This is a genomic window from Lentisphaera marina (assembly GCF_028745505.1).
GTDB classification, from domain to species: Bacteria; Verrucomicrobiota; Lentisphaeria; order Lentisphaerales; family Lentisphaeraceae; genus Lentisphaera; species Lentisphaera marina.
In genome coordinates, this window is sequence record NZ_JAQZZL010000003.1 from 57,672 (window position 1) to 115,342 (window position 57,671).

Below are 57,671 nucleotides of genomic sequence, written 5' to 3' on the forward strand. Positions count from 1 at the left end.
CTACTTGAGCTCCTCTTTGTCGAAAATGATTTCGGCTATGCTCTCGAAGGCAACTAAACTAATAAACAGGCCCGATATTGGTAAGGCTAAATAAATGTAACCCATCGCGACTCCCATTGCCGAGGAAATTTGTTCGAAGCGAAAAGTCAGTGCCACTAATTTGCCACCGCCATAAAGCAGTAGGTACGCGCCAAAAAAGGCTATACATAATTGCGCAAAAACGGCAATGCCGATAGACGCTTTGCCTTTTAGCTTATTCGCAAAGTAATCGATGCCTAAATGGGCATTATTGGCAAAGGCTAAACTTCCTCCGAGCAAGGTCACCCACACTAAGAGAAACTGAGCTAGTTCAGAACAAATAGCGGTTCCACCTAAGTTTAAAGCTCGGGCTAAAATTTGATAAACCACGACAAAAACTAAGGAAGCCATCATGCAAATGAGTAAACATTCTAGGAGTCGCATCATTTGTTTCTTAACTTTTTTTAATTTATTCAGCATGGTTTGACTCCATAGCTTTGATTTCTTCTAAATACTGCAGAATCAAGGGGTTCTTCACTTGTTTTAATAAATCTACACAGCGAGCTGTAAAAGGGACTTTATCTGGATATAAAATCGCGACACCATGTTTTTGCACTTCTCTTAGTGCCTTGCTAGTTTCTTCTTCCCAGAGTTGTCTTTGTAATTTTCTCGATTCATCGGCAGCGAATTGAATGATCTCTTGCTCTTCATCTGTAAGTTTTTCCCAATTAACTTGACTCATGACCAACATGTCGGGTATGCGGGAATGCTCGTTTAAAGAATAATACTTACACACTTCATAGTGACGAGAAGTCACAAAGGATGGCGGATTATTTTCTCCACCCAAGACAACTCTTTGTTGCAGGGCTGAGTAAAGTTCACCATAGGGAATGGATTGTGCTTGCGCTCCTAGAGCATTTATGGCATCCTGACAATTGCGACTTCCCATAACGCGGATTTTCATCCCTTCTAAATCCGCTGGTTTTTCAATCATCTTGTCCAAAGTATAAAAACTTCTTGCTCCCGCATCGTAATATGTGATTCCACGTAGCCCTACTTTTTTTCCTTTTTGCAAAAGCTCTTTGCCGCTTTCACTCTCAAGAAACTCCCAGTAATGGGCACTATCTTTAAAAACATAAGGTAAAGTGAATATTCCAACTTCACTGACAAAATTTTCCATCGCAGCTGCCGAAACTTTGGTCATATCAATTCCGCCTAATTGCACCAAGGCTACTGTATCAGACTCTTTACCCAATTGACCACCAGCAAAAATCTTTAAGTCCATCTTACCTTGTGATTTCTCTGCAATGATTTTTGACATGTGCAGCATTGCGGTATGAACCACATGATTCTCTGGTAAGGTATGCGCCAATCGCAAAACCTTAGTTGAACTCTCTGACGGCTGGCAACTCATTAAGAGCCAACTTAAAATCATGATTTTTATGTAGTTCATTTAATACCCTGTTTTCTTATCACTATTGAAAACTTTCTATTGATCCCGCCTACTCTAAACTTCGCTCATTATACAAGCAAATTTACTCAACAGTGTTTTCAGTTTTTCTTATTCAAATATAAAAATGCCATCGTTGGCATTTTTATATTATACCGATAGAGTTACAGAAAGTCAAGCACTGAACAAAATAATTTTTATCGTCGAAAGTTTATGGTAGAAATAAGTTTCAGAACTAAGCTTTAATTTAGCCCCGATAAGGATGCCCTTAATGAAGACCAAAAAACACCTAAAAGCTGGTAGTCGAACTTACTTATTTTGCTTAGCTCTACTCTGTACGATGGCATGGGGGTCTGCCTTTCCTACAATTCGTTTAGCACGTTTAGAACTCCCTTCGACTTCTCTGAGTCATTTATGGGCGTTTGCTGGCTTACGCTTTTCTCTAGCAGGTTTAATTATTCTTTTCATTTTTCAAAAGAAGATTCAATTCGCAAAATTCCGTGCTCATTTCCCTTTGATGTTGGGAGGCATTATTTTTCAAATTGCACTTCATTACGCCCTCTTCTATGCAAGTTTTCGTCATGCTCCAGCTTATTTAATTGCCATTGCTGCAAGCACTGGCACGCTTTGGTGGACAATTCTAGCCCCCCTTGTGGACAAAAAAGAAAAGTTATACGCCATCCAAATTCTCCTCTTAATTTTCGGTATTATGGGAGTCGCATTAGCGACTTACAAAAATGAATTCACCTTACAATCACTAATTGATGGAGAATTGTCGGGACTCGTGCTCACGAGCCTCGCCACCCTGAGTAGCACTATCGGCCTGCTGATTATTCGACCTCTAAAAGATCGCGGTATTAATCCCAGCTTTTATAATGGTAGCTCACTCTTTTTTGGTGGTCTGATTCTTTGCTTGATAAGTTTACCCGCACTCTGTGAGATCATACTTGAAATGAATACCAAACTTTTGACCCTAATATTTTACCTAGCCTTAGTTTCTGCTTTTGGTTTTAATATATGGTTTCATTTAATCACCATCTACCAAGTATCTCGCCTCGCATCTTACCGACTTTTAATCACTTTTTTCGGAGTTACTGAATCACTTTTACTCATCCCCGATGAACAGCCAGGTCCCTACCTAATTCCTGGTGGGCTCATTATTTTCACAGTTATTTTTCTAATGGAGAAAAAATTCTTCATCCCCAATAAGTAATCAACATAATCTAGTTATTGCGCGCAATGCTTTCGGATATTAATTACAGTGCGACTTAATAAGCATAAATCTGTTCTTGTTACTTACTAAAGGGATTTTTGTCAGTTCATATAGGCGGAATTTTTGCACATCGACTTTAGCACCCGCCATCAGTCTTAGTCCCACATAGCCCGCCTGTAGAGCTTCTTTATCTGTGTAGTCCATCTGCAATTCATCATTGAGGTAATACTGGAAATGATCCCCCCATTTGAACAAACGGTATTTCATAACTTTTCCAGAGTGAAGTGAGGCTATATCCTCTTCGCTTTTCAGTAAATTCCCACCAGGATTGAGACGTAAATTCGCACTTCCACGGTGAGGGGTATAAGTAGAAATATGATAAGATTGATTATCACCTCGAACATATTGACTAAAAATGCCATTGCGCGGCATGAGGTCTTGACTAAACAAATCTTTTCCATTCCGCCCATCTGCTGAAAAAAACAAGATAAATAAACCCATCGGAGAATGATGCTTGAGGTCGAATTCGATCAGGTAATTATCGGAACTTTTACATTTATTCCACAGCACGATATGACCACCTCTAAATTTACCCTTTTCATAATATTCTTTGACTCCTAAACCAAAATGACTTTGTGCCACTTGCTCCAAAGAATGAAAATAGGCTTGCATATTTTCTGGAATCCATTCAAAGTCACCAGCCTCATAAGCTCGGATAAAATCATCTGCCAATACTGAATGCAAACTCAATTTACCATGAGTACTTTTTACGTGGCCAGGGCCTTCTAGTATCCATTTACTTTCCCACTCACGATCGTAAAAATCATCTTTACTCAATAGCTTTAAGTCCAAAAAATCGACCGAAGACTTTTTCCAATTTTCTTGATCAATCAATAGAGGAATAATTTCTTCTGAAGACAATTCATTGCTCACAGCTGGGACTGGGTTCGTTTCATAATTTGAACTAACACAACTGACAAATATAAACATGCACAAGAGAATGATCTGAAGAAGGAATTTCATTTTGTCTTTTTGAAGTGGGGGTTGTGGTGCATTTTGCTGATGGCTTTGGCGGGGTTTTGCGGTATTCGCAAAGCAAGCTTTTTACGGATGCTTAGGCTCTCTGGATTCAGTGCTAAGTTTTTGAGTTCCCTGGAATCTTTATATAAATCGTAGAGTTCTTCACTGCCATCGTGGTAACGGTAATAACGCCAGCGACCAGAACTCACAGCAAAGTCACGAGGGCTCAAGCAAGTCAAGACATAATTATTCTCAGTGTACTGTGGATCAGAAAGATGAGCGCTAAAACTCTTGCCTTCATTTGCGGAGTTAGCAGGTAAATCACAGTAGTCAACTAGGGTGGGATAAACATCGATGAGTCCCACATCTAGCTTGGATTGCATATTACGCTTTACACCAGCTCCGGCAATAATGAGCGGGACTCGCGCCGAACGTTCCCAAAGGCTCATTTTGGCTATACGGTTTTTCTCTCCCAAATGATAACCGTGATCACTGGCTAGAAGCACAATTGTATTATCTTTATGAGGACTCGCTTCTAATGCATCGAGAACTTGGCCAATGCAGTCATCCACAAAAGCCGAACAAGCTAAATACGATTGTAGCATGGGTCTGAGCTGATTATTTTTCAAAGCCCATTCATATGTGGGATAAGCCGGCACATCGTGAACTTTTTTAGCGGCTTGAGGAACATCTTTGAGCTCAGCCTGAGAAAATTTCGGTGGAATGATTTTATCTAATTCAAATTTATCGAACCATTTTTTGGAAACATGCCAAGGAACATGAGGCTTCACAAAACCCACAGCCATAAAGAATGGTTTATCATACCCTTTGCTCAAACGTTCAACTGCCCAGCGCGCCGCTCGGGTATCAGGTTGATCTTCATCTGTGAGGTAAGGTCCCCAATCCGTTAAAGTCCCCTTACCTTTCTCTCCTGACTCAGGCCATATCATACGGTATTTGGGAGCTGGCCCAAAACACGTCGAGCCATTACCAGGCATACCACCGTATTCCTGAAAAGCACCCTTTGCTGCCCCACGGTGAAATATTTTCCCCACTCCCATGGTGAGGTAGCCCTGATCAGAAAAGTATTCAGGAAGAAATTTTAATTTAGGCTTCCCAATATCACTTTTAATATCATCGTCCTTAATATGACCATAAATGCCTGTTGTAGTTGGATAAAGTCCAGTCATCATAGAAGCTCGAGAGGGACCACAAAGTGGAGCTTGGCACCAGGCATTGGTAAACGTCATGCCCTGCTCCTTCAAGCGATCAAGATTGGGCATCACTTTTGCGGGTTCAGCATAATAACGCTCGACCCCCTCTGCTAGGTCATCCACCATGATCAGCAAAACATTTGGCTTTTCTGCGCGTAGATCAAGCAGTAAAAACACCAGTAATAGAAAACACCTCATATCACACCTTATTAAATTTATCAAAAAGCTAGATAATTAGATCTTATAATTCAATTAATTGCAAGTCTATATTTTCAGCATGCTGACAGGATATAATGAGTTCACTACCATTAACAATTCTTAACTTACTAGAGTTTATTTTGAGTTTATATGACTTATTTAACTTTATTCTCAATTCATTAGCTACACTCTCATTAGCACCCCATTTTCGGGAATAAATACTCACTTCTTTTTGAAGGCCACTTTCATACTGACTTTCATCTCGCCCTTCATACAAGTGAAGGTCGGGATCACAGATAGTCAGATTAAGAATTTCACCTTCTTTTTTAGCCATAAACATACATGGAGAACTAACTGATGTGATAAAGCTAGAATTAATCGTTTGAGGTATTGTGGAAATCGCAAAAGCCTCCGTTTCATGAGCTAGAACCCCATGAACTTCAGAATCTTTTTGAAGAACTTCATAAGGAAATTTTTTATCCTTGTCCTGAATCTTAAAAGCGTATTCATAGCTAGCATCTTTAGGCGCTTTACCATGATCAATCCAAGCTTTTGTAAAGGTCCCGTCTTCAAGTACATCCGTTTTCTGATTTGGACTAAGCTGTTTCCCAGAACTCTGCTTGAGTTCCCCTTCTACAACTTTCCAGAGGTTGCCCTTTCCATCATCAAAAACATTAGAGTCTGTGTTTAAATCCCTCTGTCCTTGATGCTGAAACAATGTTGTCACAGTGGGGTTTTTATCATCAATCGATGAAATTCCATCACCTAAACAAATCACCATATCATCAAACATGAAATAGGATTTAAAGGCTCGGAGGTCTTTGCCGTACTTTGGGTGGGAATGCAATTTCATAGAATACATACCGTTATTTTCAAAACTTAAGCTTCCCGCAAAAGTTTCATCACTGATTAGCAGTTCTTCATAGCCACTGAATTCATCGACTTGTAAAACATTCGCTCTGAGTTCTTCATAAGGAATGACCACCGAAGTCGTCCCAGGAAGGTAATTCCAGTTCCATCCTGCCATATTCAATCTTTCACTGAGGTTCATAATTTGATAATGACCATTGGAAAGATAGCGGCCATAATGATTGGCGCCTTTATAAATTTCCGCACCCCAGAGGTAGCGACTAAAACCTTTTACACTAAACATCCAATCACCACGACGATGGATGCCAAAGGACGCGTAATTCATTGACCAGTTACCCTCGGGCGCTGATTCCGCTTCTATTCCCTTAGCCATTAATTCCAGAGACTGACTGGCAAATTTACGATCATTTTTAACTAAGCGTAAAAAAGTGGCTGCCATTTTAGGGTCAACTTCCTTTTTACCACCTGGGCTTCCTGACTTCGCCATCCAATAATAAGTCTGCGGATCAAGCCCCCCATTTCCCAGTGGATGACGACCAGATACCGAAAGTGGCCATTCTCGCAAGTTGCAGTAATTTCGCATCATGTAAAGGCATTTATTGACGGCACGATGATTTTCTTCAGCCAAACGCAATGAACCACCACTCAAGAGGTAAATGACAGGGCTAATGCCGCGTAGCGCATCCTTACCGTAAGCTGGGTAATGATTGCGGTGATGGTAAAGTGAACCATCAGCTTTTAGAGGAGCTTTTAACCCTGGCGCTACATTGAGACCACGATTGAGCCAAAACTGAAAAGCTTTGATATTTTGAGCTTCATTGCCATCAGCCATTAGTGCTGTGGCCAACATCCCCATAGACGTTGTATTTAGAATATCAATATTTGCGAATCCCGCAGTTTCGAAAGGCTCATAAACTTTACCAAAACCACTAAACCAGTACATATCTTTATATGCCTGCTCCAGTAAACCCGCTTTTTTTAATTCTGCTTTCATCAACACTAATGATGGGTAGTAATTCCTTAAAGCATAACCGAGGTGATGAATCGTTCCTAAACCACTTCCATAGGCCCAGCCATATTTATGTATATTCTGATACGTTTTTATAAACATGTCTGCTAGCTTAGATTTCCTATCGCCTGAAGCGCTATCATAGGCTCGCGCTAACTGCAGCATAAAAGCCGTATACCTTTTAACGTCGATTTGATCATCCAGGAATTTTTTAGTTTTTACACCATTATAAACGGCTCCGTGACCATTTAAGAGCACAGTTTTACCGCGCCCACTCGTATAGTATTCGAACTGCTTTTTAATTTTGTTGAAGGCACTATCACTGAGCGTGAACTTTTTTTGATGTATCACTTGAAAGCGAGACTCGACTTTTTGAGCCGCAATTTTGTCCTCTGAGCTCAATTGGTATTGATGCTTCTTTTGTGATGCAAAATAATCCAGTGCCATCCAATGCTTATTAGCATTGACGACGACTGCTTTATTGACAAAAGGAACCTGACGATCTGGGATCTGATGGCGTGGATCCACTTGACTCGATGCAATGAAATGATCGATAAATAAAGTTCCTGACTCTAGCTTTTGCGGAGCCCGCAAAATAATTTGATCCATGCCTTTAACTGGCTTAGCCTGCATGTCGCGTTCAAAACTCACCCAGCAAGTTCTCCAACCCGTAAAGTTTAAATTGAACTCAAAATAACAATGCTCTTTGCCAGCTTTTAAAAAGCTAAATCTCAGTGAATCATTGATCGCCTGCTCATTGTAAATCCAGCAGGAAAATGTCGAAAGAGCTTTGTTAACTGTATTCTCTTGCTGAGGTAAATAGTTAACATCAGTATCGACTTTTATAAGATCACCCGCCAGCCATTGCCACTTAAGTGATTTATCCCCTTCATAGGCTCTTTCTGAACTGGTTTCAAACTGGCCTCGCCAGTTTGAAGCATCCTCGTTCGCTTCAAAGGAAACAAAGTTTTTAGCTTGAACTGAGCATACAAAAGCAGTTAAAATAAAAAATATTTTTTTCATCTTAAATATTTTGCTCGTGTCCGTGAATTTTATTAATAATATCGATGTATTGCTGATATGTAGCCTGTTTATCAGCAGGAAGGTTCTGGAGAACAAGCATCTGATATTCATTTCGAGATTGAATTAAATTCTTTCTCTCTTTAGCTACATCGGGAAGACCGTGGGACATGGTGTAGAGCTGATAGATCATATGATTAAGTTCCTGATAATAAGCCTTTTTAGCTTTATCATCAGATCTATTTTTAGTGAATTTCGTTCTGAAATCTACGTACTTATCGTGAATTTTCTCAAATTCAGAACTGAATTTTTTCATGACCTTTTCTAGTTCTACACGATCGTAATAAAGCTCTCCTTGTGCTTCCCTCACAAATGAACTTTGATCGGCAGCAATTTTTTCCAGAGACTTAGCTTTACCGTAGGCTAGTTTATAAGCTTCGGTTTCTTCTGCCTGAACAAAGACAGAGAGAATCAATAAACATAAAAATGTTCTCATTTTATTTTCCTTCTTATTGGATTGATTTTAGTAAGAGATCCGCGATTCTGAATATACGGAATTGAAGCCAAGTACGGCTTTGATATAGGTCCCTCCCAAAGCTTCGGCATGACCATCAAAAAAAAGAATATTTGCTTTACCTTGATGGATGAGGTGGGGTTGACTATAAAGGTTTGTCTGACTGGGGTGCATGCGAAAAATGGAGTCATCATCACTGCTATAATAAGCATCCGCTATTAACCAATCTGATGAATCATATTCTCCCATATTGATTAAGTAAGGATCGGCATTGCTATAGCGCCCACCATAACTATTCCAAGCATTCCATACATTGCCAAAATCTATTTCGTCGAGTTCAAGACAACGTAAAACTTCATTATTGACATAGCCCTCATCAATTAAATTTTTACCCCAGGTTTTAATGCCGTTATTTAAATCTGAAGTATTGCTCGCATAAATATAACCATTTTTATCTTCGGAGGAAGTGTAAAAAGCTGCGGCGACTTGTTTCTGCTGATTCAAGCAGACTGCCTGACGACTCTTGGCGCGAGCTTTACCTAAAGTAGGCAAAAGCATACTCGCCAGAATGCCAATAATGGCAATCACCACGAGGAGTTCTATAAGTGTAAATTTATTCTTCATTATCAAGCCTTTGACTAATCTATGATCTTCTCTAAGCATTTCAAAATTTTAAAATAGTCATTTAAAAAGATTCTCCAGATTCACTAAATACCGAACTATAGTTGAACTGAGACTTCAAGTAGGCACTAGAGAGCCCTTCCACATGTCCATCAAAAAACAGAAAGTTTGCTTTACCACTATGCATTAAATGTGGCCAAGCATAACCAGTACTCGTCCCATTTGTCATACGGAACATAGCATCCGCTGAACTAGCTTGGTAGGAATCACCCAAAAGCCAATCGTCTGAAGTATAATCCGATATCTTCATGAGGTAGGGAGCTGTATGTAAGTAACGTGCACCATAAGAATTCCAAGCATTATCAGAAAGTTCACCTTCAGTTTTAGGACAGCGAAAAATTGGCGCTGAAGCATAATCATTATTGATCAAATAATACCCATAAGTACTGCGAGTTGGTAATGCTGAAGAACTCGAAACATAAATGTGCCCATCTTCATCATCACTCGATGTATAAAATGCTACAGATATCTGCTTTTGATTATTTGCGCATACGCTCTGACGACTCTTATCTCTAGCCTGCCCCAAGGCCGGCAATAGTAAACTCCCTAAAATCCCAATAATGGCAATCACCACGAGGAGCTCGATCAAATTAAATTGCTTTTTCATTTTCATCACCTTATCATCTTTTTGCCAACGTTGGCATTTTTTATATTTAACTACCATTTCAATTGAAAGTCAAGAGCTTAGATGGATTTTTTAGAGTTTAAATTTCTATAAAGTCAATTTTTTTCAAAAAACTCACGGATGCATTAATCATTTAGTCAAAATGAAGCTCTGAGTCAAACCAGAATTAACTTTAATAATGATGCTACTACAATCATTATCATAGCTTATACTTAAGTTTTCATCCGCTTCTTTGAGCTTCCATTCCCCCTTTAAGCTCAGTCTTATTTCGGAACCCAAACTATGACCAAAGAGCCTTTTACCTGACTCATTCTTAGCATCATTAACATCGGGGTCCGCCACAGAAAGTATTATCCCTGAATCCACCTTTTGTAAACTCATTAAGCAGGCTTGGCTAACTTCTTTAAGTATCGAACCTTCAAATTTTGTTTTCTCAAAAACAGCCAAAGCCAGTGTATTTAAGGTCTGCTCATAAACGACATGAGCTTTATGGTCGCGTTGAATTATTTTTATCGGAGCTAAATTGACTTCTCCTCCAGGCCAGATTTCATAGGCATAGCTACCCGAACTAGGAGCCTTGCCATGTTTAATCACTGCCGAATCAAAAAGCCCTTCACCAAATGCTTGCTGCCCTTTGCGCTTGGAGTGCATGTCACCGCGCCTTATTGAGTATTTATTATTTGGACTCCTCTGAAGTGCACGACGCAGGTTCACTTTGGCATTTTCTAAAAATACATAAGAATTGCCCTGCCCATCTCTAAGACTATCGCCTTTTTCTACTTCAAAAACACTATTTCTTATTTCTGAACTCATTGTACTTTCGGTGCTCAACACTGGACGCATTTCTTGTAGTTTGGCATGCTGAAAGAGGACGGTTGAAGTTCCATAGTTTTCTTCTCGACTTTTTATATCACTACCTAAACAAATCAGGCGATCTCCTAAGGCAAAAACCGATTTTCTTGCTTTCAAACGCCCTTCAAGTCCTAGGCTATTTAAGTACATGGCAAAAACTCCGTGATTGGCGAAATTCAAAGATCCCGCATAAGTCGTACTCGATGTGAACATCAAGGTGCTATCGCGCTTGGGTTCCAGTAATTCTGCGGGGTACTCAATAACTGTCGCGCCAGGTACTCGACTCCAATCCCAGCCTGCTTCCAGATAGCCGTCAGCCTTATTGCCCTGCTTCATAATTTGTACGGATCCATTGGATTGATAACGTCCATAACGATTATCTTTAGTATAAATTTCTGAGGACCAAACATTTTTACTGTAGCCCTTTACCGATGCCATCCAGCCGAGACGACGATGAACCATGTAATCGGCATAGGGAAAGGCCCAATTCCCATTTAAATCTTCCGCTTCTATGGCTTTATCTATAAAAACTTGGGCAATGTTCGTATCTTTTGGTAATCCCCAAAGACGCATATAGGCTGAGGCTACTTCACGATCAAGGCTTTCACTACCATCAGGCGAACCCGCTAACGCCAAATTTAAAAAGCTACTTTTCAAACTTTTTATATTGCCATCTAAAGGATGGCGCCCGCTAATGCCAATCCCCCAATCAAATTTTTGTGAATAAATACGCGATGCTAATAAAGCGCGCCTAAAATTCGCATGCCCTGGGCCCCAGACTTTGTATGAAGTTCCTTTAAGAACTTGAAATAAATTGCCCACACTAGCGAAGGCACCAATTCCATAGGCTGGATAATGTCCCCAATGATGCCAGGCCGTACCATCAATTTTAAAGACACCGCGCTCGTCAGTGTAAGACAAAGTTTTTCCAAGGTGATAACTAAAGGCTTTTAGTCCTTGACATGCTCGATCTTGATCTGGACACATGCTCACTGTCATCAAGCGATAAATCGCCATCGTATTTAAATAATCAATATTAGCTCGAAAATCATCTTCATCACTAAAAATCTCACCCACATTCAAAAACCAACTTAGGTCAGCGTAGACTTCTTCTAAAAGTACTGCCTCCCTCACTAAGTCCCTCGCTAAAAAACAGGCGAGAACATAATTGCGGATTTGATAACCTAGGTGGTGCAATGTTCCTTGAGAACTCCCCATTTGGTAACCCTGATCACGCGTGTAACGCAAGCCGGCTAAAAATAATTCTCCCAAGGCAAACTTTTCATCTGCTTCTGCACGTTTCCACGCCTTTATAAGCTCGAGCTGATACTTCCAAAAATCATCAAAATTGACATAAGCTAAATCGCTCATTTTGGCAAGCTCATAATGCATAACATTCATTTGTACAGTGAGTTTAAGCGGAGGGCCTTGAACGCTACCATTATTAAAAGTTAAACCGAAATCATGAAGTGAACTGATAAAGCTCTCGTAAGAACGGCTGTTCGTAGCTGAAAAAATTTCCTCAAGGTTCTTTTGTACTCTTGTTAAATCGGCTATTTCTTGTGATGACGCCTCTACTTTTTTAATTTCCTTCATTTTTTCCAGTAGTCCTAAATGGGGCATCCAATGGTCGTGATTTTGGTGCTGACTAGCTTTTACAAAAGGCGTTTGCAAAGAAGGGTACTGATGGCGATCATCGGCGAATTGAGAAAAGATAATGTCGTCCACATAAATTTGTCCGGATTGTTCACCTTGCGCTGAAATTATACATGATTCAATCTCAAAGGCTTGGCGTTGCTTCTTGGGCCCTCCACTCATATCATAAAAAGGTACCCATACTGTTCGCCAACCCGAAAAATTTAGCTGTAAGTCAAAATGAGCTTCCTGACCCTCTGGACCTATAAAACTAAATCGTAGTGAATTATCTTGTACTTTGGGACTATAAAAGCTAGCAATAAAAGTGGGGCTCAGTGCCGACCCCTGCCCCACGAATTTACTTTCTTTTAGATTGAGCGCACGCAGACGTTTGGCTTTAATTTGAGCCCCGTTTTGCCAAGTCCACAAAAGTGATTGCTTCCCCAAATGGGCATGGTTAGTGCTTGCCGTAATCTGAGAATTTTTTGTTTCAAAATGAAATAGATCATCTTCTTGTTCAAAAGAAAAAACGGTGCGTTTACTTTGAGCTTTGTCCCATGCAAGATATTGCTCTGACTGATAATCTGGCTTGTAAGAATCCACTTCTTTCGGAGCCGCCGTTTTGGTCTTTTCTGTACGACAGGAAGGCAAAAGCCAGAGACTAAGAATAATAAAAATAAATTGGTAGGGGCGCATATTTTCTCCTTGTTTAAAATAGGGGCTCAGTTAAGAGTCCAAGAACTTCTCTACTTATTCAGTTCTTTTTTGTACTTAAGTTTTCTTTCCATTGACGAAATTCTTCTTTGAGTTCTAAAACCTTTTCTGGATGATTTGCTAAAAGGTTAACTCTCTCTCCAGGGTCACTTTCAAGGTCATAGAGGAATTCTCCGATTTCCAGCTCAACCATCTCTAATTTTGCATCGGCATTATCTAAAGCTTGCTTATATTTCCACTTGCCCTTCCTAATCGCACGCTCATGTCCACTATCCCAATAAAAGATCCTATTCTCTTCTTTAGAATCATACAAAGATTTGCCATCTAAATAATCGCCTTTAGGTACCTGAACTAAATCACAAATGGTCGGATATAAATCCAATAAACTCACGGGCCTTGATATCTGTTTTTTACTACTAAAGCCAGGCCCAGAAATAATTAAGGGAACGCGAACTCCGCCCTCATATAGAGTATACTTGCTCCCACGTAAAGCTCCATTTCGAGCATAAATTGGCGTCGAACCACCATTATCAGAAGCGTAAATGAGTAGCGTATTCTCTTTGATTTTTAGCTCGTCTAATAAATTCATTACCTTAGCAATCTCGCGATCCATAAAATCTATGTGAGCAAGATAATATTCTCTCCCCTGAGGATTGTTGGGATAGCGTCCTTTTCGGTACCAATCCAAGTAAGCTTCTTTTGACGGATCCCAGTCCTTGATCGCATTTAAATTGTGCTCTTCTAAATATTTCTTAGGTAATTGATGTGTAAAGTTATGCACAGCATTGAAGGACAAATGAAGATAAAAAGGATTTTTATATTGACGCTTAATGAAATCGCGCGCTTCCCTACCAAAAATTTCGGTGCTAAAACCAGGGACTACCACTTTTTTTCTATTTCTCCAAAGACTTCCCTTTTTCAAACTCTCAAATTTACTCAGCCCACCTTCACGAGTCACTGGATTGGAACTGTCTTGTCCCGCTTCTTTTTGTTGCTTTAAAAAATGATTCTCTTCGAGGTCATCATGAAATAAATAATGCTTGCGACCTCCGCAAAAACCAAAGAATTCATCAAAACCATGATTGAGCGGAAAATCCGTGGAGTCTGGATTGCCACTCCCGTAGTGAACCTTGCCAACATAAGCCGTTCTATAGCCAGAGTTCTTTAGGCTTTGCGCTAAGCTTGGAGTTCTAAGATTTTGCAAGCCAGGATTAGCATACCAAAAAACTCCCAAGCGTGCCTGATAAATGCCACTCATCAAAGCTGCTCGCGATGCATTGCAAATTGGGGCAGTCGAATAAGCTTGCTCATAGTAAGTCCCCTCTTCGGCCAAACGATCTAATGCAGGACTTTTCACATCCTTCTCAAGCCCCAGGAAAGCTAAATCAGATGTGCCATGATCATCTGCTAAGATTAGGATAATATTAGGTTTTGTTTCTGCCTTTAAATAAAAACTGAATAGGGCGACAAGGACAAATGTGTGCGACTTAAAAGTCATGCCCATGCACACCCTACTCAATTTTTGAAATCTCTTTTTCATCGTGCTCTCTCTTTTTAATGCCAACGTTGGCAAAAATAAGGCGAGAAGTTTAAAAATACAAACTCTCTTAGGAAATAAATTTATTTAAGTCGATTGACGAACAACTAAATCGGCATTCACCATCTTGGTATAAACCCTTGATTCAGAAGACTTAATTAGATTACATAAAAGTTGACCACTAATCTCACCAACTTTTTCAACCGGCTGTACAATTGTACTCAAAGGCGGTTGAGTAAATGCTGTGATGGGTTGATTATCAAAACCGATAATCGCCAAATCCTCGGGAACTTTAATATCATTTTCCTGACAGAATTGTAATGCTGAAACCGCCATCATATCTGTGAAAAACTGAATCGCATCTGGGCCTTCTTCTAAGTCCATGAAAAACTTCATTGCCAATTTCCCCGATTCTACTCTTGCCTCATCTCCCACTGCTGGTGGTGCTAGAAAAATACTCTCTTCTTGAGATAGATTTTTCATGGCATTACGATAACCCAAGAGGCGCTCATCATTACCAAAGGCGCCCTCAATACCCGCATAGGCAATTTTTTGGTAACCCTGCTTATTTAGATATTGCACGGCATCATAAATAGCTTGAGAACGATCGAGTACGACCTGGTTCATGCCTTCAAAATCCAAGTCAATGCCGACGCAAGGAATTGATTGTTGATCAAAAATCTCCCAAAGCCCCTTAATCAAATCATACTGCTCTTGACTATCATAGTCCGCCATCAGTACCGCTCCCGCAGGTCGACTAAGAGATAAACGTTTCAGCAGATCCTCACAGCAATTTTCATCTTCAACAATAAAAATGGATAATAAGAGATCCTTTTGACGCAAAACTTTTTCCATCGCCGCAAACTTGCGCAAGTGCATTTCATGTAGATTATTAATGACCGCAATCACCTCATAACCACCCCCACTCTTTAATGCTCTCGCAGCTAAATTGGGAATGTAATTGAGTTCTTTCGCTGCCTCAAGAACTAATTTCTTGGTTGCCTCTTTAATTTTCTCATCGCCCTTCAAGGCTCGATTAACTGTCCGTATTGAAACACCCGTTTTTTCAGCAATATCTTTTAAAGATGCCATGTGACCTCACTTTTAAATTTACCTAAACTAAGCTCAATTAAAAGCAAGTTCCAGTGTATCCCCCCAGAAAATCCACAAAAATGCCAACGAGAGCATCTGATCATCACTAAACTCAAACTGCATCAGCTCGCCCCACCCTGGGAGCACAAGCGTCTCGCCTACTTCACAGCACCCTTTTCAAAAAAACTCAGCCCCCATTGTCCGCTTGGTCGAGGAATGGCAATTCCTCGCGGGGTGTATGAGGGGCAGCGCTCCCTCATCTCATAATTCCAAAACATCTCTATCCCCCCACCTTGGGAGCGCAGGCGTCTCGAGGCTGTGTGAAAAATACTCTTTTAGGTGCAAAGCACCGATAGAAAATAGCGTGTGGTTTAGCCACACGTTTGAAAGAAAAATGTATCTAAGGTGCAATGCACCGACACAAGGTATTGAATGTATCGGACTTACAGCCCTCTGTTTTAGTAGAACTCACAACATGCACCTCACGGTAGCATGCTACAATTTGTCGGGCGTTTAGCCCTAAGGTGAGCAGTATTTCTGTTTTTCACACAGCCTCGTCTCGCCTGCTTCACACTTTTCTTTTCAATAAACCTCACTCCACAACACCATTCGCCCGTCGATGGCTGGCTAGCCTCGCTGGGAAGGGAACCCAGTTCCTAGACTACTGACTTTCCTTAAGCCCCTCCTCTGACTCATGAATTAGCTCTAGTTCTTAAAATATATTTCTCGCGAAGACGCTAAGGCGCAAAGTTTAGAAAAATTCACCTAGATATAAGTACCTAAAGTTCATAATGACTGAGCTGTTTTTTACTCACTCCTCGCCCTCTTAAAAACTCCTTAAACCCTTTCAACTTTCCATACTTCCTATCTCATCGAAGGTAATTAATGAACATATCCATTAATTACCCAAATCTGTTAGGAAACAGTGATTTCAGCTTCCAATCAGCATTTTTATGCTTGTAAATAACACAGCAAAATACTATCCTAAAAAACACTGAAACTGGAGAGGAGTTTTTATATACATACTGACCATAGCCCCTTTTTACATTGGTGCCCTCAGCACTTTTGATGCGGAGTCTGTCTCGCCCAAACAACAATAACAAGCAAACACAAAGCCCACCACAATACTCAAAAACAAGAAAATAGCCGTGTCCAGAGATTACCCAAATTCCTAAAAAATCACCAAATCAGCCCAAACTCCCAAAAAAAGAGTAATTTCCGGACATGTCCACTAATAACAATGTTAGTCTAAAATAAAACATGAAAATAATTAAGCAGCTAGCAATCATCATTTTTACAGGATGTATCATCATGGGGTATGGACTCTACAAAGTCTCGAGACCAACTGAAGTTATTGTCCTAAATACATCAACAGAAGTGATTCATAATATAACTCTCAATGGAAATGGATTTACAATCAATCTAGGAAGCTTAAATCCGAATGAATCAAAGAGTAACTCACCTACTATTTCAGGTGAATCCGGATTAGAGATATCATTTAAAATGAAAGATGAAGTATACAAAAAAGATGATTTAGCATACTTAGAAAAAAGCAGTTATGGGTATAAAACATTGATAACCATATCTGACAAAGGCAATATCACATCTGACAGGCAACACAATTAAAAACGAAGACTAACAAGAAGCCGGAAGGAAGATTTTCGCTAAGGCTCAATCTCCCTCAGCTTAGACGTTAGGGAGTCATAGGGAGTAATAAAAAATAATGAACTTGATAAATCTCAAAAAATAACATACATTAGATGTATACATCAAGGAGAACATTATGATACGTACACAAGTTTACATAACTAAAGAAGAAAAAGAAAGTTTAGAGTCCTTGGCTCAATCTACAGGTAAGAGTCAAAGCGAATTAATTAGAAATGCAATTGATACATTTATTGAGACAAATAATTCACAGAATAAACAAGCCTCTTTGTTAAATGCTTTTGGAATGTGGAAAACCAACGATCATGATTTCAAAACAACTCGTGAGAGCATGGACCGATAATGTCAAACAAAAAATATTTAGTAGACACATGTATCATCATCGATTTTCTAAGAGGCAAAAATGGTCCAAAAGAGTTCATAGCCAATGAACTGGATAATATTCATATTTCAGTTGTAACTGTTGCCGAACTCTATGCTGGTGTTAAGGGAAAAAACGAAGAAACTCAACTAGGTGGTTTTTTAGGTCTATTTTCAATAATTGACTTAAATAAAGATATATCAATTAGTTCTGGATATCTCAAAAACAAATATTATAAATCACACAATGCGGGATTAGCTGACTGTATGATTGCGGCTACTGCTCTTGATGGTGATTATACTTTAGTCTCAAATAACTTTAAACATTTCCCAATGGTCGACAATAAAATAAAGATTCCCTAACCAGGGGTTGTAGCTGACAACTTACTCATGGAAATAATCAATTTAAATGAACTAATTTAATCTCATATGATCTAGGTCGTCAGGCCCAAGATCATTGTAAGTTTTAGTGTTATTTGAACACAAAAAGAGGGAGCTTTTTTTGTTTAGAATTTGTATTATTACTGAATGAAAAAAAATACTTGGTGAGAGTCTTATAAAGTAATATTCTTTTCGTTTTCACCTGCAAAGATGTGAATGCGTTCCATATCGGGAATGAGGTAGACTTGATCGCCGGCTTCAATTTCAAAGTGAGCTTCTGCGGATGCCGTCACAGACTGTTCCCCTACTTTAAGAAAAACCTGTTGCGTATCGCCTAATTTTTCAATGAATTCAACTTTGCCAGAGAAAGACATTGAGTTGGGTTCTTCTTTGGCAATCGTTAGTTTTTCTGGACGCACGCCAAAAGTTGCTTTCCCTAGGTATGTTTGACATTTTTCTGCTTTATCTTGTGGCAATTCGATATGTGTTTGACCACTAGAGAAAATTGTTTTCCCAGCTTCAATTTTGAGTTCCCCCTCAAGGAAATTCATGGTTGGCGTACCAATGAAACCCGCTACGAACTTATTCACTGGGTAGTCATAAACATCTAAGGGTTTACCAACCTGCTGTATATAACCGTGGCTCATAACGCAAATGCGATTACCTAAAGTCATGGCCTCTACTTGGTCGTGAGTTACATAAATCATGGTTGTTTGTAAGCGTTGATGAAGAAGCTTTAATTCTTTACGCATGCTGACACGCATTTTTGCATCTAAGTTTGAGAGTGGTTCATCTAATAAAAAGACTGCTGGATCACGCACAATAGCACGTCCCAGAGCTACACGCTGACGTTGACCACCCGAGAGAGCCTTTGGCTTCCGTTTGAGGTAATCCGTCAATTCTAGCGCCGCTGCAGCCTCTTTAACACGTTTGTCGATTTCCGCCTTAGGAGTTTTTCTTAATTTAAGACCAAAGGCCATATTATCATAAACAGTCATATGAGGGTAGAGAGCGTAGTTTTGGAAAACCATAGCAATATCACGATCTTTAGGTGGGACATCGTTCACGAGTCTATCGCCAATTTTTAATTCGCCACCAGAGATTTCTTCTAGGCCGGCAATCATTCTCAATGTCGTTGACTTACCACAACCTGAAGGTCCTACCAAAACCATAAATTCTTTATCTTCGATATGAAGATCAGATTCGTGAACGGCAATGACGCCGCCATCGTAAACTTTTTTTAGCTTGTCGAGGTTTACTTCGGCCATAATAAGACTCCTGATAATTTAATTAAAGTTGATACAGCTTAACGATGAAAAAGCATTTTTCAACAAATAAACAAATATTTTTGTTCAAAAAGTTAAATTGACTTCTTTGAGTCCTATACTAAGTTGCCCTATGAAGAACTACTCCACAGACATAAATGAACTCAGGATAAATCAATTAGTCATTGTTTTAGAGGGTGAATTCATGATCATCAGTGAGAACGAGAATCGCAAGCTCTCTATGGGTGATGTTTACTTAATCAAAGAAACACAAATTGAGTGTAAAGAACTTAGCGCAAGCCATAAAGTCCTATTAATAAATGTGGATACGGAGGTAAGCTACCTAAGTGAAAGTGATGAACTTAGTTTAGCTTTAATCGATGAAGATTTTTTCGCTGAAAAACGCAGCCCACAATATCTAAATGCCTCGGCAAATTACATTATTGAGCGCTTGAAAAAAGATTCCGCTCATGGAGCAATTGACCTTCCACTCATTCAACAAATCACCGATTTCATTAATAATAATCTGGATGACAAACTCAGTATTGACGTGCTTTGTCTTGAGTTTAAAGTAAAAAAAACACAGCTTATTAAGTTATTTAAAGATAATGACTTGGGCTCAATTATGGGCTACGTAAAAAGTTTGCGCTTTCAAAAAGCAAAATCCCTCTTGGAAAATACTGAGCATTCGATTTCTCAAATAGCCACTAGTTGTGGCTTTGTGGACTGTGCGAGCTTTAGTCATTTCTTTAAGAAGCATGCCGACAAATCACCTAGTCAAATCCGCAAAGAGCGTGATTGGTTGATGTAAGCCTTGGGTTACTATGGGAAAGACTCGCAAAGATAGCTAGACAGTAAGGTACTGAGATTAAGGCTGTGTATACGATAGTAATGCAATAAAAAACCATACGATAACAATCAGTCTTCGCAAATAAGGTAATGTTTGAGGGGGGAGGGAATAAAAAGGGTGACTGCCTGAAATGGAGGGGAGGTATGGAGGAAAGGAGGATCAGACAGCCACCACTTAGAACATATTGATTTAATCTAAAAATTCAATAGCCTCGTCGAAAAAAAAAGCATTTATTAAATAAGAACTCGACGACTACAGCGACACTAAAGCCAATCAACATATATATTTATATGATCTAACACAATCTAAAGCCATAATTACTTCATTAAAAGAAAGAAAGGTATCAAATCGTTCAAGACCCAACATAAGACTGGGAACAAAAAAAGCCCCAGTAAATGGGGCTTTAGAGAGTGTGGAGAAAAATTACTTTTCTACTGCTATAAACTATTCAGCTTTAGCTGGTGCCGCCTCTTCAGTTTTAGCTGGTGCCGCCTCTTCAGTTTTAGCTGGTGCCGCTTCTTCAGCTTTTACTGGTGCTGTTTCTTCGGTTTTAACTGGGACAGTTTCTTCAGCTTTAGCTGGAACCTGTAATTCGAGAGCTGATTTAGTATTTTTTTCTTGAAGTTTTTCAGCATTTTCATTAGCTTTCATTTTACCAAAGAAAAGACAAGAAACAACAAAGATACCAAACATCCACCATGTGGCTTTCGCTAAAAAGTCGTTTGAACTAGCGCCCAAAACATCAGAAGTCATACCCGAGGCTAAACCGCCAAGGCCACCATCAGCTTTAGATGGTTGCATCAATACTGATACAATGATCAAAACAGCAAGTAATACAACAATTGCAAGTAATACTGAACTCATTAAAATTCTCCGTGTAATAATTATAGGGCAGACTTTAAAGCCAGCCCTATAATTTACAAGCTCAATTAGCTAAGAGCTGCAGCGTTTAAAATAAGAGCTGAGAAATCATCAGCTTTAAGACTTGCACCGCCAACTAATGCGCCATCGATATCTTCACAAGACATCAATTCAGCAACGTTACCTGGCTTAACAGATCCGCCGTACTGAATAATAACTTTATCAGCTACATCTTGACCGTAAAGTGCAGCAAATTCGCTACGAATATAAGCGTGAGTATCTTGAGCTTGCTCAGGTGTAGCTGTTACCCCGGTACCAATTGCCCAAACTGGTTCATAAGCTACAACGAGATCAGTCATTTGATCTGCTGAAATATCTGCAAAACCTTCAACGATTTGAGCTTTAAGCACTGATTCCATGTTGCCGCCTTCGCGTTCTTCAAGAGTCTCGCCAATGCAAACGAAAGGCTTGATACCTGCTGCCAAAGCAGCTTTAGTACGGAGATTTACTGTTTCATTAGTTTCGCCAAAGTACTGACGACGCTCAGAGTGACCGATGATTACGAGTTCAATACCTGCTTCTTTGAGCATAGCAGCTGAAAGCTCGCCAGTGTAAGCACCTGACTCAGCAAAGTGAACATTTTGTGCGCCAATACCGATGGGAGAACCTTCTGCAGCAGCTTGGCCAGCAGCAATTGAGAGGAAGGGAGGGAATAAAGCTACATCAAGTGAACCGTTAAAATCAGCGAGTTTAGCTTTAAGATCTGCAACTGTTTCAGTAGTTTCAGCAGCAGTTTTGTTCAATTTCCAGTTACCTGCAATAAACAAACGTCTTTTCATATTATTTTCCTTAGTCTATTTTTTGTTAATAAATTCTTTAATAATTTCAATGATTTCTTCGCCTTTATCTTCTAAGAGATAATGACCTGCTTCCATTTCGTGAACTTCTGCCTTCGGGAAAAACTCTTTCCACTGAGCTAAGAAAGTCATATCGAAGCACCAATCATGCTTGCCCCAAATAATTGTCATGGGCACATCTTTTAGCGAGCTTAAACCTTCTTCCACCGCTAAAATCGTTTTATAAGAGCGATGATTAGCTTCGAGGGGGATGTCTAAGACAAATTCGTGAGTTGCAATACGGTTTTCCCAATTATTATACGGTAGTAAGAAGCCGTGTTTCACTTCATCACTCAAGGGATTTAGTGTGGTCATAAAGGTTGCGGACCCCGCAAAAGCATTGAAAGCACGTACAGCCACTTTACCAAAGAAGGGAACGCGGCAGAGAGCAATACGCTTGGGAATATTTTGTGAACGGAAGGCAGCGGTATTGAATACAACTATATTTTTAATTCTATCGGGGTGACGAGTCGCCATTCCCGAGCCAATGGCTCCGCCCCAATCGTGGACACAAAGAGTGATATCTTTTAAGTCGAGTGCTAGAACTAATTTCTCTAAATTGGAGATGTGGTTTTCTAAAGTGTATTGATAATCTTGGGGCTTATCGGACATACCACACCCAATATTATCGAGTGCAATGGTTCTGTGAGTCTGCGAAAATTCTTTAATAAGATCACGATAAAAAAATGACCATGTAGGGTTACCGTGAACCATGAGCATCACTTGCCCTTTGCCTTCATCTACGTAAGAAAGGCGGTGTCCAGCATCTACTTTTAACTCTTTAGGTTCAAAGGGGTATAAATCTTTGATTTCCTGCAATTTTTCTTTCATTCAAAACCAAAATTTTAATTTACATAATCAAGAAAGGAAGGTAATTGCATTTCATATTAATTCTGCCTTGAGAAAGGCTTTTTTAATAGCTTTCTCACTAGAACTTCTGTCATAGACCAGAAGTCCCTAGTCAAAAATATAAATTATAAGTCTTTAATCTTTTTATTGAGCATCTCTTGGAAGAGCTTCCACTGACCTATGTGGGGGTGAACAACAAAGTTTATATGAGGAGCTTCACGTTTTAATTCGTCGGTGATTTCCGGAATATCTTCACGAACGTGGCGGCCTTCCAAAACAAACAGGGGTAGGATATGCACTTCATCGCTCTCTTTGCACTGGGTCAAAACATTGGCAAAAGATGGTTCCTGTAATTCCAAGTAAGCAATATGCGAAGACATGTCATCTGCCAGTTGGAGAGATTCTACAATACCTTCAATTTCGCCTTGTTTAGGCTTACGACTTCCATGAAGTAGGAAAATACAGCTTTTTTTCAAAGGAGCTCCTTTTTTAATTATGACTAAATCTGCTAGGTTGCTTAAAATAAAAATTAATGGAAGAACAATGTTCGGCTTAGATCAATTTTCAAACACACAAAAAGTTATTCGTGAAGGTATAGAAGAAAAACTTCATTTTGGTGCCCAGGTATACATCTCTCAAAACTCAAAAATACTCGCAGACTTTGCCTTAGGCCATAACCACCCTCCTGCTATTGATACCAATAAAGAGTTGAGTTCCGACACAATTCTTCCTTGGATGTCGTGCTCAAAAATGCTTACTGCTGTGGCGATTGCTATTTTAAATGAACGTCGTTCATTGAGTTACGAACAATTTGTGGGAGATATTTTGCCTGCTTTTTCCTGCAATGGCAAAGAAGAAATAAGCATCAAACACTTACTCACGCATACTTCCGGCATTCGCCTACTTCCACTTCAGTGGGATAAACTTAGCTGGGAGGAAACTGTTGCGGCCATAGCAAAAATGCCCATAGAGCGCGATTGGACCCCTGGTGAAAAAGCTGGCTATCACATTGGTACTAGCTGGTTGATTCTTGGTGAAATTGTACGTCTTGTTGACGGCCGAGGTATCGACCAGTTCTTGAATGAAGAAATACTGGCCCCATTAAAGATGGAACACAGCGGCATTAGCATGACAAAAGACCTTTATTTGAACTCAGGCTTGGATATATCGGGGCTTTATCGAACTGATACTCAAACGCCCTATTCTTCTCTAGAGAAATATTTCGATAGCGTTAATCTAGTTCGCCCTGGAGCTTCAGGTCGTGGGCCCATAAAAGAACTCGGAGTATTCATGGAAATGTTGCTCAACAAAGGTTCTTACGAAGGCAAACGCCTGATGAGCGAGAGAACTGTAGAGGAAATCACATCTAGGCAACGCCAAGGTTTATTGGATCTTACCTTTAACAAAACTATTGATTGGGGATATGGCTTTATGATCGACTCTAAATGCCATAATCGTTCCTACCCCTATAGCTTCGGGACCTATTGCTCGGAAGATACCTTTGGTCATAATGGCAACCAATCTTCAGCCGCCTATGTGGACCCAGAACACGACTTAGTCGTTTGTTACGTATTTAATGGCATGCCAGGGGAATATGAGCACAACAAGAGGCTCAAGGCCATGAACGATGCCATTTATCAGGATTTAGACTTAGATTATTAAATCACCTAAGCTAGGTCGTTTTTCAGAGAGCTATTCTTTCAAGACCATGTCAATGCACATAACTGCTGCCAAGATCAGCTTCCTGACGGGAGCTTCCGCAGCTAAATCATCTGCTATACTTAAGACATAGTTATCCGCACTGGTAAACATCTCTCTACCTAGACCGCCCCACTCTTTGGAAACTTGAGCTAATTGGCGTTCACCCGCTAAAAAGCGAAAGTCCCAACCAGTCCAATTACCTTTCAGGTGACAGAGGGGCTTACCTGAAGGATCTTGAACATCAAATTTTCCTCCAATGGAAAAAAACTTTTGCTTGAAGCCACCAATCAATTTCCCCTGGCCATCGTGAACTTTGACGTCGGATAAAAATATTGATATGCCTCGACTTACTGATAGTAATAAGTTACCTTGAGCATCAGTGATCTCCACATTGAAAGGTGTCATCCTCTTATAATCGCTAAAGCGTAATAATTTAGTAAAAAAGCCCAGCTTATTTTCACGGCATTCCATGATCAGCTCATTGCTCTCTGGATCATAAATATCGTAGTTATTAGCCGCTTTAAAGATGCCCACATGCTCTTTGACTAAAAATAAATTTTTACTTAAAACACTCATATTCTCCACCCTATCCCCAGTTCATTTATTCTATTTCTTCAGGTATATCCAAATCATCTTCTTCTAAGATCTCTTCCGAATCAGCATCGGGGACCACACCCGCAATTTGATTGCGAATAGAACTGATCATTTTAGTTAATTCATCATCTTTCAATGCATAAGTCACAGTCAATTTATTAGAGCCACCACTTATCTCGAGCGTTCCGTGTTGAATCATTTCTTTTTGCTGATTGCGCAATTGTTTCATTTTTGACTCGAATGCTTTTCGCGCATCAATGGAGAAGAAGTTTACGTCCAAGCTCAACTTAAGTCCGGCTTCCTTATTATAATCGGCATTGAACATCAAACCGGTGAGTGATTCAAGATCAATACCTTGAGCTACGGGGCTTAAAGCTAAAGCTTGGCCAGCAGTGGTACTGAGAAAATTATCAAAACTGAAAGCGATAAATAATAGAGCGGGCTTGTCATCCATGATTTTCATCATTTTCGATGAAGAGGTGACGCTAAGCATTTTATCGAATTTAACTGTACTAAGAACTTCTTTGAGCGCTCTCGCACCACCAACTATGAGTGTGTCGTCACTCAAGCTACTTAAGTACATATCTTTCATCGGCACCGCCTGTGGCGCTCCATCAGCTACAACTTGAGGTGCTTCGATGAGGTAAACTGGGTGATTATTGAACTTGGTTTCTCTGGCTTTTAGATCAGTTTTATTTTTGAGCGTGGAATGTAAAACTTTTTCAGCATGTAAAGTTGAATTACCTTTTAAGATTACAAAGCCCGATTCATTTTTAGGATTGGCGAAATCGCCGCTACCAGCGATAAGAAGTGCACTGAGTTCACTGGGCTCGACACCCACAAAACTTTTGAAAGAATCAATCTGATCATCAGCCTCATCAATTTCAAATTTACTCTGCAAAGCCATAATAGCTTCTAGGTCCACACCAATGATTAAGTTATTTTTAATGGGGATATTTTTAAGAAATAGTTTGGGGTTCTCTGCCTTAACATTTAAAGCAAAAAGTATCAGAGCGAGTGCAAGTAGCCTCATAGGTTCAGGTCCTAAATTAAAATCACATATGACATATACAATAATGGCAAGATGAAATAGGTCATCTTGCCATTAATCTAAGCCTCTATTTTTTTAGGCTTATTTGATAGGATTTTGCTCAAGTGCTGGTTGATTAGGTACTCCACCTAAACTTTGTGCTTGATTCATTGCCTCAACTTGCTTGCGAATTTCTTCCAAGCGAGCCTTGGTTAAATGAAGTTGGACTTTAACCATACTCTTATCAACCACGAGCTTCATTTCGTTTGCTTTGATCGGCGAACCCGGCTGACTTAAATTTGGTGCGACCATCATATTGTACATAAACATTAGACCGGCAGCTTGATCAGCTTGAAAACATTCTGCATTGAGGTTTACAAATAGGTCACCCTGCTTCATATCGCCACTGAGGGCAATCCCCTTTACACTTGCCATGGGGTTTGGTTGTGCACCAGGAGCAGGAGCTTTTTGATCAGAAGTATCAACTGCAAGTTTAAAAATACCTGCATCACCTTCTAATAACTTCATTAAGTTCGCATTGCTAGTTAAGTTTGAACCACTTTTAGAAGACAATTGTGCTTTGACTGCAGCTGGTGAGCCTACTGCTAAAAGCTTGTCTTGAAGAAGAGTCATTCCAAGTTCATTCATACCTGGCTGAAGGTTTTCTTTATTTTGAAGAAGGTAAAAAGTTTTACCATCAAGGTCTTGTTTTTTAAAGGTCATACCTTCATTGTTTTGCATTCCTGCTGCAATGATATTGTCCAAGTTGGCCGACTTAGCTAATTCAACCAACATGATCGCTGAATCTTCGTCTGGCTGACCAGTCGCTACATTTAAGTTCATGCTCATTGCCAATTTGTTGCAATCTTTAATACTAAAGCCAGTCGCCTTAATGAATTGCTGAATTTTTGGATCTTGATTAGCTGCTTCGAGCCCTTCTGCAATTAAAGGGATCTGCAAACTTTTGCTAATATCAAAAAGCATTACTAATTTATTAGCCGCAGGCATTAATTTAAGCATTTCTTGAGAAGCGTTTAAGCTCGTCACCATAAGCAATGCACATAGCACTGTAAATTTCTTCATTTTTTCTCTCCTTAGTTTAATAAAAAATTTAAAAAAAGCTCGCTCATTCGAGCGAGCAAATCACTTAGATATTCATTGTCATCAAGAATTCCACATTAGACTTGGTCTTCTTAGCGCCATTTAGAATGATTTTCATACCTTCAGCTGGTGGCATTGCGATAACCGCGCGCCTCAGTTTCCACATGAGTTCTTTTTCTTTGGGATCGAGAAGTAGTTCTTCTTTACGAGCACCAGATTTCTCAATATTGATAGCTGGGAATATACGCTTGTCGATCATACTTCTATCGAGGCAAATCTCCATGTTACCAGTACCTTTGAACTCTTCAAAAATAACTTCGTCCATTTTTGAACCAGTGTCCACTAATGCCGTTGCTAGAATTGTAAGGCTACCGCCTTCTTGTACACGGCGAGCCGCACCAAAGAAACGTTTAGGCTTGTGAAGTGCATTGGCGTCAACACCACCCGACAAGATCTTACCTGAGTGAGGCTGAACTGTGTTATAAGCACGTGCCAAACGAGTAATACTATCGAGTAGGACAACTACATTTTTACCGTGCTCGACCATACGCTTAGCTTTTTCTATCACCATCTCTGCGACCTGAACGTGACGTGATGGAGGCTCATCAAAAGTAGAACTAATTACTTCGCCTTTAACATTGCGCTTCATATCCGTCACTTCCTCTGGACGTTCATCAATGAGAAGTACAATTAGGTGAAAGTCAGGATTATTAGTGGCAATTGAATTAGCAATACTTTGCATCAAGACAGTTTTACCCGTACGAGGTGGTGCTACAATTAAACCACGCTGACCGGCACCCACTGGTAAAACTAAGTCTAGGATACGCATACTTAGGTTTGTAGGAGTTGTCTCCATATGCATACGGTATTCAGGGAAATCTGGAGTCAAAGATTCGAAAGGAATCTTGTTCTTTTTCTCTTTGGGATCTTCACCGTTGATGGCATCAACTTTAATCATTGCAAAGAAACGCTCTTGATCTTGAGCCGCACGAACGGCACCCATAACTGAATCACCTGTACGAAGAGAGAAACGTTTAACTTGCTTTGGACTCAAGTAAATATCTTCTGGACTCGGCATGTAGCTGTACTCTGAGGAACGCAAGAAACCGTAGCCCTCTTTACAGACTTCTAAAACACCGCCACCATAAAGAATCCCTTGGTCTGAGGCTTGTGCTTGAAGAATCTGATAAACCAGTTGCTGCTTACCAATTGAACCCACACCCTCAATTTCTAATGAATTGGCTAACTCATTGAGTTCTGGCATAGATTTTTGTTGAATCTCTGAAAGATTTGCACCTGGAGTACCACCCTCGAAAGCCGCTTCTTCTTCCTCAATCATCATATCTTGCTCGTGATAAGGACTGCGTTTTCTATTGTTGTTACGATTGCGGTTTTTGTTATTCTTCCAGTTCTTATTATTGCGATTCTGGTTATTATTGTTGTTGCGATTCTGGTTATTGTTGTGACGATTCTGATTGTTGTTGTGACGGTTCTGATTATTGTTGTTCTGAGTATTTTGCTCTGAAGAACCCGCCTGTTTTGCGTCAGAATTTTCTTTTGAAGCTCCGCTATTATTATCTTTTGCTTCTACTGCTTTATCACTTTTCTCTGCATTTGCAGGCTTCTCTGCTGCTGGTGCATTGGAAGAAGGTTTGGTTGCCTCAGTTTTTGCTGCAGGTGCTGCTTCTTTAGTCTTGGGAGCTGGTGCTGATTCTTTAGCTTTGGGAGCTGATTTTTTTGCTGGCGCATCAGCTTTCGCTACTGCCTCTTCTTTGGGCTTAGCCGCTGGACGGCCTCTTTTCTTGGGTGCAGCTGCTGCTTCAGTTTTGGCTACGGCCTCTTCTTTTGCTTTAGGTGGACGCCCTCTTCTCTTTGGAGCCGTGGGTTGTTCAGCATTTTCTTCAGACATTTAAACATCCTTGTTTCTTTGTATAATTTTTAAAGTTCTTACTTAGCTCAAGACATTGAGCTCTTAAATTTTCTATATCAAAATCATTAATGATCCCATAGTCGGATCTTTCTAATTTTTCATCTTGGGACATCTGAGCTTGAATCCTGGATTGACTCTCTTGAGGTGTAAAACCTCGTTCTTTTAAGCGTTCTATTCTCATCTCATCAGGACACCAGACACAGACTGCTGCGTCAAAACTCTTATCCCAACCTGCTTCATGAAGCAAGGGTACTGCTACTATGTTAATTTTTTTATCTTGGTAATTACTCTTAACCTCATCTCGTACACGTTGGTGAAGTTGTTCATTTAGCCATTTTAGTTGATCTGCATCGTTGAAAACAATTTTGGCAATCTTTTTTTTATCTATTTTTCCTTTAGTTAAAATCACTTCGCTGAAACGATCTAGTAAATTAGTTCTAAAATTTTCACATGATTGATAAATTTGAGCTACGATATCGTCACAATCTTGTACATTGAAGCCACACTCTTGAAAAAAGCTTAATGCAGTACTTTTCCCGGAGCCGATGCCACCGGTAAGACCGATTTTTATCACAATAAATCTCTCATGTTGGGGGAGAACAAATAGTTGTTGTTTCAACTAGGTATAACGACAAAAGCCGTATAACATTAAAGAATAATATTACACGGCTTTTGTTTTGCAAGCTTTAGAGAAAGATTTTATCTAGGCTAAGTAAACTTTATTACTGAAAAATCCTTTTTACCTTTTCTCAAAACTAAGTAAGACTGATGAATAAGATCTTCTTGTACAGGTTTGTACCTAAAGTCTTTTACCTTTTCATTATTAAGGCTAATTCCATTCCCCTGCACCATCTTACGAGCTTCGCCAGATGATTTACACAAAGAACTTGCGGTTAATAATGATAAGATTCCTTCAACTTCATCTAAAGATGAAAAGCTAGGTGCTTCTGTTGCATTGTGCAAAGCTTCCATCGTCACCGTATCAACTTCTCTAATTTCTTCACGACCAAAAAGAGCGGCAGCAGCAAAAATAGCTTTCTCCGCTTCTTGTTCACCATGAATCATCGTAGTCATTTCCCATGCGAGTTTCTTTTGCGCTTCACGCAAATGAGGCTCTTGCTCAACAGAATTCTCCAGAGCTTCTACCACATCTTGTGGCAAGAAAGTGAAAAACTTGATAAAACGAATAACGTCGGCATCTGCGACATTGAACCAATACTGATAAAAATCATAGGGACAAGTTTGCTTAGGATCTAACCAAACAGAACCACCCGCAGTCTTACCAAACTTAGTACCATCAGATTTCATAATCAAAGGCACAGTCATACAGAATGAACGCTTGCCATTACTACGGCGGATCAAGTCCATACCAGAAGTCATATTGCCCCACTGATCACTTCCACCAATCTGCAGAGTACAATCATGCTCACGGTTGAGGTGAAGGAAGTCGTAACCTTGCAGGACCATGTAACTGAATTCCGTGTAAGAAAGACCTGCCTCTTTACCTTCGAGGCGAGAAGAAACTGAATCGCGATTCATCATCACGTTAACAGAAAAGTTCTTACCAATATCTCTTAGGTATTCAATAATATTGATCTTAGAAATCCAGTCGAAATTATTAACTAAAGTTGCTGAATCGCTACTGAAATCGATAATTTGCTTAAGTTGAGATTTAATACTCTCAACATTATGAGCAATATCATCTGAGCTCAAAAGATTACGTTCTTGACTCTTTCCACTCGGGTCGCCAATCATTCCAGTCGCTCCACCTGCCAAAGGCAATACTTTGTGACCAAATTCTTGGAATCGACGTAAAGTAATTAAAGGCACTAAATGACCAATATGTAAGCTATCTGCTGTGGGATCGAAGCCACAGTAGACGCTAATCTTTTCATCACTTAGATACGTACGGAGCTCATCCTGACCTGATTCCTGAAAAATAAGTCCACGCCATTTAAGCTCATCGTAAATATTATCAGCCATTCTAGTCCTCTAAGAGAAGCTCAGCAATTTGAACTGCGTTTAAGGCTGCACCTTTGCGCACTTGATCACCAACTAACCAGAGCTCGAGTCCGTTATCTAAAGTCACATCGCGACGAAGGCGACCAACATAGACAGGATCTTTACCAGAAACATCTAAAGGTGTTGCCCAAATATTTTCTTCACGATTCTCAAAAATCTCTACACCAGGAGCTGACTTTAAGACTTCGTACGCTTCTTCAATAGTATAAGGATTATTGAATTCAATATTCAAACTCTCTGAGTGAGCACGCATAATTGGTACGCGAACACAAGTAGCCGTCACTTTTGAATCTTCGTGGAAAATCTTGCTCGTTTCGTTCATCATTTTTAATTCTTCTTCAACATAACCATTTTCTTTCATTGGCGAGTTGTGAGGGAATAGATTAAACGCGTAAGGCTGATTGATAACTGTATTAGTGAAGTCTTCACCCTTTAATTTAGCGGCAGTTTCTTGCTCGAGCTCTTGCATAGCTAAGGCGCCCGCGCCTGAGGCTGCTTGGTAAGTAGAACATACAGTTCTCTTTACATCAAACTTCTTGTGAAGTGGCCACAGCGCTAAAACCATGAGGATTGTTGAGCAGTTAGGATTAGCAATAACGCCCTTATTCCACTTAATATCTTCTGGATTAATCTCTGGCACAACGAGTGGAACTTCTGGATCCATTCTAAAATGTGAGGTGTTATCAACAACTACTGCACCAGCTTTCACTGCTGAAGGAGCATATTCTTTCGAAAGTGATCCGCCTGCTGAAGCGAGAACAATATCAACGCCTTCAAAACAGTCGTGAGTCAATTCTTCTACGGTGAGTTCTTCACCACGGAAAGTAATTTTCTTACCTGCTGAACGCGCAGAAGCTAATAACTTAAGGGAGTTGAGCGGAAAATTACGCTCGTCAAGTAATTCTAAAAGTTCGGCACCCACTGCACCAGTGGCACCCATAATTGCAACATTAGGTTTTTTCATTCTTATTTTTCCAAATTGTAAGCTTCCATGGGACCAACACCAACGTTGCTGAATCCGCAATCAACATGAATAACTTCTGACGTGATACCACGACTTAAGTCTGAGCAAAGGAACATGGCCGCATCACCAATTTCTTCAATTGTGTTAACGCGACGTAGTGGAGAAATTTTCTCCTGAATCGTAAGCATTTTTGTGAAACCAGAAATACCACGAGCCGCAAGAGTATTAACAGGGCCAGCAGAAATTGAATTCACGCGAACACCTTTAGGACCGAGGTCATTAGCGAGGTAACGAGTACTACATTCAAGACCAGCTTTTGCCACGCCCATGACGTTGTAGTTTGTACAAATTCTTTCAGAACCGAGGTAAGTTAAACTTACAATACTCGCATTCTCACTTAGGTGATCTTTTGCGGCTTTCGCAATAGCAACTAGAGAGAAAGAACTTACTTCGCCAGCCATTGCATAACCTTCGCGACTTGTATTGAGGAATTCACCTTCGAGCTCCGATTTATCAGCAAAAGCTAAGCAGTGTACAACGAAATCAATATCGCCTTTCTCGCCAAGTGCTTTGAAAGTGCTATCGATTGTTTCTTGATTGGTCACATCACATTCGAGTAGGTCAACATCATTGATGTCGAATTTCTTAAAGAGTTTTTCAACTCCATCTTTCATACGATCATTCATGTAGGTCAAAGTAACATCTGCACCTTGATTTCTGAGGGACTCAAAAATACCCCATGCGATTGATCTGTGATTTGCTACACCGAGGATTACACCTTTTTTGCCTTTCATTAACATGGCTAAACTCCGTAAGTTGTTGGGATTTTATATAATAAACTCGCAGATAGTAGCATAATTCATGAGAAAAAAAAGATTAAAAAAATCTTTTTCGATAGTGGATCGAGTGAAAGCTTAAAATGAACAAGCTAAATCACATTAAAAATAGAATTGATCAGGGGGATTTCAGAAGCTATATATTATCTTCTTTACAGGTTTCGCGAAGCTTATCTTTCAGCTTTTGTTTAAAATCAGCATCCAACTTGCTACCATATTCTTCTTCAAGCTCAGCGAATTTACTCTCAGCTTGTTGAAATTTTTCAGCATCTTGCTGGTATGAACCACAAACTACACACATTTTAATGTGGAGTTTCATCCACCAGCGCTGGAAAGTCGGCACTTCATGAAGCTTTTGGTCTGCCATTTTTTTGGCTATCTGTTTGCATGTAATCATCATTTGTAGGTGTCGCCCCAATTTTTGTTGAGGCAAAGCTTCATTGATTTTCTTACTCTATGGGTAATAACCCATAAATTTGCGTGGCTTATGTTAAACTCTTTGCATATTTGCTTTGCATCAATGCCATCAATCTCTTTCATCATATAAATACTTCTCAAGGGGTCTTTCATTTTCTCTAAACATGATTTAAAGATCTGCCAAAACTCCTCTTTCTCAAATGATTGAAAAGGATCAAACTCCCATTCCTCAACTTTACGGGAAAAAATCCCGGTAGTTTTAAAGAGCTTTGTATTAACTTCTGGGAAAGAATTGAGCTCACTTTCATTCAATTCTCTCAAATCGCGCTTGATGCTATCAACAATTTTATTTTTCATAATTCCACGCAACCAAAACTTCACGGGAACGCGACCATCAAACTTATCTAGGGACTTAACTGCTGCCAAAAAGGTCTCTTGGACCACATCTTCAGCTTTGTGACTATCATTGAGACGTGAATAAGCAAAGCCAAACAAGTAATCTGAATATTCTTCTACCCAAAACTCGGGGTTACGTTCTTGTTCCACAGATAAATCTCGATTATTTAGTATACTGCATCAAGAGTAAGAGCAGAATAATGCTTGTCAAAACTGCAAAGACAGAAATCAGCACTAAAACAATACTTTTTTGATTTCTGTATACAAACTGAGAAAAATGACGATTCATCCCAGCACTTTTATCCGCATCGGGAATATAGCCTGCCATGTACACCTCTACATCCCTCATCAAATCACCAACTTTCTGATAACGTTCAATTAGTTTTTCATCTAAGGCTTTCATACAAATAGCTGCAAGCGAACGAGGAACTTTACCATTCGGCAGGTGAATCAAACGGACATTATCGGGATTATCCCCAACTGCTTCTTCGCTGTAGAGTAAAGGGTGCTTGATCTTTTCATTTAATTTACGACGCAACACTGCTGTAGTTGTCTTACCATTAGCGGGAGCTCGCAGAGTTAAAATTTTATATAAGATCCCGCCAAGAGCATACACATCGCTCCTCGTCCCCACTAAATCCGAGTTACCAATAGCTTGCTCCGGCGACATAAAGGCTGGCGTACCAATCACTTTTTCTTTTTCAGAGTCAATTATAAAATTCACATCTTCATCTATATCTACCAACTCCAACTCAGACATATCTTCCATACCACGACGCAAACGCGCTAAGCCCCAATCAGTAACCTGAACATCACCCAAATACCCCACCAAGATATTGTCGGGCTTAAGATCCAAGTGAACCACCCCTTTTGCATGAGCATAGGAAACTGCTTCACAAACTCGACGATAAATCTTCATCAAAGTAGGCAGTGGAAAACGCTCAATCATATCGCGATCACCAATACGAATCCCCTCCAAAATCTCATCAAGCGTCGTCCCTTGAACGAGCTTCATGACATAATAAATCTCTTGATTTTCGGTCATACCTAATTCGTACAGAGGAATAATATGCGGATGCTGTAATTGGCCTGTAATCTTTGCTTCTTTCAAAAAGTATCTTAGCGCTATTTCACTCGCTTTATCCGAGCGAATAAATTTAATAGCAACACGTCGACGCACATTTTTATCATATGCAGCAATCACTCTACCTGCACCACCCTCACCCAAGACCATACCCAACTCATAACGATCTGAAAAAGCCGATGCTATATGATAACCCGATTCGTGACCAGAATTATTTACTTCCCTAAGCTTAGCAAGCAATTCCTCAGGCAATTGCGTCGCCATGCTTTGATTTTTTACCGTTTCTTCTTGTGCCATCCACATACCTACATGTATAATATTGTTTGGATTATACATAAGTCGTAGATGACATGCAAGAACTGAAATCTTAATTTTCTTTTAAGTTCAAACTATTTTAATACTCAAACCATAAAAAAACTATAGATATGAAAAAACTCCAAATCACAATTTATTGCGCATCAAGCCCTAACATCCATCCTGACTATTTTTCCGCCGCAAAAAAATTAGGGGAATTATTATCGACTATTTCCTGTACTGTGTCTTACGGAGGCGGTGCGAGTGGCTTAATGGGAGCTCTTGCAGATAGCATGATACATCACGGCGGAGATATCAAAGGATTCATCCCCCATTTTATGATAGAACGTGAATGGCAACACCCCCAGGTACCAAGTATGCATGTGGTACAAAGTATGCACGAACGCAAAGAGCTGCTGCTCGCCAACTGCGATATTGCCATTGCTCTAGCAGGGGGGTGCGGCACGCTAGAAGAATTCATGGAGGCACTAACCTGGAAACAACTCAAACTATTTCAGGGAAAACTAATGATTTTAAACACGAATGCTTACTACAAGCCCCTACTTAAAATGCTCGATTCCGCAGTGAGAGAAAACTTCATGGCAGACGATTCCTATGAAATGTGGGAAGTCCACGAAAAACCTGAAGAAATTTTCAATGCCATAGTCAAACAAAAATAAGCTTTAAATTGCATTGAATGTTAATGAACTCCGCTTACTTTGTGGAGCATTTTTTGACTCAGAATTTTAGGACAACACCATGAAGAAAAAGTACTCGTTCATAATTATAATTTTCATAGCCACATTACTGTCGCTGTTAATTGCCTTATCTTCCATGGGTTTTATCATCAAGAAAACAATCAATCAAGTAACTCATAATATTACGGGGACGGATGCAGAACTATCAAAATCCAGCCTCAGCCTTTTAACTGGTAAAGCCACATTAGGAAAACTACTGATTGCTAGCCCGAAGGGGTCTAACACACCGCTATCCTTAAAGATGGGCTCTGCAAAGATGCAAATCAAAGCCTCCTCAGTCACTAAGGACATCGTGGTGATCGAGAACTTTGAGAGTGATAACATCGAATTGTATTGGGATGAAACAGAAGGCAAAAACTTTCAAATCATCATGACTAATATCGCTGAATTTGCTGCTCGAGAAAGAGGTATAATTGAGGACATAACCAGCCGCGGCCTCGAAGATGAACACAAGTACTTCGCTCTCGAAAAGATGACTCTGCGCAATGTAAAACTTCATTTGGTTCAAGGTGATAAAAGCACCGAAATCATTATCCCAGAAATCACGCAAGAAAATGTAGGCGATGCAAAAAAAGGAGCCTCCTTCGTCGATTTGATGGAAAAATCATTTAAAGAAATTATTGTCTCATCCGAAAAACATATCAACAAGCATATAATTTCTACAGAAACAGAAAGTAAAACACCTTAATTCAAAGGCTCAGACTTAGGAACGTACATGAAACTCAACTTACAGCGACCCATCGTATTTTTTGATTTGGAGACCACAGGGCTCAACCCTACTGAAGACCGAATCATCGAGATCTGCTGCATCAAGCTTCATCCTGACGGCAAGCGCGATGTCAAAACTCGTCGTGTCAATCCTGAAAAAGCTATCTCTACAGAAGCCTCTGAAATCACTGGTATTACTGACGAAGATGTAAAAGACGAACCCACTTTCAAGCAAATGGCCAAAGGCATTTTCAATTTCTTTGAGAACTGCGACATTTCTGGCTATAACATAATGCGTTTTGACTTACGTGTTTTGACTGAAGAATTTAAACGTGCGGGAATTAGTTTCGACGCATCGGCCCACCAACTCGTGGATGTACAAAGAATCTTTCATAAAAAGGAGCCCCGCACCCTGGAAGCCGCTTTGCGTTTCTATTGCAAAAAGGACCTGGAAGGCGCACACGCAGCTGAAAATGATGTGATTGCTACTATTGACGTCCTAGAAGGCCAACTCGACATGTATGACGATATCGAAAATGATATCACTCAACTCGCAGAATACTGCAAAGATGAACGTTGGGTTGACATGAATGGTCGCCTCCACTGGAAGGGTGAAGATGCAGCAATTGGCTTTGGAAAAAACCAAGGTAAGCTCCTAAAAGATCTAGTTAAAACTGATCGTGGCTACCTAGACTGGATTCTTCGTGGAGAATTCCCCGAAGACACAAAGCGCATCATTCAAGACGCCATAAAAAATGGCATTTACCCCTCAAAAACACAACTTGAAGTTAAGTAACATACGATTATGAAAAAATATTCACCTATACCTGAAATTGGCATCGAAAATAGAACCTGGCCAGACAAGCAAATAACTCAAACTCCCAAGTGGTGCGCCGTTGACTTGCGCGATGGTAACCAAGCCCTACCCGACCCCTTGACGCTTGAACAAAAGCAAATCTATTTCGATATACTCGTGAAAATTGGTTTTAAGGAAATTGAAATTGGTTTCCCCTCAGCCTCAAAAGATGATTATGATTTCTGCCGTCATTTGATTGATAATAAATTGATCCCTGATGATGTCATGATTTCTGTTCTCGTGCCTGCACGCCCTGACCTCGTCGTAAAAACTATGCATGCCTTGCGCGACGTCCCGAAAGCCACTGTTCACTTTTATGTCGCTACTAGTGACCTTCACCGTGAGCACGTCTTGGGGAAAACTCACGAAGACGTCATGAACATGTGTACTGCAACCGTAAAAGCTATCAAAGAAGAAGCCAGCAAACTAAGTGACAGTCGATTCTACTTGGAATTCTCTCCTGAAGAATTTACCGACACCAATTTGGATTTTGCCCTCGAGGTTTGCGATCACGTGATCGAACAATGGCAGCCAGCAGCAGATGAAAAAGTTATCTTGAATCTACCTGCAACAGTTGAACGTCGCCCGCCCACTCATTATGCCGACATGATTGAACTCTTTCAACGCAAACTTAAATCTGAGCAAGCCATCATCTCTCTCCATGCCCACAATGACATGGGCTGTGCTGTAGCATCAACGCAATTGGCACTTCAAGCTGGCGCTCATCGTGTTGAAGGAACCCTCTTCGGCCAAGGTGAACGCTCCGGCAATGTTGATTTGATTACGCTTGTTTTGAATTTGCAGTACCTCGGCGTTGATACAGGTCTCGACTTCTCTGACTTAGTTAACATCACCAAAACTATTTCCGAGCTCACGAATATGCCTCCTCACGAGCGCCACCCTTATGTGGGTTCATTAGTTTTCTCTGCCTTCTCGGGCTCGCACCAAGATGCCATTCACAAGTCAACTCTTCGCAAAGACGAACTTATGGAAGTCTTTGGCCGTTGGAAAATCCCTTATTTGCATATTGACCCCGCTGATGTCGGCCGTGAATTTGAAAATCTAATCCGCATCAATAGTCAATCTGGTAAAGGTGGGATTGCTCATATCATTGAAAAAGAGCACAACATCAAATTGCCACGTTTTGTGCAAGTTGATTTTGCTAAACGAGTTCAAGCCTATGCGGAAAAAGTAAGCCGTGAAGTTTCGACACAGGAAGTTTGGAGCGTTTTTGAAGATGCTTACCTCAAGCCTCAGAACCCCAAATTGATCTTGAATAATTACTGGCCTTACCCTGACGAGACTCAGTCTGAAATTGTCAATGCTAAAATTGAAGTCGTTTTCAATGGTGAAACTTTCACTCACGAAGCGACTGGCAATGGACCAATCTCGGCATTTGTTGCTGCTCTCAAAAAGCTCAACATTCCCGACTTCGCTCTTGAACACTTTGGCGAAGACTCCGTCGGCGAATCTGCCCAGGCAGAAGCACTTGCATCCATCTCTTTGAAAAACGTGGTAGATGACAGCATTCACATTGGTTTTGGTTATCACTCCAATATCAATCACGCTGCCGCACGTGCTATCGTCAACGCCACTAACAATTTGCTAGCTCAGTAATTGTCTTCCGCCTTCGGGCGGGGTTTATTATGAAAAATCTTATTACTGGCGGAAGCGGTTTTCTCGGTCGCTACATTGCACGACAACTCCTTGAGAAAGGAGAAGAAGTCGTTTTATTCAATCGCTCCGAGCCCCCGAGCGACCTCAAAAAATGCACTTGGGTTCAAGGTGACATCAACGAAACCATGAAACTCACTCGAGCTATGGAAGGCTGCCACAATGTTTTCCACACTGCGGCAATTGCGGGTGTATGGGGTGACGAAGACTTATTCTACAAAGTTAATACCCAAGGCACTCAGTCTGTCATCAATGCTTGTTTGGGAGCCGAAGTAAAGAATCTAATCTACACTTCTTCTCCATCTGTCGTCTTTGGTATTGATGCCATTGAAAACGGCAACGAATCTTTAGCCTACCCCGAAGAGTACTTAACGACTTACCCTAAGACCAAGGCTGAAGGGGAAAAATTAGTTCTAGAAGCTAATAATGAAAAACTCAAAACTTGTTCTCTGCGACCTCATCTAATCTGGGGTCCCGAAGATCAGCACCTCATCCCTCGCCTTATCGAAAAGGCCAAAAGCAAAAAACTCAAACAAGTTGGCGAAGGGAATAACTTAGTCGATTTAACTTATGTAGAAAATGCCGCAAAAGCCCACCTACAAGCTGCTGACGCACTCGATAAGAACTCAAAACCAGCAGGCAAGGCTTATTTTATTTCCGATCCTACACCCGTGAGCCTCTGGGATTGGATAAATGAAATTTTAAGCCTATCGAATTGCCCGCTCCCTAAAGGGAAAATTTCCTATGAAAAAGCCGCCAAAATCGGTGCAGTTCTAGAATGGATTTATCGGAGCTTTAAACTTAAAGGCGAACCGCCCATGACACGCTTTGTAGCTGCTCAGCTAGCCAAAGCACACTACTTCGACAATAGTGCAGCCAAAAATGATTTTTCGTATGCACCTGAAATAGATAATGCAGAAGGCCTAAAACGCACTTTAGCCTGGCTGAAAGACTCCGGAAAAATATGAGCACCTTCACCTGTGATGATATCTATCTCTTAAAAGAAGAGCATGAATACAAGCTTAAATCTGACCCGAGCGCTGAATTCACTTCTTGCACAACTTTCATCAAACAATTTTTCTCACCTTTTGACGCCGATGCTGTAGCTCAAAAATTAGTGAGTAGCGTCCCAAAGTACTTCGGAATGTCAACTGAAGAACTCAAAGAAGAATGGACCGCTGCGGCCGACCATGGAACTCAAGTCCATGAAGAGCTCGAAGAATTCATCTTGTCGGGAACTGAGCCCAAGGAAGCCAAAAGTATTGCTGGGAAGAACTGGCTCAAAAACAATATTGATCTAGAAAAATTCGCCCTACATCCAGAAGTCATTATTTACTGTAAGGAACTTAAACTCGCAGGAACGATTGACCTAATCGCGCAACATAAAAAGTCTGGCTCTTTACTACTCTTTGATTGGAAGACTAATAAACGAATTAACAAGCGTTCCTACAAAGGTGAGAAAGGTGTTCATCCCGCCAGTTCAAATTTAGACGATTGTAACTTCAATCATTATAGTGCGCAACTATCGCTCTATCGTTACCTTCTCGAAAAAAATTATAAGTGCAAAATCCATCGACAAATCATCCTTCATCTCGATGAAGCTAAATCGACTGTGATTGATTGCGACTATTTAGAAAGCACTATACAAGAGATGCTTCGAGTTATTTAAGTCGAAGTAAAAATTTCCTGTAAGACTCTTTCAGCTGCATTGGGGTATGAGATCATACTAAAATCGAGTGATTCGCCCTTCTGTCGCAACTGCCACTCAACAGCATTGGCAACACTAAACTGATCAATCTCTGACTGATGTAATTTATAAAAGCCCTTTGATTGACATGCATAATCTGCATTAATTTCTTGATGATCTTCAGCCGCAATTGGATAAGGAATCAACACCGTTTTGGTTTTGAAATGGATTAACTCAGCAATACTAGAAGCTCCTGCACGGCATACAACTACCGCGGCACGATCAATAAGCGCTCCCATCTCATCACTTTGTTTAGTTACTACGACAGGCGAATCACCGTAGGATTCTAATAATTCATCATTATCATCCGCACCTGTCAATTGTACTAACTGAACAGGATACTTTCTAGCTCTTAGAACTTCGTAAGCATAAGGGAAAATTTTATTAATAGCCTCAGCTCCTTGGCTTCCACCAAAGCAAAGAATTAAGGGGTCCTTGTCATTTAAATTTGAAATGATATCCGGTTTCTTTAAATCTTTCTCAAGTAATTCTGGACGAATAGGCATACCCACAACTGCGATGGGACATTGAATTGCCGAATCGTTTTTCAGTGGAAAACTAGCGAGAAACTTAGTAGCATATTTCGATAAGAAACGATTCGCTTTACCCGCCCAAACATTGCCTTCGTGAATATAAATCGGCACTTTCAAATGAGCGCAAGCAATACCCAATGGCACACCTGCAAAACTTCCCATGAATAAAACCGCATCGGGTTTTTCCTCACGAAGAAACTTCTTGGCTTTTAAATAATCACACCAAAAACGGTAGGCAAACACTGGTATTCTCCAAGGCTTACGAGGACTCGGCAGGCTCAATGCTCTAGCAAGCTTGGACTGCAAGTTATGTTTCTTAGCTATTTCAGCCTGTGCAGGCGCACGCTTACCCGTCAAGAAAAGACTAACCTCTAAGCCTCTAGCCTGAGCTTCCCTCGCAATCGATAGGCCTGGGTAATAATGACCACCAGTGCCACCACAAGAAACAATTAACTTACTCAATATTCTCTCCAGGTAACATTAGGGGACCCTTCACATGTGAATTAGATGGCTTTTCAGGAACGTATTCACCCGTCGATGTCACACGATCCACACTCAACAAAAGTCCAACAGAAATAAAGGCAGAAACCATACTGGAACCACCATAACTAATAAAGGGTGCCGTAATCCCCGTCGTCGGCAGTAAGCCACATATCACACCCATATTAACAAAGGCATGCTGAACAACAGTACAGCCTAAAGTTGCACCCAAAATGACTCCCCGTACATTTCGAGCTTGTCCTGCTACTCGCAGTGAAGAAACTAAAAATACTAAATAGCAAAAACACACCATCAAAATACATATAAAGCCCAGTTCTTCTCCAACAATCGCGAGAATAAAGTCCGTATGAGCCTCTGGTAAATACTCATTTTTCATACGACTTTCAGAAAAGCCTTGACCAGTCCAGCCACCAGAGCCTAAAGAAAGTAATGAATGCCATAGCTGATAACCTTTGTCGGCAGATAATTGTTCTGGAGTTAAAAATGACTCAAATCTCGCGGCTCGAACAGGAGAAATTTTTGCCACTGCAAACACACCCGCTACACCTAAGAACATACATGAAACTAACCATCTCAAACGAGCTCCAGCCACAAACATCACGGTTAAAAGCACCGTGCCCGTTAGTACTGTCATCGAAAGACTACCACCCAACATAATAAGCATCATCACGCAAGCACCTATCAAACCTGGGAACATAAAGCCCCATTTAAATTCATGGACGCGCTTAATATTATGATGGTAATACTCAGACAAAACTAAGACTAAAGCAATCTTGGTGAATTCTGCTGGCTGAATACCAAATCCCCCAATTCTAAACCAGCGATAGGAACCCTTAATGGCTTTTATCAAGGGGAACTTTTTAGCTATATCCGCATAGCCTGCTTTACTCAGAATATTCGCTAAAACTAGGTAGAGCAAAGCTACACAACAGATAACTAAGAACCACCTCGCGTTTCGACAAAGCCAATTATAATCAATAAACTGCACAAAAAATGCTAGCGTCGCACCGACACAAACAAATAATGATTGATTAAAAAAATACTTATTCCCGTGCACTGGAGCACTAGTTGAATAAAGCATAGGCAAGCTGAAACATACTAGGAGAAAAACACTCACTAGCATAATCACCCTAAACTGAGGACGATAAGGAGCCTTCTCCATTAATTCACCACAAAATAAAAATCATTGAACATAAACTAAAATGTAAGATCCTCTGATCCATAGTGATGAGCAACGCGATCTAATAATTCTACATGAACTTCAGGTTTAGCCGTCACTAAGAGTCGATCTCTGTTCATGTCGTACTCTTCACCTTTATGATTGCTTATAACCATACCCATTTCTTCCAAAAATAGTATGCCCGCACCAACATCATAAGGCTGAAGATCACTTTCCCAGAAACCTTGTAACCACCCCGCCGCTACATAGCTCAAATCTAAAGCAGCAGAACCAAAACGTCTGATCCCACGACAACGTGGCATAAGGTCTTCAATTAAAGAGAAAAAAGGATCTTTCAGGTCTGGTGAACGATATGGAAAGCCCGTTCCTAACATTGCTTTACGAAATGATCTCTGAGTTTTTTGTGGGTGAAGCTGTTTATGATTATGATAAAAACCTAGAGCTTTAAAAGCATGAAAAAACTCGCTGCTCATGGGCTTATAAACTGCACCAAACTGAGGCTTACCCTTGTATAAAAGTGCAACTGAAATGGAAAATTGATCAAGGTGATTAAGGTAATTAGTTGTGCCATCCAGTGGATCAACTAACCACATCCAGTCTGCCTCGCCCCGCTTACCATTTTCTTCTCCCCAAAATTCAGCCTCTGGATAAACTGCTGTGAGCCCTTCGAAAAGCATATTTTCACTTTGACGATCGACAAAGGAGACTAATTCACGTGGTTCTTTTTCTTCTTCTTGAACTTCTAGGTCTCTGAAATGATCTAATTGAAAGTCACCCACACCCTGAAGTAAGCGCTCTACTTCCTCTATAAATTTGTACCTATCGACCTCTAATAGCATAGCCTATTCACCCAAGATTGATTCTAAACTTAATTTCGCATTATTTAGTTTAGAGTCAACTTGCTGAATTTGCACTTCAAGGCGTGTACCAATCTCAAGCTTTTTACCATGATTTAATTTAAGTCGAAGCCCTAAACCATCTAATTCAATTAATATTCCGCCATTAAGATGGGCGACAACTGTGGCTTCGTAGATAGCCTCTAGCTGTGTTTGCTCGAGATACTTATACAACCAATAATTTTCCGATTGCCGTTGCACATCCCTTACTTCACCAAGGCGACTTTCTGATTTAGATTTTATCGCTACCAATTCGTCTTCTGTGTAACTTAAGTCATTACCTTCGATAGCATCGATTAACTGTCTTTGCATGACCAAGTCACTATAACGACGAATAGGAGAAGTAAACTGCGTGTAACAATCCAAACCTAGTCCTGCATGCTCCGAAGCATAAGGAGTCATTCGCGATTTTTTCATACATTTGATGGCAGCATCAAAAGAAACCGGATCATATGTTTCTGGCATGGTAACTTGTTGATCTGACTTTTCCTGAACTCGGTATAAAATAGGAACCTCATGATCACGACAATACCTAGCACCTAAGCTGTTGGCTAAAATCATAAACTCTCCAACTAAAGCACGACTCTGTGAACTCGCTCTAACTTCAGTAACTTGAACTAAATCGCCTTCTACGGTGATTTTATTTTCTGGACGATTAAAAGTTATGGCACCATTTTCTTGACGCTTAAGCATCAGTTTATGTGCTAATTCTTGTAGAGTTTCCAGTGCTAAGGGCAAACTCTCATGACATTCTTCATTTTCTTTATCTAAAATTTTATCGCAAAAAGTATAGCTCAATTTTTCACTTACATTTATTAAACTGCGCTCGATAGAGAAATCTTGAACTTCGCCTTCTGCAGAAATATTAGCGTAATACGATAAAGCAGGCTTTGCCTCCCCTGGTAAAAGCGAGGCTTTGTGAGTCGCTAATTCAGCTGGGAACATATTAACTGTGCCCGTCGGTAAATAAATACTCGTTGCGCGTCCTTCAGCCTCATCATCTAAGGCATCGCCTATATTGACATAAGAACTCACATCTGCTATATGAATACCTATCTTAAACAAATCGTCATTTAGGTACTCCACGCTCAAGACATCATCGACATCTGAGGTCGATTCATCATCAATACTGAAACAATAAAAGTCTTCGCCTAAGGCTTTTCTTTCAGCATTTTTAAACTCTAGATCTTTTGCTAAGTCCACGAGTTTGTGAGAAAAGTCGGGGCGTATTCCTGCTAAAATTAAATGCTGATCACAATCAGAATTGATGTTTCCAGTTTTTTGTAGAAGCTCTACAGCCTTTTCTCTTAAAGGTGCTTTGCCTATCACTTTATCTAAAAAACGAGATGCATCTGAACTATGTTTCGACCATATTAGATTGCATAATTGACCGACAAAGGTTTTAAACTTTTCAGGTACTTCTAGCTGAGCTTCAGGCTCCGCATCTAAAATACTCTGAATCCAAGGTTCAAGCTCGGCCTCATATTCCTGTTGAAGACGTTTCTTCTCACGACTTTTTAAAATGGCCTGAACCTGCTCTTGATCGCGAATCGTAAATTCACTTAAATGACGCTTAAAGTAGACAATATCTTGACAAAGGACATCAAAAAGTCCCGCCTTTAAATAATCGCTAATCTCAGAAAAATAAAAATCACAAAGTTCATCTAAACTAAAAGTTTTATTTTCTTCTCCATCCAACATTTCCCACAACATAGCTAAATCAACATCTTCAGCGACCTCTTTGATTTTAAGCTCATAGTCGCTGTACTTTAATCGAAAATCATCTTCACTAATCTTTTTCTCAAAACTAAATAAAACATTTTTAAGCGGCAAAGGAATCGTTCTCCCACTCGCAATCAAAGCTTTTGCTTTCTTTTTCTCTATCCCCAAGACGTAGGCCAGTCTTAATTGACTCCCATCGCTATAAGCACTTAGCCCATGAAATTCTTCAGTCATTCGTATCCTTTAGTATAAAATTTTGCGTAAAATGCCCCCGCGGGCATACTTTTCAAACTCAAAGCATCAAGCAGAAGGAAGTTAGTTTATGTGTAAATTAACCTTTTCTTAATATTTTATTCTAAAAAGATTTGAAATGCGTACATTTATGAATAATATAAACTTAGGAAAACGAACGAGTATTTCAAACGATCTTTTAAGTCGCCGTCCCAAACACTCCTCACTCCCTCCTATTGACACTCCCGGGGCGGCGACTTAAAAGATTTAAGGAAAACACAATTTAAACTGCCGTCCACTCCTCACTCCCTCCTATTGACACACTCCCAATACTCGGGCGGCAGTTTTTTTTTCCTCCTAGATCGAAGATCGAGAGTGACTAATCTTTACAATAGACAAATTACCCGTGCTTTTTAAGCATTTTTATTAACGGGCTTTTTTGCAAAAGCCATTAATGAACTATCTTAGGACTTGTTTAAAATTTTAAAATCAATTTCCTATGAGTCTAGCTAATAAAATCAGATCAGTCTTTGTCAAAGATATCGGTATCGATCTTGGCACAGCAAACAGCCTTGTTTTCGTTCGCGATCAAGGCATTGTCCTTAATGAACCCAGCGTAGTAGCTGTACACGAAGATACAGGCAAAGCACTCGCAGTAGGTATTGAAGCGAAAAAAATGCTCGGTAGAACACCCGGGTCCATCAGAGCTATACGCCCCATGAAAGATGGCGTCATTGCAGATTTTGATATTACAGAAATCATGCTCCGCTACTTCATCAACAAAGTTCACTCACGCGCTCGTAATTTAACGATGCCACGTGTGCTCATTGCTGTTCCTTCTGGGATTAACGAAGTCGAAATGCGTGCGGTTAAAGAAAGCGCCAAAAAAGCTGGTGCCGGTGAAGTTGAAACAATTTTCGAACCCATGGCTGCTGCCATTGGCGTAGGTCTTCCGGTTGCAGACCCCACAGGCAACATGGTTGTCGACATTGGTGGTGGCACAACTGAAGTCGCAATGATCTCCCTTGCAGGTATCGTTGAAAGTAAAAGTGTAAAAGTTGGTGGCGATGCCATGGATATGGCCATAACGAACCATATCAAAAACAACTACAATTTGAAAATCGGTCCTAGAATGTCTGAGGAAATCAAGATCACTCTTGGTTCAGCCTTCCCACTTGAAGAAGGTGAGCTCACCATGGAAGTTCGTGGTAACGATCAGCTTGCAGGCTTGCCGAAAGCTATTACCATCACTAGTACGGAAATCCGCGAAGCCCTCATGCCTCCTGTAACACAAATTGCTGAATCAGTGCGTCAAACGCTTGATAGATGCCCGCCAGAACTATCCGCCGACCTCATTGACCATGGTATTTACTTAGCTGGCGGTGGTGCTTTACTACGCGGCCTCGATAAGTTACTTCGTCAAGAAACTGGACTACCTGTAACGGTAGCCGACGATCCGCTCTGTGCTGTCGCCAACGGAACTGGTTCCGCACTTCAAAACATGGACACTCTTTTTAGAAACTCCCAAGAAGCGGCAAAGCGAAATAAAAAGTACCGTTAACCCATGCCTTACTTAGTGACAATTGCTATCTGCTATTTATGCGGATCGATCCCCTTTGGCTTAATTATTGCAAAAGCTAATGGTATCGACATTCGTCAACATGGCAGCGGAAACATCGGTGCGACTAATGTTTTACGTACGCTGGGTAAAAAATGGGGTTACACTTGTTTTATCTTAGATTTCCTTAAAGGCTTATTCCCCGTCTTATTGGTATCAATCTACTTTTCCAAGAATTATCCTGAGCTTGCGAACTACGCAACAATTATCGCTCTACCCGCCACTATATCGGGACATATATTTAGCATTTTCCTCAAGTTCAAAGGTGGAAAAGGAGTTGCCACTGGTGCCGGTGCAGTTATGGCACTATGTCCACCAGCTGTCATCCTTGCCTTAACTGTTTGGTTCATCTGCTTCAAGCTATCTGGTTATGTATCTTTAGCGAGTATCATTGCTGCCCTAACCGTACCAATTTTTGCCGTCGGGCTCACAAAAGCTAATTTAATACAAACAAACCCCGCTCAAATCACCCTTTTGATTATCCTGGCGATGTTAGTAACTTTTATGCATAAGAGCAACATCAAACGCCTATGTAATGGAACTGAGAGCTGCTTTAAAAAGAAGGAGAAAAAATCTTGAAAATCACTGTTTTATCTTCAGGTAGTTGGGGTACAGCTCTAGCTAAAACCCTCTGCGATAACAATCACGACGTTTATCTTTGGTCAAGATCACAAGAATACTCCGATGCCATGGAAGAGAAACGCGAAAACTTTCGCTACCTTCCAGGCTTCCCCCTGCCTGACTCACTGACGCTAACTGCGGACCTCGCAAAAGCACTGGAAAACACCGATTTAATCGTCACCTCCACTCCGACTCAATACGTGAGGCATAGCCTCGAAATGCTGAAAGAGCATAAAACTAAAGCGCCAATCTGTAACGTTTCGAAAGGCATAGAAGTCAGCTCACTTAAACGAATCAGCGAAATCACCAGCGAGATCCTAGGCGAAAGCCATCCCTTTTGCGTTTTAGTTGGCCCTAGCCACGCAGAAGAGCTCATCAAAAACATGCCCACAGCTGTGGTCGTCAGCTCTCAATTCAACTACCTCGCAAAAATGGTTCAAAATACTTTTATGAATCAAAACTTCCGCGTCTACACAAGCTCTGATTTAGTCGGAGTTGAACTCGGTGGTGCCCTGAAAAATATTTTTGCGATTGCCGCAGGCGTCATTGACGGCCTCGGATTAGGCGACAATACCAAAGCAGCACTCATGACTCGTGGCAATGTTGAGATGGCACGACTTGGTAGAGCACTTGGTGGCTTTGAAGAAACTTTTAATGGACTCTCTGGCATCGGTGACCTCATTGTTACTTGTACTAGTAAACACAGCCGAAACCGCAGTGTGGGAGAAATGCTCGGCAAAGGCCTTAGCATGGATCAGATCAAAGAAAAATTAGGTCATTCAGTTGCCGAAGGTGTTGCAACAACAAAGAGCGCTTATCAACTCGCCCAAAAGTATCAAGTCGAAACCCCCATCATCGAACAATGCTATCAGGTACTATACGAAAATAGATCTGCAGCAGAAGCAATTAATTACTTAATGACACGCGACGCCAAACAAGAGCGCAATTAGTCTATGAAGGCTAGACTTAAATTTAAACTGATTATTACAGTTTTATTTCTATGTTGTTCATTCCAAGACTCTCCAAATAGAAATATTAAGTACTCTGGGCGTAACCCCGTCGTTCGCCCCATCAAACATTCCAATGGCAACATTGAACTCAATGGTATTTTATTCGATGCGAAGGCCGCAGAATTAAGTTTCCCAGCAGAATATATTGTGGGCAGTGAATTTAATAAAGAATATCTGATCACAAGTAGCCAAGAACTGGTCCACGAAAGTTTATTTTATACTAAAATCCAACCCTTTCATTTGCAGTTTATGCTCATCGTCCTCGGTGCTGATAATACCATCCCACGTGAATTACCTGGACGTAGAGGCTCAATTATTGATATAGAAGTTGAATTTGAAGTTAACAAGAAAAAGTACCGCCGCAACATCGAATCATGGCTCAATGAAGAAGGCAAGCCCATGAAAAGACGCGGCTTTTATTTCTTAGGCTCTCGCATACACAAAAACTTTTTCCAAGCACAGGGCAGCGGAAAAGTCTGCTCCCTATGGCATCAAGACGACGCAATCTTAGATATCATCCACCCAAAAAATGACGCTGGTGATTTATTTAGTCTCAACAAGAAAAATATTGCTATGCATAAGTTTTCTCAGGTGAAAATCATCTTAAGTCTTCGCAAGGAATAACTATGTCCAAACTCATTATCGAAGGTGGCACTCCACTTCATGGCAGCGTAAAAGTTTCAGGCAACAAAAATGCCGCCCTGCCTATGATTGCTGCATGCCTACTCACCGACAAAGCTGTCACACTCCACAATTTACCCAATATTCTCGACGTCACACATATGCTGGAGGCCCTCCAGTCTTTAGGCGTCAGCATAGAGCGTCACAGCGACTCAGTAACAATTCACGCCAAAGATTTAAAGAAATCATCTTTAGATCGTGAAACATGTGCAAAAATCAGAACAAGTATCCTACTCGTTGCCCCAAGCCTCTATCGTACAGGAAAAGTTGAGCTTCACCCACCAGGTGGCGATGTTATTGGTCGTCGCCGTTTAGACACCCACTTTTATGGTCTCGAAAAACTCGGTGCCAAACTTAAAGAATCTTTTCCTGCATTTATCTTCGAAGCTAAGACAGGGTTTTCAGGTGCCGATTTGTTTTTCGACCAAGCCAGTGTCACCGCTACAGAACACATCCTCATGGCGGCAGTTGTTGCCAAAGGGAAAACTTGGATCCGCAATGCCGCGAGTGAACCCCACGTACAAAACCTAGCAGAAATGCTTATCCAAATGGGGGCACGAATCAAAGGCCTAGGAAGTAACTGCCTAGAAATCGATGGTGTCAGTTCATTAGAGGGTGGAGACATCCATATCGGCGGCGACTATATTGAAGCTGCTAGTTTCTTAGCTTTAGGTGCTGCCACAGGTGGAGAAATTACTGTAACTGGCACCCATAAGTCTGACTTCTGGATGGCTCGTCGAGTATTTGAGCGCCTAGGGATTCTACTCAACATGGAACACAGTCAAATTTCTATTGATCCGAACTCCCCCAGAAAAATCCAAGCTGACTTTGGCGGTGCAATCCCCGTCATTGATGATGGTCCATGGCCACAATTCCCCTCTGATATGATGAGCTGTATGATTATCCTTGCTAGCCAAGTTGAGGGCACCGTTCTCTTCTTTGAAAAAATGTTCGAGAGTCGCCTCTACTTTGTTGACCGCCTAATAAGCATGGGGGCCAACGCCATTGTCTGTGACCCCCACAGAGTTGTCATTAGTGGGCCCGCTAATTTACGCGCCAACACACTAAGTAGTCCCGACATCCGAGCAGGCATGGCACTTTTAGGGGCAGCACTTTGCGCAACAGGTACGAGTACCGTAAAGAATATTCAAATGATCGATCGCGGCTACGCGAATATCGAAAGCCGCCTACTCCAGCTCGGTGCACGCGTCAAACGCGTTGATTAAAGCAAATAAATTAAGCCAAGTTTTGCAAAGCATCAAGAATTGAATTCAACAAATCGTCCGCATCGCCTCTATCGATAAGATGAGCTGGATAAGATAAATTGAGAATCAATTCATGATCGTGTGTTGCACTCGATAGACAATAGAAAGGCTTTTTCACCAAGTGAGTTGCTGGTACGTGATAACACTGCTGAACTTTGATCGCGCCATATTGATTAGCCAGGTTCGTGACGCCAATATTAGTCACTAAACCGACTGCGTTTTGATTATCCTGAATGGCCTCTAGAAAGCTTTCAGCTTCAGGGAACTTCTTGAGTGCCATTGAACGAACAAACTTATCAAAGGCAAATTGAATTGGTGTACACTTTTCAATAAATTCTGATTTAAAATAATGGGATACGGTAGAAATCTTAGTTGATTTTGTGAACTTACTTCCCACCTCCAGATTACCCACTGCATAATTGAGCGCCTGATAATCACTGTCATTTGCATACGGCCGTGTATCTACTGCTACAAAAGAATGAAGTGGTTTATGAAGATCATATTTTTCTGATATTCGACTCAAAAAAACAGCGACTAATGTTGAGGTGAAAGACCCCTTATAAAGGCGGCTAAATGATAAGATCTTATTCAACTGAGCAGAATCCATACGCTTACTGACATAAGCAGTACGTGCTACATCATCGGCCTTAGGCTCCACACTATTAGGTATTAGCGCCTTACGAGCAAACTTATTTTTAATACCCCAAGAATAAGTTTTTAAAGTTTGCATCACATCTTTTTGCTGTGAATAGGAATGCTCAAAACTCTTAATGGGCTCTGATTGCGGTATTTCATAATTTGGATCCGTGATCGATCGCAAGAGATAATCGAAAAACTGTACCCCTGTACGTCCATCAGCCAACATATGATTAAAGGTCAAGACCAAGCTATGCTGGAAGCGCCCTATGGAAATAATTTTCAAATGCCAAAAAGGGCAAGAATTAATGGGGGAATTTAGACATTGGTCAACAATGTAGTTACGCTCATCTTTATTGCTTACGGAGAAGCTTTCCAAGGGAACATCTTCTAACTCACCCTGAACAAAAAATAACTTATCTCCTTTCCTTCCTAAATCATAGCTCAATATAGCCTGAGACTGAATAAGTTTTATCAATGAGTCATGTAATTGACCTTCATCAAGAGCTCCACTAAGCTCTGCAATCACCATGAAATTATTTGAATCAAGCTCCCCCACTCTCTGCCAAGAGTGCTCCGTAGGACTTAATTGCCTTAACATATTTTATACCCATAAGATGAATTATTAAGAAACATTAACTTAATATATTCTTAATATTCTCGTATATAAAACTCTTTTGTTAAATAAAATATACTCAGAGCTAGAAAATATGTACTTTTATATTGGTTTTCTATGATATAAGAACAAAAAAAGGCTCACTCCGTACGAAGTGAGCCTTTTTAAACTTTAAAAAACTTTAGGAGTGAATTTCTTGTAAACTCAAGACTCCAAAAGATTTACCTGCTCCTAAATGCTTCAGACCTGAAACTGCTGAAGCAAGAGCCGGAATAGTGGTTGTCATTGGAATACCATTCATAATGGCTGCTGCACGCATCGCAACTTCGTCTTTACGTGGTTGAGAGCCAGTAGGAGTATTGATAATCCACTTGATTGTACCATCTTTGATTAAATCTAAAGTATTTGGTTGACCTTCACTAATTTTAAAGAGAGCATTTACTTTAACGCCCTGCTCATAAAGGAAGGTTGCGGTACCTTGAGTAGCGTAGAGCTCATAGCCGAGCTCCACTAAGTCTTTAGCGTGAGAAACAATCTTTGGCTTATCACGATCCATAACTGTAATGAAGACCGCTCCACCCTGAGGGATTTTATTGCCGGCCATTACCTGAGCTTTCAAGAAAGCTAAACCTGAATTATCGGAAATGCCCATAACTTCACCAGTAGATTTCATCTCTGGAGAAAGGATCACATCGTGACCTGGGAATCTAACAAATGGGAATACCGCTTCTTTAACTGACCAGTATTTTGCATCTACTTCTTGAGTAAAACCAAGCTCTTTCAGAGATACACCAGCCATCACTAGTGATGCATACTTAGCCATTGGCACACCAATTGCTTTCGAAACATAGGGAACTGTACGTGAAGCACGTGGGTTTACTTCAATGATATATACTTCACCAGCTTGTACGGCGTACTGAATATTCATTAAACCACGAACTTTCAGTGCTTTGGCTAAATTGTAAGTATGCTCGCGAATAACATCTTTCACTTCATCAGACAAAGTCATTGAAGGAATGCATGTCGCTGAGTCACCTGAGTGAACACCTGCAGGCTCAACGTGCTCCATGATGGCACCAATAACTGAGGTTTCTCCATCAGAAATACAGTCGACATCGACTTCAACTGCATCGTCGAGGAATTTGTCGACGAGAATGGGCTTATCATCGGAAACATCAACAGCCGTTTCCATGTATTTGCGAAGTTCACTTTCATCATAAACAATTGCCATTGCACGGCCACCGAGAACAAATGAAGGACGAACGAGAACTGGGTATTCGATTCTGTCTGCAATAGCTACTGCCTGCTCAACATTTACAGCAATACCATTTGCAGGTTGTTTAATGTCTAATTCAGTAACTAGCTTCTGGAAGAAGTCACGGTCTTCAGCCTGTTCAATACTCTCTGGACTAGTACCGATAACGTTTACGCCATTAGCTTTAAGGTCGGCCGCTAAGTTGAGTGGAGTTTGTCCACCAAACTGAACAATCGCGCCATCACATTCTTCTGCTTCGTAAATCGCTAAAACATCTTCGAGGGTTAAAGGCTCAAAGTAAAGTTTGTCAGATGTATCGTAATCTGTAGAAACAGTTTCTGGGTTAGAGTTAACCATGATTGTTTCGTATCCTGCCTCACGAAGTGCAAAAGATGCATGTACACAGCAGTAGTCAAATTCAATACCTTGACCAATTCTGTTGGGTCCACCACCAATAATCATGATTGTCTTTTTATCACTTGAAGGACGTACTTCATTGATCTCAGAATAAGACGAGTAGTAGTAAGGGGTAACCGCAGCAAATTCAGCAGCACAAGTATCAACTAAGTTATAAGTAGGAGTTAAACCAATGCTTTTACGAGCAGCGCGAACTTCATCAGCTTTTACACCCAAGATATGCGCAATTTGAGGATCAGAATAACCAAATTCTTTTGCTTGGCGGAAAAGGAGCTGATCCGCTTTAAGACCTTCTAGGTCACCAGCAGATTTAATCTCGTCTTCGTACGCAGCTAGCTCTTCGAGGTGACCTAAGTACCAAGGGTCAATTTTGCAAACATCGAAAAGTTTTTCTACACTCCATCCACGCTTAAATGCAGCTCTTAAAGCAAACACACGCTGTGAATTAGGTACTGAAATCAAATTAGTAAGTTCTTCTTCAGATAAGCTCTCGAATGGCTCATCTTTGCCATCGGCACCAAAACCAAAACGGCCAAGTTCCATACCGCGTAAAGCTTTCTGGAAAGATTGTTTAAAAGTTTTACCAATAGCCATAACTTCACCAACAGATTTCATCTGAGTTGTTAGTGAATCTTCTGCACCCGCGAACTTTTCGAAAGTGAAACGAGGGATCTTTGTTACAACATAGTCAATGGACGGCTCAAAACATGCCGGAGTTGACTTGGTAATGTCGTTTTGAAGTTCGTCAAGAGTGTAACCTACAGCTAATTTAGCTGCGATCTTCGCAATTGGGAAACCAGTTGCTTTTGAAGCAAGTGCAGACGAACGCGACACACGTGGATTCATCTCAATGATAACCATACGACCAGTCTCAGGACATATAGCCCACTGAACATTGGAACCACCTGTTTCTACACCGATTTCGCGTAATACAGCAATTGACTTATCACGCATGATTTGATATTCACGGTCAGTCAAAGTTTGAATTGGAGCCACAGTGATTGAGTCACCTGTGTGAACACCTACTGCGTCAAAGTTTTCAATCGAACAAACGATAATCGCGTTGTCATTTTTATCGCGAACCACTTCCATTTCGTATTCTTTCCAACCAAGAATAGATTCGTCAATTAAAACTTCATTCGTAGGGCTCATATCCATACCTGTTTTACAGATATGATCAAAGTCTTCTTCGTTATATGCGATACCACCGCCAGAGCCACCCATGGTGAAACTTGGACGGATAATTAGCGGGTAACGACCGCCTAACCACTCGCGAACTCCATAACATTCTTCCATAGTAGTCGCGGTACGACAGCGAGGCATATCGAGACCAATTTTCTCCATTGCAATACGGAAACGGTCGCGGTTTTCAGCTTTATCAATAACGTCGGGAGTCGCACCCAACATCTTAACATTATACTTTTCTAAAATACCTTCATCGTGCAAAGCGATAGCTGCATTAAGTGCTGTCTGACCACCGAGTGTAGGCAAGACGGCATCAGGGCGCTCGCGCTCAATAATTTTTTCTAGGAATTCAGTTGTGAGTGGCTCAATATATGTACGATCAGAAAATTCTGGATCCGTCATAATTGTTGCAGGGTTACTGTTCACTAGAACAACTTCGTATCCTTCTTCTCTTAAAGCTTTACAAGCTTGAGTTCCGGAGTAATCAAATTCGCAGGCTTGGCCAATAACAATGGGGCCTGATCCGAGGAGTAAAATTCTTTTTATGTCATTGCGTTTAGGCATCTAGGACTCTCTTAAAATCTAAAAATTAAGGCTTTATCTATATCGAAGCAAATAGAAACTAAGGATCCATTTTTGCAAGGTAAATATTTTTTTTTAGAAAGCTTTTTTTATCATCTAGCAAAGTCTTGAAAAAGAATCCCTTAAGTCCTTTATAAAAGCTCATACTCAACACCTTCAATATAACAAAAAACCCTAATTATAGGGAGTAAATAATCAGTCCATGATTATATTCAGCAGATCAAATAATGGAGTTTAACAAGAAATGAAAATTTTCCTTAAAGGAATGTTAATGGGCACCGCCGATGTGGTCCCAGGTATTAGTGGAGGAACCCTTGCTCTTATAGTCGGGATTTACGAAAGACTTATTAACGCTTTAAAGAATCTTTCACCAAAAATCATTATCAATATTCTAAAAACAGTCTTTTCCTGTGGCTCGAAAGAAGGTCGCGAAGCTTTCCTTACGGAATTCAAAAAAATTGATGGCCTCTTTTTAATGAGCCTAGGTGCAGGCATCCTTACAGCTATCATTGTCGGTAGCAGCTTCATCCCCTACCTTATTATTAATCATACCGAATTAACTTTTGCTTGTTTTCTCGGCCTCATCATCCCCTCCATTTTCCTACCCTGGAGTATGATCAAGGAGCGCAAGACCTCTTCATACTTATTTTTCCTCGTAGGACTGGCGATCACTGTAGGAAGCACATTCGCCGCCAAAGGTGACGTTTCTTCATCACATCAAGTCATTAGCTTTAGCCAAGCAACTTGGATTTGTTTTAGCTCTGCATTTATTGCGATTTGCGCAATGATCCTCCCTGGTATAAGTGGATCTTTCATCCTCATGCTACTCGGGCAATACATCTTTGTCCTCGGCTTAGTGACTCGATTAATCTGCAGTATCACTGGTCGTGTATCCGAACGCAAAGCTGAAGCCCTTAGCTTAGTCGAACATTTTTCTAATACTCAAACCATCATCCTACTCTGCCTCTTTTCCCTAGGCTGCCTCCTTGGCTTAGGCATCATGAGTCGTGTCATCCACAAAGCCCTCGAAAAATTTCATGATGACACCATGGCCCTGCTCACCGGAATGATTGCCAGTGCACTCTACGTTTTATGGCCATTCAAAATAAACATGCTAAATCCTGACGGCACTATCCTTGCCAACAAAGGTAAATGGATTCCTCGGGCCTACAATACCCTCCCAGATTTTGCCTCTAAGACCTTTATCCAAGCCATCATTATCTTCACTTTGAGTCTAAGCCTCTCCTATTTCCTTATAAAGAAAGGTAACAAGGCCCAATAAAAAAAGAGATCCATTTCTGAATCTCCTTTTTAGTAATGATGTTTTTAAGCTTTAGTTAAAACCATCTAAACTTCTTACCGCACCCTTATCCGCTGATGTTGCCATCACCGCATAAGCCTGGAGTGCTTTAGAAACCGTACGCTTACGGCTCACGGGTTTCCAAGCTTTTTCAGAAGCGTTCATTGCGACTCGACGAGCTTCAAGCTCTTCATCTGAAATAGCAATGTCAATTGTGCGGTTTGGAATATCAATATTGATGATGTCACCCTCTTCAATCAAACCAATTGCACCACCCGAAGCTGCCTCAGGTGAAACGTGACCAATTGAGAGACCTGAAGTACCGCCGGAGAAACGGCCATCAGTAATGAGTGCACAATCTTTACCTAAACCGCGTGATTTGAGGTAAGTTGTTGGGTAGAGCATCTCCTGCATACCAGGACCGCCTTTAGGACCTTCATAACGAATAACTACTACATCACCCTTAACAACTTTATCAGCGAGAATTGCACTTACAGCTTCATCTTGGCTTTCAAAAACTC

General features: G+C 40.6%; 54 protein-coding genes (2 of these 54 cut by a window edge). 19 read left to right on the forward strand and 35 right to left on the reverse strand.

What is annotated here, in order from left to right:
- On the reverse strand, position 1 holds a 1-nt sliver of the coding sequence (locus tag PQO01_RS21045) for a TRAP transporter large permease (protein WP_274316199.1). Its footprint begins 1,334 nt before the window's first position; just 1 of its 1,335 coding nucleotides falls inside the window; the start codon is cut by the window's left edge — 1 of its three bases falls inside, at position 1; its stop codon lies off the left edge, out of view.
- On the reverse strand, positions 1-498 hold the full coding sequence (locus tag PQO01_RS21050) for a TRAP transporter small permease (RefSeq protein ID WP_274316200.1): 498 nt from the start codon (positions 496-498) through the stop codon (positions 1-3). Before PQO01_RS21050 ends, PQO01_RS21045 begins: the two co-directional genes overlap by 1 nt.
- Positions 488-1,471 carry a TRAP transporter substrate-binding protein gene (locus tag PQO01_RS21055; RefSeq protein WP_274316201.1) on the reverse strand — a complete coding sequence of 328 codons (984 nt, stop codon included), beginning with the start codon at positions 1,469-1,471 and terminating at the stop codon, positions 488-490. The genes PQO01_RS21050 and PQO01_RS21055 overlap by 11 nt, the downstream gene beginning before the upstream one ends.
- A gap of 268 nt (positions 1,472-1,739) precedes the next feature.
- Between PQO01_RS21055 and PQO01_RS21060 the strand changes: the two genes are divergently transcribed.
- Positions 1,740-2,681, forward strand: a complete 942-nt coding sequence (locus tag PQO01_RS21060) for a DMT family transporter (RefSeq protein WP_274316202.1) — start codon at positions 1,740-1,742, stop codon at positions 2,679-2,681.
- Between the two features lie 39 nt (positions 2,682-2,720).
- Here PQO01_RS21060 and PQO01_RS21065 read toward each other — a convergent pair whose 3' ends face one another.
- The 9 genes from PQO01_RS21065 to PQO01_RS21105 form a co-directional block, all read right to left on the reverse strand.
- A complete protein-coding gene (locus PQO01_RS21065) occupies positions 2,721-3,704 on the reverse strand; it encodes a DUF1961 family protein (protein WP_274316203.1) in 984 nt (327 codons plus the stop codon).
- Positions 3,701-5,113 carry a sulfatase gene (locus tag PQO01_RS21070; protein ID WP_274316204.1) on the reverse strand — a complete coding sequence of 471 codons (1,413 nt, stop codon included), beginning with the start codon at positions 5,111-5,113 and terminating at the stop codon, positions 3,701-3,703. Before PQO01_RS21070 ends, PQO01_RS21065 begins: the two co-directional genes overlap by 4 nt.
- A gap of 43 nt (positions 5,114-5,156) precedes the next feature.
- On the reverse strand, positions 5,157-8,015 hold the full coding sequence (locus PQO01_RS21075; RefSeq protein WP_274316205.1) for a chondroitinase family polysaccharide lyase: 2,859 nt from the start codon (positions 8,013-8,015) through the stop codon (positions 5,157-5,159).
- Between the two features lies 1 nt (position 8,016).
- Complete coding sequence (locus PQO01_RS21080; RefSeq protein WP_274316206.1) at positions 8,017-8,508, reverse strand: hypothetical protein; 492 nt, start codon at positions 8,506-8,508, stop codon at positions 8,017-8,019.
- A 27-nt stretch (positions 8,509-8,535) separates the two neighbouring features.
- The gene (locus tag PQO01_RS21085; protein WP_274316207.1) at positions 8,536-9,150 is read right to left on the reverse strand and encodes a prepilin-type N-terminal cleavage/methylation domain-containing protein; all 615 of its coding nucleotides are present in this window, start codon (positions 9,148-9,150) and stop codon (positions 8,536-8,538) included.
- Positions 9,151-9,211: 61 nt separating this feature from the next.
- Positions 9,212-9,814 (reverse strand): prepilin-type N-terminal cleavage/methylation domain-containing protein, encoded by a 603-nt coding sequence (locus PQO01_RS21090; RefSeq protein ID WP_274316208.1) that lies wholly within the window; start codon positions 9,812-9,814, stop codon positions 9,212-9,214.
- 147 nt (positions 9,815-9,961) lie between these two features.
- Complete coding sequence (locus PQO01_RS21095) at positions 9,962-13,015, reverse strand: chondroitinase family polysaccharide lyase (RefSeq protein WP_274316209.1); 3,054 nt, start codon at positions 13,013-13,015, stop codon at positions 9,962-9,964.
- 58 nt (positions 13,016-13,073) lie between these two features.
- Entirely contained in the window at positions 13,074-14,573 is a 1,500-nt protein-coding gene (locus PQO01_RS21100; protein WP_274316210.1) for a sulfatase family protein, read from the reverse strand.
- 84 nt (positions 14,574-14,657) lie between these two features.
- Positions 14,658-15,662 carry a LacI family DNA-binding transcriptional regulator gene (locus tag PQO01_RS21105; RefSeq protein WP_274316211.1) on the reverse strand — a complete coding sequence of 335 codons (1,005 nt, stop codon included), beginning with the start codon at positions 15,660-15,662 and terminating at the stop codon, positions 14,658-14,660.
- Between PQO01_RS21105 and PQO01_RS21110 the strand changes: the two genes are divergently transcribed.
- The 4 genes from PQO01_RS21110 (at position 15,663) to PQO01_RS21125 (ending at position 18,050) form a co-directional block, all read left to right on the forward strand.
- Entirely contained in the window at positions 15,663-15,929 is a 267-nt protein-coding gene (locus PQO01_RS21110; RefSeq protein ID WP_274316212.1) for a hypothetical protein, read from the forward strand.
- A gap of 1,044 nt (positions 15,930-16,973) precedes the next feature.
- Complete coding sequence (locus PQO01_RS21115; RefSeq protein WP_274316213.1) at positions 16,974-17,288, forward strand: hypothetical protein; 315 nt, start codon at positions 16,974-16,976, stop codon at positions 17,286-17,288.
- A 157-nt stretch (positions 17,289-17,445) separates the two neighbouring features.
- Positions 17,446-17,670, forward strand: a complete 225-nt coding sequence (locus PQO01_RS21120; protein WP_274316214.1) for a ribbon-helix-helix domain-containing protein — start codon at positions 17,446-17,448, stop codon at positions 17,668-17,670.
- The gene (locus PQO01_RS21125) at positions 17,670-18,050 is read left to right on the forward strand and encodes a type II toxin-antitoxin system VapC family toxin (protein WP_274316215.1); all 381 of its coding nucleotides are present in this window, start codon (positions 17,670-17,672) and stop codon (positions 18,048-18,050) included. The genes PQO01_RS21120 and PQO01_RS21125 overlap by 1 nt, the downstream gene beginning before the upstream one ends.
- A 191-nt stretch (positions 18,051-18,241) precedes the next feature.
- Here PQO01_RS21125 and PQO01_RS21130 read toward each other — a convergent pair whose 3' ends face one another.
- Complete coding sequence (locus tag PQO01_RS21130) at positions 18,242-19,336, reverse strand: ABC transporter ATP-binding protein (protein ID WP_274316216.1); 1,095 nt, start codon at positions 19,334-19,336, stop codon at positions 18,242-18,244.
- A 130-nt stretch (positions 19,337-19,466) separates the two neighbouring features.
- Between PQO01_RS21130 and PQO01_RS21135 the strand changes: the two genes are divergently transcribed.
- Complete coding sequence (locus PQO01_RS21135) at positions 19,467-20,144, forward strand: helix-turn-helix domain-containing protein (RefSeq protein ID WP_274316217.1); 678 nt, start codon at positions 19,467-19,469, stop codon at positions 20,142-20,144.
- Positions 20,145-20,627: 483 nt separating this feature from the next.
- On the opposite strand, the gene secG is transcribed toward PQO01_RS21135, so the two are convergent.
- The 4 genes from secG to PQO01_RS21155 all read right to left on the reverse strand — a co-directional run bounded on the left by secG (position 20,628) and on the right by PQO01_RS21155 (position 23,265).
- A complete protein-coding gene (gene secG / locus PQO01_RS21140) occupies positions 20,628-21,047 on the reverse strand; it encodes a preprotein translocase subunit SecG (protein ID WP_274316218.1) in 420 nt (139 codons plus the stop codon).
- Positions 21,048-21,112: 65 nt separating this feature from the next.
- Positions 21,113-21,883: a triose-phosphate isomerase gene (gene tpiA / locus PQO01_RS21145; RefSeq protein WP_274316219.1), complete on the reverse strand. Its 771-nt coding sequence runs from the start codon at positions 21,881-21,883 to the stop codon at positions 21,113-21,115.
- 15 nt (positions 21,884-21,898) lie between these two features.
- Entirely contained in the window at positions 21,899-22,771 is an 873-nt protein-coding gene (locus PQO01_RS21150; RefSeq protein ID WP_274316220.1) for an alpha/beta fold hydrolase, read from the reverse strand.
- Positions 22,772-22,914: 143 nt separating this feature from the next.
- On the reverse strand, positions 22,915-23,265 hold the full coding sequence (locus PQO01_RS21155) for a sirohydrochlorin chelatase (RefSeq protein ID WP_274316221.1): 351 nt from the start codon (positions 23,263-23,265) through the stop codon (positions 22,915-22,917).
- A 19-nt stretch (positions 23,266-23,284) separates the two neighbouring features.
- On the opposite strand from PQO01_RS21155, the gene PQO01_RS21160 reads away from it, so the two are divergent.
- Complete coding sequence (locus PQO01_RS21160) at positions 23,285-24,451, forward strand: serine hydrolase domain-containing protein (RefSeq protein ID WP_274316222.1); 1,167 nt, start codon at positions 23,285-23,287, stop codon at positions 24,449-24,451.
- Between the two features lie 30 nt (positions 24,452-24,481).
- On the opposite strand, the gene PQO01_RS21165 is transcribed toward PQO01_RS21160, so the two are convergent.
- The 11 genes from PQO01_RS21165 to PQO01_RS21215 form a co-directional block, all read right to left on the reverse strand.
- Positions 24,482-25,066 (reverse strand): LURP-one-related/scramblase family protein, encoded by a 585-nt coding sequence (locus tag PQO01_RS21165; protein WP_274316223.1) that lies wholly within the window; start codon positions 25,064-25,066, stop codon positions 24,482-24,484.
- A 25-nt stretch (positions 25,067-25,091) separates the two neighbouring features.
- Complete coding sequence (locus tag PQO01_RS21170) at positions 25,092-26,117, reverse strand: hypothetical protein (protein ID WP_274316224.1); 1,026 nt, start codon at positions 26,115-26,117, stop codon at positions 25,092-25,094.
- A gap of 99 nt (positions 26,118-26,216) precedes the next feature.
- Positions 26,217-27,197, reverse strand: a complete 981-nt coding sequence (locus tag PQO01_RS21175) for a hypothetical protein (protein ID WP_274316225.1) — start codon at positions 27,195-27,197, stop codon at positions 26,217-26,219.
- A gap of 64 nt (positions 27,198-27,261) precedes the next feature.
- A complete protein-coding gene (gene rho, locus PQO01_RS21180; RefSeq protein ID WP_274316294.1) occupies positions 27,262-28,554 on the reverse strand; it encodes a transcription termination factor Rho in 1,293 nt (430 codons plus the stop codon).
- A 562-nt stretch (positions 28,555-29,116) separates the two neighbouring features.
- On the reverse strand, positions 29,117-29,719 hold the full coding sequence (gene coaE, locus PQO01_RS21185) for a dephospho-CoA kinase (RefSeq protein WP_274316226.1): 603 nt from the start codon (positions 29,717-29,719) through the stop codon (positions 29,117-29,119).
- Positions 29,720-29,853: 134 nt separating this feature from the next.
- Positions 29,854-31,128 carry a tyrosine--tRNA ligase gene (tyrS, locus tag PQO01_RS21190; RefSeq protein WP_274316227.1) on the reverse strand — a complete coding sequence of 425 codons (1,275 nt, stop codon included), beginning with the start codon at positions 31,126-31,128 and terminating at the stop codon, positions 29,854-29,856.
- A gap of 1 nt (position 31,129) precedes the next feature.
- Entirely contained in the window at positions 31,130-32,131 is a 1,002-nt protein-coding gene (locus PQO01_RS21195) for an aspartate-semialdehyde dehydrogenase (RefSeq protein WP_274316228.1), read from the reverse strand.
- A gap of 2 nt (positions 32,132-32,133) precedes the next feature.
- A complete protein-coding gene (locus tag PQO01_RS21200) occupies positions 32,134-32,931 on the reverse strand; it encodes an enoyl-ACP reductase FabI (protein WP_274316229.1) in 798 nt (265 codons plus the stop codon).
- A 172-nt stretch (positions 32,932-33,103) separates the two neighbouring features.
- Positions 33,104-33,367 (reverse strand): hypothetical protein, encoded by a 264-nt coding sequence (locus PQO01_RS21205; RefSeq protein ID WP_274316230.1) that lies wholly within the window; start codon positions 33,365-33,367, stop codon positions 33,104-33,106.
- A complete protein-coding gene (locus PQO01_RS21210; RefSeq protein ID WP_274316231.1) occupies positions 33,364-33,930 on the reverse strand; it encodes a sigma-70 family RNA polymerase sigma factor in 567 nt (188 codons plus the stop codon). Before PQO01_RS21210 ends, PQO01_RS21205 begins: the two co-directional genes overlap by 4 nt.
- A 13-nt stretch (positions 33,931-33,943) precedes the next feature.
- Positions 33,944-35,161, reverse strand: a complete 1,218-nt coding sequence (locus PQO01_RS21215) for a serine/threonine protein kinase (RefSeq protein WP_274316232.1) — start codon at positions 35,159-35,161, stop codon at positions 33,944-33,946.
- Between the two features lie 128 nt (positions 35,162-35,289).
- On the opposite strand from PQO01_RS21215, the gene PQO01_RS21220 reads away from it, so the two are divergent.
- The 6 genes from PQO01_RS21220 to PQO01_RS21245 all read left to right on the forward strand — a co-directional run bounded on the left by PQO01_RS21220 (position 35,290) and on the right by PQO01_RS21245 (position 40,823).
- Positions 35,290-35,838, forward strand: coding sequence for an LOG family protein (locus tag PQO01_RS21220; protein ID WP_274316233.1), 549 nt, complete (start codon positions 35,290-35,292; stop codon positions 35,836-35,838).
- A gap of 79 nt (positions 35,839-35,917) precedes the next feature.
- Positions 35,918-36,604, forward strand: coding sequence for a hypothetical protein (locus PQO01_RS21225; protein ID WP_274316234.1), 687 nt, complete (start codon positions 35,918-35,920; stop codon positions 36,602-36,604).
- Between the two features lie 27 nt (positions 36,605-36,631).
- Complete coding sequence (locus PQO01_RS21230; RefSeq protein WP_274316235.1) at positions 36,632-37,420, forward strand: 3'-5' exonuclease; 789 nt, start codon at positions 36,632-36,634, stop codon at positions 37,418-37,420.
- A gap of 9 nt (positions 37,421-37,429) precedes the next feature.
- A complete protein-coding gene (locus PQO01_RS21235; protein WP_274316236.1) occupies positions 37,430-39,097 on the forward strand; it encodes a 2-isopropylmalate synthase in 1,668 nt (555 codons plus the stop codon).
- Positions 39,098-39,126: 29 nt separating this feature from the next.
- Positions 39,127-40,122: an NAD-dependent epimerase/dehydratase family protein gene (locus PQO01_RS21240; protein ID WP_274316237.1), complete on the forward strand. Its 996-nt coding sequence runs from the start codon at positions 39,127-39,129 to the stop codon at positions 40,120-40,122.
- Positions 40,119-40,823: a PD-(D/E)XK nuclease family protein gene (locus PQO01_RS21245; protein WP_274316238.1), complete on the forward strand. Its 705-nt coding sequence runs from the start codon at positions 40,119-40,121 to the stop codon at positions 40,821-40,823. The genes PQO01_RS21240 and PQO01_RS21245 overlap by 4 nt, the downstream gene beginning before the upstream one ends.
- Here the strand turns inward: PQO01_RS21245 and PQO01_RS21250 are convergent.
- The 4 genes from PQO01_RS21250 to PQO01_RS21265 are packed head-to-tail and all read right to left on the reverse strand — an operon-like array spanning position 40,820 to position 45,967.
- Positions 40,820-41,896 carry a UDP-N-acetylglucosamine--N-acetylmuramyl-(pentapeptide) pyrophosphoryl-undecaprenol N-acetylglucosamine transferase gene (locus tag PQO01_RS21250; protein ID WP_274316239.1) on the reverse strand — a complete coding sequence of 359 codons (1,077 nt, stop codon included), beginning with the start codon at positions 41,894-41,896 and terminating at the stop codon, positions 40,820-40,822. The two genes, PQO01_RS21245 and PQO01_RS21250, sit on opposite strands and share 4 nt — an antisense overlap.
- The gene (locus tag PQO01_RS21255) at positions 41,889-43,097 is read right to left on the reverse strand and encodes an FtsW/RodA/SpoVE family cell cycle protein (RefSeq protein WP_337994469.1); all 1,209 of its coding nucleotides are present in this window, start codon (positions 43,095-43,097) and stop codon (positions 41,889-41,891) included. Before PQO01_RS21255 ends, PQO01_RS21250 begins: the two co-directional genes overlap by 8 nt.
- A gap of 35 nt (positions 43,098-43,132) precedes the next feature.
- Positions 43,133-43,954, reverse strand: coding sequence for an inositol monophosphatase family protein (locus PQO01_RS21260; RefSeq protein ID WP_274316240.1), 822 nt, complete (start codon positions 43,952-43,954; stop codon positions 43,133-43,135).
- 3 nt (positions 43,955-43,957) lie between these two features.
- Positions 43,958-45,967 carry an RNB domain-containing ribonuclease gene (locus PQO01_RS21265; RefSeq protein ID WP_274316241.1) on the reverse strand — a complete coding sequence of 670 codons (2,010 nt, stop codon included), beginning with the start codon at positions 45,965-45,967 and terminating at the stop codon, positions 43,958-43,960.
- Positions 45,968-46,463: 496 nt separating this feature from the next.
- Here PQO01_RS21265 and PQO01_RS21270 point away from each other — a divergent pair, with 496 nt between their 5' ends.
- Genes PQO01_RS21270 through murA form a run of 5 tightly spaced genes read left to right on the forward strand, consistent with a single transcriptional unit; the run spans position 46,464 to position 51,120 of the window.
- Complete coding sequence (locus PQO01_RS21270; protein WP_274316242.1) at positions 46,464-47,525, forward strand: rod shape-determining protein; 1,062 nt, start codon at positions 46,464-46,466, stop codon at positions 47,523-47,525.
- A 3-nt stretch (positions 47,526-47,528) separates the two neighbouring features.
- A complete protein-coding gene (gene plsY / locus PQO01_RS21275; protein WP_274316243.1) occupies positions 47,529-48,161 on the forward strand; it encodes a glycerol-3-phosphate 1-O-acyltransferase PlsY in 633 nt (210 codons plus the stop codon).
- Positions 48,155-49,153, forward strand: coding sequence for an NAD(P)H-dependent glycerol-3-phosphate dehydrogenase (locus tag PQO01_RS21280; protein ID WP_420792940.1), 999 nt, complete (start codon positions 48,155-48,157; stop codon positions 49,151-49,153). Before plsY ends, PQO01_RS21280 begins: the two co-directional genes overlap by 7 nt.
- Positions 49,154-49,156: 3 nt before the next feature.
- Positions 49,157-49,837 carry a YdjY domain-containing protein gene (locus tag PQO01_RS21285; RefSeq protein WP_274316245.1) on the forward strand — a complete coding sequence of 227 codons (681 nt, stop codon included), beginning with the start codon at positions 49,157-49,159 and terminating at the stop codon, positions 49,835-49,837.
- 2 nt (positions 49,838-49,839) lie between these two features.
- Positions 49,840-51,120: a UDP-N-acetylglucosamine 1-carboxyvinyltransferase gene (gene murA, locus PQO01_RS21290; protein WP_274316246.1), complete on the forward strand. Its 1,281-nt coding sequence runs from the start codon at positions 49,840-49,842 to the stop codon at positions 51,118-51,120.
- A gap of 10 nt (positions 51,121-51,130) precedes the next feature.
- Here the strand turns inward: murA and PQO01_RS21295 are convergent, their stop codons facing one another.
- Positions 51,131-52,396: a condensation domain-containing protein gene (locus PQO01_RS21295; RefSeq protein ID WP_274316247.1), complete on the reverse strand. Its 1,266-nt coding sequence runs from the start codon at positions 52,394-52,396 to the stop codon at positions 51,131-51,133.
- Positions 52,397-52,592: 196 nt separating this feature from the next.
- Complete coding sequence (gene carB / locus PQO01_RS21300) at positions 52,593-55,832, reverse strand: carbamoyl-phosphate synthase large subunit (protein ID WP_274316248.1); 3,240 nt, start codon at positions 55,830-55,832, stop codon at positions 52,593-52,595.
- Between the two features lie 262 nt (positions 55,833-56,094).
- On the opposite strand from carB, the gene PQO01_RS21305 reads away from it, so the two are divergent.
- The gene (locus PQO01_RS21305) at positions 56,095-57,132 is read left to right on the forward strand and encodes a DUF368 domain-containing protein (protein WP_274316249.1); all 1,038 of its coding nucleotides are present in this window, start codon (positions 56,095-56,097) and stop codon (positions 57,130-57,132) included.
- Positions 57,133-57,183: 51 nt separating this feature from the next.
- On the opposite strand, the gene ilvD is transcribed toward PQO01_RS21305, so the two are convergent.
- On the reverse strand, positions 57,184-57,671 hold the 3' portion of the coding sequence (gene ilvD, locus PQO01_RS21310) for a dihydroxy-acid dehydratase (protein WP_274316250.1). 1,360 nt of this gene lie beyond the right edge of the window; the window shows 488 of its 1,848 coding nt (coding positions 1,361-1,848); its start codon lies beyond the right edge, outside the window; its stop codon occupies positions 57,184-57,186.

Bases quoted from the DNA above. Each gene is read 5' to 3' on its own strand.
- PQO01_RS21195 (WP_274316228.1), bottom strand. From the start codon at position 32,131: ATGAAAAAACCTAATGTTGCAATTATGGGTGCCACTGGTGCAGTGGGT.
- PQO01_RS21135 (WP_274316217.1), top strand. From the start codon at position 19,467: ATGAAGAACTACTCCACAGACATAAATGAACTCAGGATAAATCAATTA.
- PQO01_RS21260 (WP_274316240.1), bottom strand. From the start codon at position 43,954: ATGCTATTAGAGGTCGATAGGTACAAATTTATAGAGGAAGTAGAGCGC.
- PQO01_RS21170 (WP_274316224.1), bottom strand. From the start codon at position 26,117: ATGAGGCTACTTGCACTCGCTCTGATACTTTTTGCTTTAAATGTTAAG.
- PQO01_RS21240 (WP_274316237.1), top strand. From the start codon at position 39,127: ATGAAAAATCTTATTACTGGCGGAAGCGGTTTTCTCGGTCGCTACATT.
- PQO01_RS21150 (WP_274316220.1), bottom strand. From the start codon at position 22,771: ATGAAAGAAAAATTGCAGGAAATCAAAGATTTATACCCCTTTGAACCT.
- PQO01_RS21060 (WP_274316202.1), top strand. From the start codon at position 1,740: ATGAAGACCAAAAAACACCTAAAAGCTGGTAGTCGAACTTACTTATTT.
- PQO01_RS21230 (WP_274316235.1), top strand. From the start codon at position 36,632: ATGAAACTCAACTTACAGCGACCCATCGTATTTTTTGATTTGGAGACC.
- secG (WP_274316218.1), bottom strand. From the start codon at position 21,047: ATGAGTTCAGTATTACTTGCAATTGTTGTATTACTTGCTGTTTTGATC.
- PQO01_RS21245 (WP_274316238.1), top strand. From the start codon at position 40,119: ATGAGCACCTTCACCTGTGATGATATCTATCTCTTAAAAGAAGAGCAT.
- PQO01_RS21165 (WP_274316223.1), bottom strand. From the start codon at position 25,066: ATGAGTGTTTTAAGTAAAAATTTATTTTTAGTCAAAGAGCATGTGGGC.
- PQO01_RS21050 (WP_274316200.1), bottom strand. From the start codon at position 498: ATGCTGAATAAATTAAAAAAAGTTAAGAAACAAATGATGCGACTCCTA.
- tyrS (WP_274316227.1), bottom strand. From the start codon at position 31,128: ATGGCTGATAATATTTACGATGAGCTTAAATGGCGTGGACTTATTTTT.
- PQO01_RS21305 (WP_274316249.1), top strand. From the start codon at position 56,095: ATGAAAATTTTCCTTAAAGGAATGTTAATGGGCACCGCCGATGTGGTC.
- PQO01_RS21065 (WP_274316203.1), bottom strand. From the start codon at position 3,704: ATGAAATTCCTTCTTCAGATCATTCTCTTGTGCATGTTTATATTTGTC.
- PQO01_RS21130 (WP_274316216.1), bottom strand. From the start codon at position 19,336: ATGGCCGAAGTAAACCTCGACAAGCTAAAAAAAGTTTACGATGGCGGC.
- PQO01_RS21070 (WP_274316204.1), bottom strand. From the start codon at position 5,113: ATGAGGTGTTTTCTATTACTGGTGTTTTTACTGCTTGATCTACGCGCA.
- PQO01_RS21115 (WP_274316213.1), top strand. From the start codon at position 16,974: ATGGGGTATGGACTCTACAAAGTCTCGAGACCAACTGAAGTTATTGTC.
- plsY (WP_274316243.1), top strand. From the start codon at position 47,529: ATGCCTTACTTAGTGACAATTGCTATCTGCTATTTATGCGGATCGATC.
- PQO01_RS21205 (WP_274316230.1), bottom strand. From the start codon at position 33,367: ATGATGATTACATGCAAACAGATAGCCAAAAAAATGGCAGACCAAAAG.
- PQO01_RS21160 (WP_274316222.1), top strand. From the start codon at position 23,285: ATGACTAAATCTGCTAGGTTGCTTAAAATAAAAATTAATGGAAGAACA.
- PQO01_RS21175 (WP_274316225.1), bottom strand. From the start codon at position 27,197: ATGAAGAAATTTACAGTGCTATGTGCATTGCTTATGGTGACGAGCTTA.
- PQO01_RS21095 (WP_274316209.1), bottom strand. From the start codon at position 13,015: ATGCGCCCCTACCAATTTATTTTTATTATTCTTAGTCTCTGGCTTTTG.
- PQO01_RS21080 (WP_274316206.1), bottom strand. From the start codon at position 8,508: ATGAGAACATTTTTATGTTTATTGATTCTCTCTGTCTTTGTTCAGGCA.
- murA (WP_274316246.1), top strand. From the start codon at position 49,840: ATGTCCAAACTCATTATCGAAGGTGGCACTCCACTTCATGGCAGCGTA.
- PQO01_RS21270 (WP_274316242.1), top strand. From the start codon at position 46,464: ATGAGTCTAGCTAATAAAATCAGATCAGTCTTTGTCAAAGATATCGGT.
- PQO01_RS21120 (WP_274316214.1), top strand. From the start codon at position 17,446: ATGATACGTACACAAGTTTACATAACTAAAGAAGAAAAAGAAAGTTTA.
- PQO01_RS21085 (WP_274316207.1), bottom strand. From the start codon at position 9,150: ATGAAGAATAAATTTACACTTATAGAACTCCTCGTGGTGATTGCCATT.
- PQO01_RS21075 (WP_274316205.1), bottom strand. From the start codon at position 8,015: ATGAAAAAAATATTTTTTATTTTAACTGCTTTTGTATGCTCAGTTCAA.
- PQO01_RS21265 (WP_274316241.1), bottom strand. From the start codon at position 45,967: ATGACTGAAGAATTTCATGGGCTAAGTGCTTATAGCGATGGGAGTCAA.
- PQO01_RS21090 (WP_274316208.1), bottom strand. From the start codon at position 9,814: ATGAAAAAGCAATTTAATTTGATCGAGCTCCTCGTGGTGATTGCCATT.
- carB (WP_274316248.1), bottom strand. From the start codon at position 55,832: ATGCCTAAACGCAATGACATAAAAAGAATTTTACTCCTCGGATCAGGC.
- PQO01_RS21220 (WP_274316233.1), top strand. From the start codon at position 35,290: ATGAAAAAACTCCAAATCACAATTTATTGCGCATCAAGCCCTAACATC.
- rho (WP_274316294.1), bottom strand. From the start codon at position 28,554: ATGATTGAGGAAGAAGAAGCGGCTTTCGAGGGTGGTACTCCAGGTGCA.
- PQO01_RS21200 (WP_274316229.1), bottom strand. From the start codon at position 32,931: ATGTTAATGAAAGGCAAAAAAGGTGTAATCCTCGGTGTAGCAAATCAC.
- PQO01_RS21105 (WP_274316211.1), bottom strand. From the start codon at position 15,662: ATGGCATCTTTAAAAGATATTGCTGAAAAAACGGGTGTTTCAATACGG.
- PQO01_RS21295 (WP_274316247.1), bottom strand. From the start codon at position 52,396: ATGTTAAGGCAATTAAGTCCTACGGAGCACTCTTGGCAGAGAGTGGGG.
- PQO01_RS21285 (WP_274316245.1), top strand. From the start codon at position 49,157: ATGAAGGCTAGACTTAAATTTAAACTGATTATTACAGTTTTATTTCTA.
- PQO01_RS21100 (WP_274316210.1), bottom strand. From the start codon at position 14,573: ATGAAAAAGAGATTTCAAAAATTGAGTAGGGTGTGCATGGGCATGACT.
- PQO01_RS21125 (WP_274316215.1), top strand. From the start codon at position 17,670: ATGTCAAACAAAAAATATTTAGTAGACACATGTATCATCATCGATTTT.
- PQO01_RS21055 (WP_274316201.1), bottom strand. From the start codon at position 1,471: ATGAACTACATAAAAATCATGATTTTAAGTTGGCTCTTAATGAGTTGC.
- tpiA (WP_274316219.1), bottom strand. From the start codon at position 21,883: ATGAAAAGACGTTTGTTTATTGCAGGTAACTGGAAATTGAACAAAACT.
- PQO01_RS21255 (WP_337994469.1), bottom strand. From the start codon at position 43,097: ATGGAGAAGGCTCCTTATCGTCCTCAGTTTAGGGTGATTATGCTAGTG.
- PQO01_RS21235 (WP_274316236.1), top strand. From the start codon at position 37,430: ATGAAAAAATATTCACCTATACCTGAAATTGGCATCGAAAATAGAACC.
- PQO01_RS21215 (WP_274316232.1), bottom strand. From the start codon at position 35,161: ATGGCACAAGAAGAAACGGTAAAAAATCAAAGCATGGCGACGCAATTG.
- PQO01_RS21225 (WP_274316234.1), top strand. From the start codon at position 35,918: ATGAAGAAAAAGTACTCGTTCATAATTATAATTTTCATAGCCACATTA.